The organism is Pauljensenia sp. 20925_1_34 (assembly GCF_041432775.1).
Taxonomy (GTDB): domain Bacteria; phylum Actinomycetota; class Actinomycetes; order Actinomycetales; family Actinomycetaceae; genus Pauljensenia.
Genome location: NZ_JAPWAG010000001.1, coordinates 115,344 through 173,014, shown reverse-complemented (window position 1 = coordinate 173,014; position 57,671 = coordinate 115,344). Strand labels below are relative to the sequence as shown.

45 protein-coding genes and 1 tRNA gene (2 of these 46 cut by a window edge) are annotated in these 57,671 nt (G+C 65.8%); 35 read left to right on the top strand and 11 right to left on the bottom strand.

The window, feature by feature from the left end:
* The 12 genes from alaS to O3669_RS00720 all read left to right on the top strand — a co-directional run.
* Nucleotides 1–1,519: the 3' portion of an alanine--tRNA ligase gene (gene alaS / locus O3669_RS00775; RefSeq protein WP_371523240.1), read on the top strand. The gene continues 1,190 nt to the left of window position 1, outside the view; 1,519 of the gene's 2,709 nt are visible here — the last part of the coding sequence; its start codon lies off the left edge, out of view; its stop codon occupies nt 1,517–1,519.
* Nucleotides 1,516–2,004, top strand: a complete 489-nt coding sequence (gene ruvX / locus O3669_RS00770) for a Holliday junction resolvase RuvX (RefSeq protein ID WP_314769427.1) — start codon at nt 1,516–1,518, stop codon at nt 2,002–2,004. The genes alaS and ruvX overlap by 4 nt, the downstream gene beginning before the upstream one ends.
* The gene (mltG, locus tag O3669_RS00765) at nt 2,001–3,620 is read left to right on the top strand and encodes an endolytic transglycosylase MltG (protein ID WP_371523238.1); all 1,620 of its coding nucleotides are present in this window, start codon (nt 2,001–2,003) and stop codon (nt 3,618–3,620) included. Before ruvX ends, mltG begins: the two co-directional genes overlap by 4 nt.
* Nucleotides 3,621–3,622: 2 nt before the next feature.
* Nucleotides 3,623–4,495, top strand: a complete 873-nt coding sequence (locus tag O3669_RS00760) for a shikimate dehydrogenase (protein ID WP_314769424.1) — start codon at nt 3,623–3,625, stop codon at nt 4,493–4,495.
* Entirely contained in the window at nt 4,492–5,184 is a 693-nt protein-coding gene (locus tag O3669_RS00755) for an A24 family peptidase (protein ID WP_295967190.1), read from the top strand. The genes O3669_RS00760 and O3669_RS00755 overlap by 4 nt, the downstream gene beginning before the upstream one ends.
* Nucleotides 5,185–5,251: 67 nt before the next feature.
* Entirely contained in the window at nt 5,252–6,817 is a 1,566-nt protein-coding gene (locus O3669_RS00750) for a chorismate-binding protein (RefSeq protein ID WP_295917821.1), read from the top strand.
* Nucleotides 6,818–6,905: 88 nt separating this feature from the next.
* Nucleotides 6,906–7,754, top strand: coding sequence for an indole-3-glycerol phosphate synthase TrpC (trpC, locus tag O3669_RS00745; RefSeq protein WP_314769420.1), 849 nt, complete (start codon nt 6,906–6,908; stop codon nt 7,752–7,754).
* The gene (trpB, locus tag O3669_RS00740; protein ID WP_295917816.1) at nt 7,754–9,049 is read left to right on the top strand and encodes a tryptophan synthase subunit beta; all 1,296 of its coding nucleotides are present in this window, start codon (nt 7,754–7,756) and stop codon (nt 9,047–9,049) included. The genes trpC and trpB overlap by 1 nt, the downstream gene beginning before the upstream one ends.
* 1 nt (nt 9,050) lies before the next feature.
* A complete protein-coding gene (gene trpA / locus O3669_RS00735) occupies nt 9,051–9,860 on the top strand; it encodes a tryptophan synthase subunit alpha (protein WP_295917815.1) in 810 nt (269 codons plus the stop codon).
* A complete protein-coding gene (gene lgt, locus O3669_RS00730) occupies nt 9,857–10,852 on the top strand; it encodes a prolipoprotein diacylglyceryl transferase (protein WP_314769416.1) in 996 nt (331 codons plus the stop codon). Before trpA ends, lgt begins: the two co-directional genes overlap by 4 nt.
* 123 nt (nt 10,853–10,975) lie before the next feature.
* Complete coding sequence (gene pyk / locus O3669_RS00725; RefSeq protein ID WP_314769415.1) at nt 10,976–12,415, top strand: pyruvate kinase; 1,440 nt, start codon at nt 10,976–10,978, stop codon at nt 12,413–12,415.
* 246 nt (nt 12,416–12,661) lie between these two features.
* Nucleotides 12,662–12,877 carry a hypothetical protein gene (locus O3669_RS00720; RefSeq protein WP_314769414.1) on the top strand — a complete coding sequence of 72 codons (216 nt, stop codon included), beginning with the start codon at nt 12,662–12,664 and terminating at the stop codon, nt 12,875–12,877.
* A 134-nt stretch (nt 12,878–13,011) separates the two neighbouring features.
* On the opposite strand, the gene O3669_RS00715 is transcribed toward O3669_RS00720, so the two are convergent.
* Nucleotides 13,012–13,085 (bottom strand) — tRNA-Leu (locus tag O3669_RS00715).
* Nucleotides 13,086–13,149: 64 nt separating this feature from the next.
* Between O3669_RS00715 and O3669_RS00710 the strand changes: the two genes are divergently transcribed.
* Nucleotides 13,150–13,740, top strand: coding sequence for an ANTAR domain-containing response regulator (locus tag O3669_RS00710; RefSeq protein ID WP_009057992.1), 591 nt, complete (start codon nt 13,150–13,152; stop codon nt 13,738–13,740).
* Between the two features lie 71 nt (nt 13,741–13,811).
* Here O3669_RS00710 and O3669_RS00705 read toward each other — a convergent pair whose 3' ends face one another.
* Entirely contained in the window at nt 13,812–14,288 is a 477-nt protein-coding gene (locus O3669_RS00705; protein WP_295917804.1) for a PaaI family thioesterase, read from the bottom strand.
* On the opposite strand from O3669_RS00705, the gene polA reads away from it, so the two are divergent.
* Together polA and rpsA are read left to right on the top strand one after the other, a co-directional pair.
* Entirely contained in the window at nt 14,287–17,016 is a 2,730-nt protein-coding gene (polA, locus tag O3669_RS00700; protein ID WP_371523236.1) for a DNA polymerase I, read from the top strand. The two genes, O3669_RS00705 and polA, sit on opposite strands and share 2 nt — an antisense overlap.
* A gap of 169 nt (nt 17,017–17,185) precedes the next feature.
* Complete coding sequence (gene rpsA / locus O3669_RS00695; protein ID WP_009647770.1) at nt 17,186–18,622, top strand: 30S ribosomal protein S1; 1,437 nt, start codon at nt 17,186–17,188, stop codon at nt 18,620–18,622.
* 512 nt (nt 18,623–19,134) lie between these two features.
* Here the strand turns inward: rpsA and brnQ are convergent.
* Nucleotides 19,135–20,484: a branched-chain amino acid transport system II carrier protein gene (gene brnQ, locus O3669_RS00690; protein ID WP_371523234.1), complete on the bottom strand. Its 1,350-nt coding sequence runs from the start codon at nt 20,482–20,484 to the stop codon at nt 19,135–19,137.
* 175 nt (nt 20,485–20,659) lie between these two features.
* On the opposite strand from brnQ, the gene coaE reads away from it, so the two are divergent.
* The 5 genes from coaE (at nt 20,660) to O3669_RS00665 (ending at nt 28,131) form a co-directional block, all read left to right on the top strand.
* Nucleotides 20,660–21,256 carry a dephospho-CoA kinase gene (coaE, locus tag O3669_RS00685; protein WP_371523290.1) on the top strand — a complete coding sequence of 199 codons (597 nt, stop codon included), beginning with the start codon at nt 20,660–20,662 and terminating at the stop codon, nt 21,254–21,256.
* Between the two features lie 93 nt (nt 21,257–21,349).
* Nucleotides 21,350–23,434, top strand: coding sequence for an excinuclease ABC subunit UvrB (gene uvrB, locus O3669_RS00680; RefSeq protein WP_296504292.1), 2,085 nt, complete (start codon nt 21,350–21,352; stop codon nt 23,432–23,434).
* A 279-nt stretch (nt 23,435–23,713) separates the two neighbouring features.
* Nucleotides 23,714–24,715, top strand: a complete 1,002-nt coding sequence (locus tag O3669_RS00675; RefSeq protein ID WP_371523233.1) for a TerC family protein — start codon at nt 23,714–23,716, stop codon at nt 24,713–24,715.
* Between the two features lie 40 nt (nt 24,716–24,755).
* Nucleotides 24,756–25,754 carry a TerC/Alx family metal homeostasis membrane protein gene (locus O3669_RS00670; RefSeq protein ID WP_296504295.1) on the top strand — a complete coding sequence of 333 codons (999 nt, stop codon included), beginning with the start codon at nt 24,756–24,758 and terminating at the stop codon, nt 25,752–25,754.
* Entirely contained in the window at nt 25,744–28,131 is a 2,388-nt protein-coding gene (locus O3669_RS00665) for a cation-translocating P-type ATPase (protein WP_371523231.1), read from the top strand. The genes O3669_RS00670 and O3669_RS00665 overlap by 11 nt, the downstream gene beginning before the upstream one ends.
* Nucleotides 28,132–28,195: 64 nt before the next feature.
* Here O3669_RS00665 and O3669_RS00660 read toward each other — a convergent pair whose 3' ends face one another.
* Complete coding sequence (locus tag O3669_RS00660; protein WP_296504301.1) at nt 28,196–28,477, bottom strand: YciI family protein; 282 nt, start codon at nt 28,475–28,477, stop codon at nt 28,196–28,198.
* 57 nt (nt 28,478–28,534) lie between these two features.
* Between O3669_RS00660 and uvrA the strand changes: the two genes are divergently transcribed.
* Nucleotides 28,535–31,399 carry an excinuclease ABC subunit UvrA gene (gene uvrA / locus O3669_RS00655; RefSeq protein ID WP_371523229.1) on the top strand — a complete coding sequence of 955 codons (2,865 nt, stop codon included), beginning with the start codon at nt 28,535–28,537 and terminating at the stop codon, nt 31,397–31,399.
* 11 nt (nt 31,400–31,410) lie between these two features.
* Complete coding sequence (locus O3669_RS00650) at nt 31,411–31,905, top strand: polysaccharide transporter (protein ID WP_371523228.1); 495 nt, start codon at nt 31,411–31,413, stop codon at nt 31,903–31,905.
* A gap of 1,194 nt (nt 31,906–33,099) precedes the next feature.
* Here the strand turns inward: O3669_RS00650 and O3669_RS00645 are convergent.
* The 3 genes from O3669_RS00645 to glnA all read right to left on the bottom strand — a co-directional run bounded on the left by O3669_RS00645 (nt 33,100) and on the right by glnA (nt 38,475).
* Entirely contained in the window at nt 33,100–35,025 is a 1,926-nt protein-coding gene (locus O3669_RS00645; protein WP_315294426.1) for a long-chain fatty acid--CoA ligase, read from the bottom strand.
* A gap of 44 nt (nt 35,026–35,069) precedes the next feature.
* Nucleotides 35,070–36,935 carry a long-chain fatty acid--CoA ligase gene (locus tag O3669_RS00640; RefSeq protein WP_371523226.1) on the bottom strand — a complete coding sequence of 622 codons (1,866 nt, stop codon included), beginning with the start codon at nt 36,933–36,935 and terminating at the stop codon, nt 35,070–35,072.
* Between the two features lie 115 nt (nt 36,936–37,050).
* Nucleotides 37,051–38,475 (bottom strand): type I glutamate--ammonia ligase, encoded by a 1,425-nt coding sequence (glnA, locus tag O3669_RS00635; protein ID WP_295918442.1) that lies wholly within the window; start codon nt 38,473–38,475, stop codon nt 37,051–37,053.
* A 188-nt stretch (nt 38,476–38,663) separates the two neighbouring features.
* Between glnA and uvrC the strand changes: the two genes are divergently transcribed.
* The 9 genes from uvrC (at nt 38,664) to secG (ending at nt 48,657) form a co-directional block, all read left to right on the top strand.
* Nucleotides 38,664–40,679, top strand: a complete 2,016-nt coding sequence (uvrC, locus tag O3669_RS00630) for an excinuclease ABC subunit UvrC (protein WP_371523224.1) — start codon at nt 38,664–38,666, stop codon at nt 40,677–40,679.
* Entirely contained in the window at nt 40,676–41,893 is a 1,218-nt protein-coding gene (gene purT, locus O3669_RS00625; protein ID WP_295918448.1) for a formate-dependent phosphoribosylglycinamide formyltransferase, read from the top strand. The genes uvrC and purT overlap by 4 nt, the downstream gene beginning before the upstream one ends.
* A 42-nt stretch (nt 41,894–41,935) precedes the next feature.
* The gene (rapZ, locus tag O3669_RS00620; protein WP_295918451.1) at nt 41,936–42,931 is read left to right on the top strand and encodes an RNase adapter RapZ; all 996 of its coding nucleotides are present in this window, start codon (nt 41,936–41,938) and stop codon (nt 42,929–42,931) included.
* Entirely contained in the window at nt 42,931–43,935 is a 1,005-nt protein-coding gene (gene yvcK, locus O3669_RS00615; protein WP_295918455.1) for a uridine diphosphate-N-acetylglucosamine-binding protein YvcK, read from the top strand. Before rapZ ends, yvcK begins: the two co-directional genes overlap by 1 nt.
* A gap of 45 nt (nt 43,936–43,980) precedes the next feature.
* Nucleotides 43,981–44,964, top strand: a complete 984-nt coding sequence (gene whiA / locus O3669_RS00610) for a DNA-binding protein WhiA (protein WP_295918462.1) — start codon at nt 43,981–43,983, stop codon at nt 44,962–44,964.
* A 202-nt stretch (nt 44,965–45,166) separates the two neighbouring features.
* Nucleotides 45,167–46,174, top strand: coding sequence for a type I glyceraldehyde-3-phosphate dehydrogenase (gene gap / locus O3669_RS00605; RefSeq protein WP_314767990.1), 1,008 nt, complete (start codon nt 45,167–45,169; stop codon nt 46,172–46,174).
* Between the two features lie 106 nt (nt 46,175–46,280).
* Complete coding sequence (pgk, locus tag O3669_RS00600) at nt 46,281–47,471, top strand: phosphoglycerate kinase (RefSeq protein ID WP_295918466.1); 1,191 nt, start codon at nt 46,281–46,283, stop codon at nt 47,469–47,471.
* A 3-nt stretch (nt 47,472–47,474) separates the two neighbouring features.
* A complete protein-coding gene (gene tpiA / locus O3669_RS00595) occupies nt 47,475–48,251 on the top strand; it encodes a triose-phosphate isomerase (RefSeq protein WP_295918468.1) in 777 nt (258 codons plus the stop codon).
* A gap of 160 nt (nt 48,252–48,411) precedes the next feature.
* The gene (gene secG, locus O3669_RS00590) at nt 48,412–48,657 is read left to right on the top strand and encodes a preprotein translocase subunit SecG (protein WP_371523222.1); all 246 of its coding nucleotides are present in this window, start codon (nt 48,412–48,414) and stop codon (nt 48,655–48,657) included.
* Nucleotides 48,658–48,867: 210 nt separating this feature from the next.
* Here secG and pgl read toward each other — a convergent pair whose 3' ends face one another.
* The 4 genes from pgl to tkt form a co-directional block, all read right to left on the bottom strand.
* The gene (pgl, locus tag O3669_RS00585) at nt 48,868–49,611 is read right to left on the bottom strand and encodes a 6-phosphogluconolactonase (RefSeq protein ID WP_371523221.1); all 744 of its coding nucleotides are present in this window, start codon (nt 49,609–49,611) and stop codon (nt 48,868–48,870) included.
* Between the two features lies 1 nt (nt 49,612).
* A complete protein-coding gene (locus O3669_RS00580) occupies nt 49,613–50,554 on the bottom strand; it encodes a glucose-6-phosphate dehydrogenase assembly protein OpcA (protein ID WP_371523220.1) in 942 nt (313 codons plus the stop codon).
* Complete coding sequence (zwf, locus tag O3669_RS00575; protein WP_295918477.1) at nt 50,551–52,077, bottom strand: glucose-6-phosphate dehydrogenase; 1,527 nt, start codon at nt 52,075–52,077, stop codon at nt 50,551–50,553. Before zwf ends, O3669_RS00580 begins: the two co-directional genes overlap by 4 nt.
* Nucleotides 52,078–52,243: 166 nt before the next feature.
* Nucleotides 52,244–54,328, bottom strand: a complete 2,085-nt coding sequence (gene tkt / locus O3669_RS00570; RefSeq protein ID WP_371523219.1) for a transketolase — start codon at nt 54,326–54,328, stop codon at nt 52,244–52,246.
* 132 nt (nt 54,329–54,460) lie between these two features.
* Between tkt and O3669_RS00565 the strand changes: the two genes are divergently transcribed.
* The 4 genes in view from O3669_RS00565 to scpB are tightly spaced (at most 14 nt apart) and all read left to right on the top strand, a layout consistent with a single transcriptional unit that may run on beyond the window.
* Nucleotides 54,461–55,411, top strand: coding sequence for a site-specific tyrosine recombinase XerD (locus O3669_RS00565; protein ID WP_315281531.1), 951 nt, complete (start codon nt 54,461–54,463; stop codon nt 55,409–55,411).
* Nucleotides 55,412–55,425: 14 nt separating this feature from the next.
* Nucleotides 55,426–56,289, top strand: a complete 864-nt coding sequence (locus O3669_RS00560) for a ParA family protein (protein WP_371523218.1) — start codon at nt 55,426–55,428, stop codon at nt 56,287–56,289.
* Nucleotides 56,273–57,145 carry a ScpA family protein gene (locus O3669_RS00555; protein ID WP_314767986.1) on the top strand — a complete coding sequence of 291 codons (873 nt, stop codon included), beginning with the start codon at nt 56,273–56,275 and terminating at the stop codon, nt 57,143–57,145. Before O3669_RS00560 ends, O3669_RS00555 begins: the two co-directional genes overlap by 17 nt.
* Nucleotides 57,138–57,671 carry the 5' portion of an SMC-Scp complex subunit ScpB gene (gene scpB / locus O3669_RS00550; RefSeq protein WP_295918489.1) on the top strand. It continues 27 nt past the right edge of the window, so only the first 534 of its 561 coding nucleotides appear in the window; it begins with the start codon at nt 57,138–57,140; its stop codon lies beyond the right edge, outside the window. Before O3669_RS00555 ends, scpB begins: the two co-directional genes overlap by 8 nt.

Genomic DNA, 57,671 nt, shown 5'->3' with positions numbered 1-57,671 from the left:
GGGCGCGCCCATGATTTCGGGTGAGTCGGCCTTCTCGCTGCACGACACCTACGGCTTCCCGATCGACCTGACCCTCGAGATGGCCGCCGAGCAGGGCGTGTCCGTCGACGAGGAGGGCTTCCGCACACTTATGGCCGAGCAGAAGGAGCGTGCTCGCGCCGACGCGCGCTCGAAGAAGACCGGCCACACGGACGTGCGTATCTTCCACGACATCGAAAAGGCGATGGGCGGCGGCTCGACGTTCCTGGGATACACGGAGCAGGCCAGTGAGGCCACGGTCCAGGCCCTCCTCGTCGACGGCGTTGAGGCCCCTGCGGCCAGCGCCCCCGCCGAGGTTGAGGTCATCCTCGATCGCACCCCCTTCTACGCCGAGATGGGTGGCCAGCTGGCCGACCACGGCACGATTCGTCTCGCCGGCGGCGGTGTCGTCGAGGTTCACGACGTGCAGGCACCGATCCGAGGCCTGAGCGTGCACCGCGGCACCCTGACCGAGGGCGGCATGACGGTGGGCGAGAAGGCCTACGCCGAGATCGACGGTGAGCGCCGCCTCGCGATTGCGCGTGCGCACACCGCGACGCACATGGTGTACGCAGGCCTGCGTAATGTCGTGTCCGAGCATGCGGATCAGGCGGGTTCGGAGAACTCGCCGTCGCGCCTGCGCTTCGACTTCCGTCACTCGAGCGCGCTTGCCGGATCCCAGCTGAACGACATTGAGGCTCTTGTTAACGAGAAGCTCGCTGAGGATCTCCCCGTCACAACGGAGGTCATGAGCATCGAGAAGGCCAAGGAGATGGGCGCAATCGCTCTCTTCGGCGAAAAGTACGGTTCCGAGGTTCGCGTTGTGACAATCGGCGATGGCTTCGACCGTGAGCTGTGCGGTGGTACACACGTACCCACGACCGGCCACATCGGCCGCGTGACCCTCCTTGGCGAGGGTTCGGTGGCCTCCGGCGTTCGCCGTATCGAGGCTCTTGTCGGCACCGGCGCGTACGAGTTCCAGGCGAAGGAACACGCGCTCGTCTCCCAGCTCTCGCAGCTGGTGGGTGGCCGCGCCGACGAGCTGCCCGAGCGCATTGAATCCCTGCTGGCCAAGCTGCGCGAGTCCGAGAAGGAGCTGGATAAGATCCGTACCGAGCAGGCGCTGCACCGCGGTGCCGAGCTTGCGGAATCCGCTCAGCGCGTCGGAGCGATCAGCCTCGTTGCCAGCGCGGTGGGCGAGATGCCCTCGGCCGATGCGCTGCGCACCCTGGCCCTGGACGTGCGCGACCGCATGGGCAACGATCGTGGCGCCGTCGTGGCGCTGGCGGGTGTTGTCGGTGGCAAGCCATCCCTGGTGATCGCGACGAACCAGGCCGCCCGCGAGGCCGCCGTCAAGGCGGGCGCGCTCGTGCGCGCCGTCGGCAAGCACATGGGCGGTGGCGGCGGTGGCCGCGACGATATCGCTCAGGGTGGCGGCACGAAGCCCGAGGGCATCCCGGCCGCGCTTGACGCGATCCGTTCGGAGATTGAGGCTCTGTGAGCATTCGCAGGGGAATCCGTATCGGCGTGGACGTCGGCACCGTGCGTGTCGGCGTCAGCCGGTGCGACCCTGACGGCATCCTCACGATGCCGGTCGTGACGCTGACCCGCGCTCCCGACCTGTCGGACCTCACCGAGCTCGCCGACATCGTTGGGAGCCACGAGGCCATCGAGGTCATCGTGGGTCTGCCTCGGCACCTGCGCGGTGGGGAGGGAATCTCCGCCAAGGGAGCGCGCAAGTACGCGCGCCGCCTCAAAAAGCTCGTGCCCGAGGTTCGCATCGCGATGGTCGACGAGCGTCTGACATCTAACCAGGCGCATGCGCGCCTACGTGCCTCTGGCATCCCGGAACATGAACACCGCAGCGTCATCGATCAGGTTGCGGCGCAGATCATCCTTGAACAGGCCCTGGAACTCGAACGCATGAGCGGACGGGCGCCGGGGGAGGAGATCATCCTCGACACCAGTGAAGGAGCGAACGAATGAGTACGCCCCCCAAGTATCCCTTCCGCTCACGCCGCGAGATTCACTCCGGACAGCCCAAGGTTTACTCCGACGCTCCCAACGAGGAATCGCTTTCGACGCCATCCGATCCCACGCCCACTCCGGTGCGCGGGAACGCAGTGCCAACGTCCGACCGGGCGCCAGTTTCTGACCCCACGCCCACTCCGGTGCGCGGTGCATCCAGGTTCCGCTCTCGTTCGGGCGACCATGCGCACTCCCTGGCGCGCGCGTGGGAGCAGGCTGACGCTGCCGAGTCGACGTCCACCCCGGAGCGCGGGATCCGCACGGCCACCCCAACCTCGTCCGATCCGACCCCGACCCCGCTGGCCGGGACCCCGACGCCCAGCGCCGCGGTCGCCGAGGAGGCCACCGAGCCTGAGCATGACGGTGCCGCAGACTACAGCTTCGATGACCTCATCAACGGCGGGGCTGGCGACCGTTCTCATCGCAGGCGCACCGAGGTGCCGTCGGAGACTACCGGCATGCGCTCGCGCAGGATCGCCAGCGAACGGCGAGCTGCACGGCGCCGCAAGCGCCGCCGTGCCATCCGCTCCTTCTTTGTTCTGCTCCTCGTCATCGGTCTCGTCGGCGGTGCCGGCTACGTCGCGTACTCGCAGCTGGTCAATGGGTCGACCACGGCATCCGATGACTACCCGGGTCCGGGTACCACTGAAGTCCTCGTTACCATCGCGGACCAGTCGACGGGACGCGACATCGGCAGTGCCCTCTACGACGCTGGCGTCGTCAAATCCGTCGGTGCCTTCGTGCGTCAATACGAGAAGAACCCCGCTGCCCGCGCCATCAACCCGGGCACCTACCGCTTCAAGCTTGAAATGAGCGCCGCGGACGCCCTTGCCGTACTCCTTGACCCGATGAACCGGGTCGCCTCCAACGTGACCGTCCTGTCCAAGGAGCGACTCTCGGTGGTCAAGAAGCGCATCGTCGAGGTGATGGACGTCAGCAGCGAAGAGGTTGATAAGGCGCTCGCGGACACCGAGGGCATCGGCTTGCCCGCAGAGGCCAAGGGCAGCGCTGAGGGATGGCTGGCGCCCGGTAGCTACGAGGTGGGCGAGGACGACACGCCGACCACGGTGCTCGCCCGTATGGTCAAGGCGACAATCGACGAACTCGACGGACTTGGGGTGGCCCCCGCCGATCGCGAGGAGGTCCTCATCAAGGCCTCGATCGTCGAAGGCGAGATGGGCAGCAACAAGAAGTACATGCCCCAGGTTGCACGCGTTATCGAAAATCGCCTCGTCGACACCGACGGTGAAACCAAGGGCGTTCTCGGCATGGACTCGACCACGCTCTACGGTGTGGGCAAGGAGTCCGGCCTGCCCAGCCAGGAGGACCTCGACAACGACAACCCCTACAACACGCGCCTGAACCAGGGCCTGCCGCCCACGCCCATCAATCAGCCGAGCGTGGACGCCATCAAGGCCGTGCTCAATCCGGCCGAGGGTAACTGGTTGTACTTCGTGACCATCGACTTGAACACGGGTGAGACGGTCTTTGCAGCCACTGCCGCCGAGCACGAGGCGAATAAGGCCAAACTGGACGCGTACTGCGCCCGGCACAAAGTACAGTGCGGGCAGTAACGGTGAGCGCGTGGGCCGCAGTCATCGGATCCCCGATTGCTCACTCGCTGTCCCCGGTCATCCACCGGGCGGCGTGGGGGCAACTCGGGATCGACGGATGGGACTACCGCCGCGTCGAGGTGGGGGAGGAATCGTTACCCTCCTTCGTCGCCGGCCTTGACGACTCCTTCCGGGGACTGTCCGTCACGATGCCCTGCAAGCAGGCGATCATGCCGCTCCTCGATGCGATTGATCCCCTTGCGAGCGCAGTGGGAGCCGTCAACACGGTCGTGCCCTCGGCGGGAATGCTCGCCGGGTTCAATACGGACGTCACCGGCATCGCGTCGTCGATCCGGCGTGCCTGCACCGAGGGCGGCGTCCCGATGCCGTCGAGCGCTCTGGTGCTTGGCGCGCGTGCCACGGCCTCGTCGGCGCTGGCGGCGCTCGGCGAACTCGGCATCACGACGAGCTGCGTGGCGGCGCGCCGCTTCGGTGGACCGGGATCCGTTATCGCGGCGGCTTCTCGCCTCGGCGTGAACGTCGAGCAGGTTATGTGGGCGGACACAGCGTCGGTTCAACGTGCTGCGCGCGCGGCCGACGTGATCATCTCGACGCTTCCCGCGGGCGTGGCTGACCCGTTCGCGCAGGCTGTGGCGCCCCGGGAGGGACAGGTCCTCCTTGACGTCGTCTACTCACCGCGGCGAACCGCTTTGCGCAGTGCCTTCGAGCGCGCCGGGGGAGTGATCGCAGAGGGCACCGACATGCTCGTGTACCAGGGGGCCGCGCAGGTTCAGCTGATGACCGGGCACAGCCCCGATCCGTCCGTCATGCGCCACGCTCTCGAAGAAGAACTGGAGCGTCGTGCGCGCCAGGGCCCCGGAGGGCGGCGTCCGTGATCGTCGACTGGCTCCCTCCCCGCATCAGCGCCGATCTGTCGTTGGTGTCCGGCTTTCTGACGTGGATCATCATCCTGGCGTGGTTGTGGCGCTCTGGCTGGAAGGTACAGCGGCGCTATCTCGTAGAGGCTACCCAGACGCCGTTGACGCGCAACGCCATCGTGTGGTGCGCGGGCATCTTCGGTGCGCTCTTTTTCGTGGGCGCCCAGATGCGCCCGGGCATACCGGCCGTCATGACGGTCGCGATGATCGGCGCGCTGAGCGCCTACGTCGACGCCCGCACGCATCGCCTGCCGAATAAGTACACGGCGGTGATGGGCATCGGCGTCGTGGCCGGTGCCCTCATCGGAAGTCTCATCTCGCCGATGTGGGAGCAACGCCTCATCGGCTTCGTCCTCGGCGCGCTGATTTGGACCATTCCCATCGCGCTCCTGAATCGACTGCCCGGGGGAATGGGCGGCGGCGACGTCAAGCTTGCGCCCGTTCTGGGCGCCATGGTTGGTTCTGTCGGACTGAACGCAGCCGTCTTTGCCCTGGCGTTGTCCTTCGTATCCGCGGGAGTCGCGGCCCTGTGGAAGATCGTCGTCGGCTGGGCCGGCACGCAGTCTCGGGTGCCGATGGGCCCGTGGATGATCGCTTCCGCGCTGGTCGGCACGATCGCCTGGGGTGTCGTTCCCGACTGGCTGTAGGCCAGTATCACTGGCCTCATCGTGGACCCGTCGGGCCTCAGAGAGTCCGGGATGGGACAATGACACGGTGAGTATTTCGACGCCTTCGCATCAGTCCGAGCCTGTCAGCCTCGAATGGGGTCAGACGTGGCCACCTCGTGACGTGTTCGTCTCGCTTGCCGCGTCGAGGCGCGTGATCCCTGTTGTTCGGCGAGTTCTCGCTGATGAGCTGAGCGCGGTCGGCGTCTATCGTCAGCTCGCTCACGGCAACTACGGCAGCTTCATCCTCGAGTCCGCGGAGCACGGAGGCTCCTGGGGGCGTTGGTCTTTCGTTGGCGCCTCGAGCGCCGGTGCGATCGTTGCACGCGATGGTCGCGCCCGCTGGGTGGGATCCCACCCGGAAGGTGCTCGTGAGGAGGGCACGTTCCTGGAGGTCGTGCACTCTGCCCTGGAGCAGCTCGCCGCCTCGCCGATTGAGGGCCTGCCTCCGCTGACCGGCGCACTCGTCGGCTCGCTGGGCTGGGGCATTATTCCCGAGTGGGAGCCGACCCTGGCGGCCACCGCGCCCAAGGAAGCGGACGTTCCCGACGCGACGCTCGTGCTGGCCACGGAGGTCGCGGCCATCGACCACTCGACCGGCTCCGTGTACTTGATGGCGATCGCCTGGAACCTCAACGGCTCCGACGAAGGCGTCGACGGCGCCTACGACCGTGCGATCGAGCGTCTTGACGCTATGACGACTCAGCTGGCCTCGCCCATCGCTCCCGCCGTCCTGGGCGTGAGCGGTCAGGAGCCCCCCGCGGTGCGTGAACGTACGCAGCGCGCGGACTTCGAGTCTTCGGTCAACGCGGCCAAGCGCGCGATTACCGACGGCGACGCCTTCCAGATAGTGCTGTCGCAGCGCCTGGACGTGGCCACCGACGCCAGCGGAGTCGACGTGTATCGCGTCCTGCGCACGGTCAACCCCTCGCCGTACATGTACTACCTGGATTTGCCCGACGAACGCGGCGGGCACTACGAGGTCGTCGGTTCTTCCCCGGAGACGCTGGTCAAGGCGCAGGGTCGGCGCGTGTGGACCTACCCGATTGCCGGCTCGCGCCCGCGCGGCGCGGATTCGGCGCAGGATCATCGTCTCGCCGCCGAGCTTTTGGAGGATCCGAAGGAACTCTCCGAGCACGTCATGCTCGTCGACCTGGCGCGCAACGACCTGTCGAAGGTCTGTGATCCCGCCTCGGTGGAGGTCGCCACGCTCATGGAGCTCAAGCGCTACTCGCATATCCAGCACATTTCCTCGACGGTCACGGGCCTGCTGCGCCCCGACGCGGACGCCCTCGATGCATTGGTCGCGACCTTTCCGGCGGGTACCCTCTCGGGCGCGCCCAAGCCTCGTGCGATCCAGCTGATCGACGATTTCGAGCCTGCGGCGCGCGGCGTGTACGGCGGCGTCGTCGGCTACTTCGACCTGTCGGGGGATGCGGACCTGGCGATCGCGATCCGCACGGCCGCGCTTAAGGATGGGGTGGCCTCGGTGCAGGCCGGCGCCGGCGTGGTCGCGGACTCGGTGCCCGCCCTCGAGTACGAGGAGTCGCGCAACAAGGCGGCGGCCGCCGTCGAGTCCGTCGTTCGAGCCTCGACGTTGACCGCGCTGTCGTGACACGCGCGGCCGGACGCTGGTCACGGGGCTGCGCTTTATTCGCTAGCCTTGATGATGTCCAATTGTTTTTCGGTGAAAGGCGAGCGTCGTGAGCGTTCTTGATGACATTATTGCGGGGGTCCTCGAGGACCTGAAAGAGCGCGAGGACCGCGTGCCTCTGAGCCGTGTCAAGCAAATGGAGCAGGCCGTCCCCGAGGCGAAGGACGCCCTGGGCGCGCTGCGGGGCCGCGACGGCGCCGTCAAGATCATCTCGGAGGTCAAGCGCTCGTCCCCGTCCAAGGGTGCGCTCGCGCAGATCCCCGATCCTGCGGCTCTCGCCTCGATGTACGAGGCCGGGGGAGCCTCCGTGGTCTCCGTGCTGACCGAGGAGCGGCGCTTCCACGGCTCGCTTGCCGATCTGGACGCGGTGCGCGCCGCGGTCGATATCCCGATCCTTCGCAAGGATTTCATCGTGACGCCCTATCAGATCCACGAGGCGCGTGCTCACGGCGCGGATCTCGTGCTGCTGATTGTGGCGGCCCTGGAGCAAAATGCGCTCGTGTCGCTGCTGGAGCGCACGCGTTCGCTGGGCATGGAGGCGCTGGTCGAGACCCATTCGCGCCTGGAGGCACTGCGCGCGCTTGAGGCGGGTGCCTCGATCATCGGTGTCAACGCTCGCAACCTGAAGACTCTGGAGGTCGACCGCTCGACCGTCGAGCAGGTCATCGACGTCATCCCGCAGGACGTCGTCGCCGTCGCCGAGTCGGGCGTGGCCAAGGCCCACGACGTGTTCGAGTACGCCAAGTGGGGTGCCGACGCCGTCCTGGTGGGCGAGGCGCTCGTGACCTCGGGCGACCCGCGCGCCTCCATCCAGGACATGGTGAGCGCCGGGCAGCACCCCGCGCTACGCACGGATCGCAAGGCCCGCGTGGCCGCTGCTCTGAAAGAAGGAAAGTGATGAGCGCGCACAACTTTGTGTCCGGCCCCTATTTCGGTGATTTCGGCGGTCGTTTCGTCGCCGAATCCCTGATGGGTCCTCTCGAAGAGGTCGACGCGGCGTGGAAGCGCCTGTGGCGGGACAAGTCCTTCCAGGCTCGTCTGCGCGACCTGTTTGTCAACTACGCGGGCCGTCCGTCCCTGCTGACCGAGGCCCCGCGTTTCGCGGCCGACCTGGGCGGCGTGCGCGTGTTCCTCAAGCGCGAGGACCTCAACCACACGGGCTCGCACAAGATCAACAACGTGCTGGGACAGGCGCTACTGACCAAGGAGCTCGGCAAGACGCGCGTCATCGCCGAGACTGGCGCTGGGCAGCACGGCGTGGCCACCGCGACGGCGGCCGCGCTGCTGGGCCTCGAGTGCACGATCTACATGGGCCGCGAGGACACTGAACGTCAGGCTCTCAACGTGGCTCGCATGCAGATGCTGGGCGCCGAGGTCATCGCGGTGACCGCCGGGTCCGCAACCCTTAAGGATGCAATTAACGAGGCGTTCCGCGACTGGGTGACCAACGTCGAGACGACCAACTACATCTTCGGAACGGCCGCTGGCCCGCACCCCTTCCCGGAGCTCGTGCGAGACCTTCAGCGCGTGATCGGCGACGAGGCGCGCGCCCAGCTGCTGGCCACCGAGGGGCGTCTGCCCGACGTCGTCGTGGCCTGCGTGGGCGGCGGTTCCAACGCGATCGGCTCTTTCACGGCTTTCATCGATGACCCGAGCGTCGAACTGCTGGGCTGCGAGGCCGCGGGCGACGGGTTTGAGACCGGACGCCACGCCGCCTCCATCACGGCCGACCAGGTCGGTGTGCTCCACGGCGCGCGCACGTTTGTCCTGCAGGAGCGCGATGGCCAGACGAAGGCCTCGCACTCGATCTCGGCGGGCCTCGACTATCCGGGTGTGGGCCCTGAGCACGCGTGGCTGGCCCGATCGGGGCGGGCCTCGTATATCCCCGTCTCCGACGCCGAGGCCATGGAGGCCTTCCTGCACCTGTCGCGCACGGAGGGCATTATCCCCGCCATCGAGTCCTCGCACGCCCTCGCCGGGGTGCGCGCGTGGGCCCGAGCAAAGGCCGAGGCCGAAGGCCCCTTCGCGCCGGGCGAGGAGCCCATCGTCATCGTCACCGTGTCGGGACGCGGCGACAAGGACGTGGACACCGCGTCGCGCTGGTTCGGCTATGGACACGCGAAGCTGCAGGTGATCGACCCCAGCGCCGGGCCTTCCGGCGTGGCCGTCCTGGACCAGACCGAGGAGAAGTGAGATGACGCGAGCCCCCCATTCCGCCGTCGCAATCGACGCCGCCCTGGAGCGCGGCGACGCCGCGCTGATCGCCTACCTGCCCGTGGGCTTCCCGTCGGTCGAGGACTCGATCCGCGCGGGTAAGGTTCTCGCGGACGTCGGCGTTGACGCCATCGAGCTGGGCTTCCCCTACTCCGATCCGGGCATGGACGGCCCCACGATCCAGCGCGCAACTGTCGCCGCTCTGGAGCGTGGCACGCACCTGGAGGACCTGTTCCATGCCGTGGATGAGCTGACCTCCTACGGCGTCTCGACGTGTTCCATGACCTACTGGAACCCCGTCGAATGGTGGGGCGTTGAACGCTTCGCCAAGGACTTCGCAGCCGTCGGCGGTTCCGGCCTCATCACTCCCGATCTGCCGCCCGAGGAGGGCGCGCAGTGGGAGGCGGCCTCGGACAAGTACGACTTGGAGCGCATCTACCTGACAGCCCCCTCCTCGCCCGAGCACCGCCTCACGCTGATCGCCCAGCACTCGCGCGGCTGGGTGTACGCGGCCTCGTCGATGGGCGTCACCGGAGCGCGTGCGGCGGTCGGCGAGCACGTCGCCGACGTCGTTGCGCGTACCCGCGCGGCGGGCGCGCAGCGAGTCTGCGTCGGCCTCGGCGTGTCGACCGGTGCTCAGGCCCGCGAGATCGGCGCCTACGCGGACGGCGTGATCGTCGGATCGGCGCTGGTCAAGACCCTCTTCGAGGAAGACAGTGACCGTGGCCTGAAGGCGCTGGGCGAGCTCGCCCGCGAGCTCAAGGCCGGAGTGACCGGAGCTCGCGCGTGACCATCCTCGCTGCTGCTGGAATCCCCTCACCCTCCGAGGGCGTATGGTATCTCGGCCCCGTGCCGCTGCGCGCGTACGGCATCATCATCGCCATCGGAATGGTCGTCGGCGTGTGGTGGACCGCGCGTCGCTACGTTGCGCGCGGGGGCGATGCCGACACGATCTACGACACGGCCCTGTGGGCGATCCCGCTGGGCGTCGTTGGCGCGCGCCTCTACCACGTCGTGACCTCGCCCGAGGCCTACTTCGGCCCCGGTGGGGACCCGATGCTGGCCTTTCAGATCTGGCGCGGCGGCCTCGGCATCTGGGGTGGCGTCGCCCTGGGCGCGCTCGGCGCGTTCATCGCGGTCAAACGAGCCAACGTCACTCTCGGGCCCATCGCTGACTCGCTGGCACCCGCCCTGCTGGTCGCCCAGGCGATCGGCCGATGGGGCAACTGGTTTAACCAGGAGCTGTTCGGTGGCCCGACGACGCTGCCGTGGGGCCTCCAGATCGACGCGTACCACCTGCCGGTGGGCTACCCCGTGGGCACGCTCTTCCATCCGACCTTCCTTTACGAAAGCCTGTGGAACCTGGCCGGCGCCGGTCTCATCGTGGCACTCGACCGTCGTCGGCGCTTCGCGGCTGGGCAGCTGTTCGGCATGTACCTGATGATCTACACGGCCGGGCGCAGCTGGATCGAGATGCTGCGCATCGACGATGCGCACACCGTGTTGGGCCTGCGCCTGAACGTGTGGACCTCCCTGGCCGTCTTCGCTCTGGGCCTTGCTGTCTACCTGATTGCCGGACGTCTGGATCGTCCGCGCGAGGTGGTGGCGGTTGCCGACGAACAGGCAGATGACGCAGGCGCCGAAGCGCCTGACGAGGACGGTGCGCAGGAGGCGACCACGGCCTCGGACATCGAGGCGGACGACCCTCACGCAGCCGACGAGGAAGACGACGGAGACGAGAGCCACAAGGAAACGTCTGAGGAAGCGGGGGAGCGCCACTGACGGCACCCGCTGGCCAGGAGCTATGTCCAAGGTCCCAACCTGCGGTTATTCATGGGAATAATCACGTCAGCCGCGCGGAGCTCCTTGGTGATTCCCGTGTGACTGGGCGGTAAACTTGGGTTCATGCGTCGAGCTAAGATTGTCTGCACTATTGGACCTGCCACTGAAACCCCTGAGCAGCTCCAGGCGCTGGTGGACGCCGGCATGGATGTCGCGCGTATCAACCGGTCGCATGGAAAGGCTGAGGAACACGAGGCCGTCATTGCGCGCGTGCGAAAGGCGTCTGCGACGTCCGGCCGTGCGATCGCGGTTCTCGTCGACCTCCAGGGCCCCAAGATCCGCCTGGAGACGTTCCAGGATGGCCCTCAGGAACTCAAGATCGGTGACACCTTCACCATCACGACCCGCGACGTTCCCGGCACCAAGGAACTCGTCGGTACGACTTTCAAGGGCCTGCCCGGTGACTGCGCTCCCGGTGACCGCCTGCTGATTGACGACGGTAACGTCGCGGTGCGCGTCGTCGAGGTCACCGAGACCGACGTCGTGACCCGCGTCGAGGTTCCCGGCGTGGTCTCGGACCACAAGGGCCTGAACCTGCCCGGCGTCGCCGTGTCCGTGCCCGCCCTGTCTGAAAAGGACAAGGAGGACCTGCGCTGGGGTATCGAGCAGGACGCCGACTTCATCGCGCTGTCCTTCGTGCGTTCCGCCAAAGACATCAAGGATGTCCACGAGATCATGGACGAGATGGGCAAGCGTATCCCCGTCATCGCCAAGATCGAGAAGCCCCAGGCCGTCGAGGCGCTGGAGGAGATTGTCGAGGCCTTTGACGGCATCATGGTTGCCCGCGGCGACCTCGGCGTCGAGATGCCCCTCGAGGCCGTGCCGCTTGTTCAGAAGCGTGCGATCGAGCTGGCTCGTCTTGCCGCTAAGCCCGTCATCGTGGCGACCCAGGTCATGGACTCCATGATCAAGAACCCGCGCCCGACCCGCGCCGAGGCCTCCGACTGTGCGAACGCCATCCTCGATGGCGCCGACGCGGTCATGCTCTCCGGCGAGACCTCGGTGGGTGCCTTCCCCATCGAGACGGTGCGCACGATGGCAGCGATCATCGAGTCCACCGAAGAGAACGGTGGCGAGCGTATCGCGTCCATTCCCAGCTTCTTCGCCGACCGCGCAGGCGTCATCTGCGAAGCGGCCGCCCGCATCGCAGAACACATGGACGCCCGCTACCTGGTGACCTTCACCCAGTCCGGCACGTCGGCCCGCCTGCTCTCGCGCATGCGCCGCCCGATCCCGATGCTGGCCTTCACGCCGCTCGAGTCGACGCGCCGCCGTCTGGCCCTGTCGTGGGGCATCCAGACATACCGCGTCCCCGAGGTTCGGCACACGGATGACATGGTGTGGCAGCTCGATCAGGTCGTCCAGTCTTCCCGACTGGCCGAGATCGGCGACCAGCTCGTCATCGTCGCAGGCATGCCCCCGGGCATCCCCGGCTCCTCGAACATGCTGCGTATCCACGAGGTGGGTGACGAAGCCGATTACGCAATCGGCGGCGCACGCTAACTCCTAGACGCGTCGACTGTGGGGTGCTGGCCTGGCCGGCACCCCACAGTTGTTTGTAGCGATGTGATGTTGTTCGCATGGACAAAATGACAACGGTGGAATAAAGTACTCGGATGCACGTTTAGACGTGTGATGCCGTTCCAAAGACGGGATGGAAGGCAGCAGATTGCTGCGGGTGCGTTTGTTGGAATGCCCGTGCGAATGAAGCACGTTTCCGCGCGCCCACAATGGAAGATGGAGGAAGAAATGAATACGAACATCCGGACCGTGTCGGTCCATGACACTCTGTTTGGTCGCGTGGCCAACAACCTGGAGGTCGGTCAGCTCTCGCGAGCCGTTGAGCCGTGGTTTGCCGACTTCCACGACATGAGGGTCAAGCAGGCGATCGCGGATCTCGACGAGCCGACCCGCAGGGGAGCGGCAGCCGAGTACCTCGGTCTCGAGCTGATCGTGGTTGCCTAAAGATACGGCGAGGGGCCGACAAGCACTGCTTGTCGGCCCCTGTTCGCCTGCGAAAACTACTCGTATCAATAATGGTTCCAGCGTCGCGCCAGTACCCGTTTGCCGGTACGATAGATCGCGTACTCAAATGGCGGTACCCCGAGTGGGATTCGAACCCACAACAAGCCGGGTTTGAGCCGACCGCCTCTGCCAGTTGGGCTATCGGGGCTTTCGCGTGTGCGAGGTCCACAATAGAACAGCTCGGCACACCGATCAAACTGAGGAATATGACAATGAGTGAAGAGCAGGCTGAACCGCGTCGCGTCCTCGTGGCCGAGGATGAGGGGCTGATCCGTCTCGATATCGTTGAGACGCTGACCCAAGCGGGGTTCGAAGTCGTCGGCGAAGCCGCCGACGGTGAGGAAGCTGTCGAGCTGGCACTGGAGCTTGAGCCCGACCTTTGTGTGATGGACGTCAAGATGCCGAAGATGGACGGCATCACGGCGGCCGAGAAGATTCTGCAGGAGCTGTCCTGCGCGGTCGTCATGCTGACGGCGTTCTCCCAGACGGAGCTGGTCGAGCGCGCCCGCGACGCCGGCGCGATGGCCTACGTCGTTAAGCCCTTTAGCCCCTCGGACCTGATCCCTGCCGTCGAGATCGCGCTGTCGCGTCACGCGGAGATCGAGTCGCTGGAGGATCAGATCGCTGACCTGACGGATCGCTTCGAGACCCGCAAGCGCGTGGACCGCGCCAAGGGCCTGCTCATGAAGAACATGGGCATGAGCGAGCCGGAGGCCTTCCGCTGGATTCAGAAGACGTCCATGGACCGTCGCCTGTCCATGCGCGAGGTCGCCGACGCGGTCATCAACCAGGTTGATGACTGATCACTAGCTGAGACGAGGCGGGGAGAGTCGTGGTGACTCTCCCCGCCTTTGTCGTGCCCAAAGTCTCCGGCTCAGTCGTGCGTGGAGCGCACGAGGATGCGGTTGGCCACGCGCGCGACTGAGATCAGGCGGTCGGCCTCGTCCCGGATCTCCACGGTGTGCACGGTGGAGGAGCGGCCCAGGTGTACGGCCGTGGCCGTGGCCGTAATCGTGCCTTCGCGTCCCGCCGCGATGTGCGAGGCGTTGAGCTCGGTGCCCACCGCGTAGGCCTGCTTGCCGGGGTGGGTTTCGCGCGCGTGGATCTGGGCGGCGAACGAGGCGGCGGTTTCCGCGAGGGCCGCGGATGCGCCGCCATGGAGGATTCCCGCGCTCTGGCGGTTGCCGTCGATGGGCATGGAGATGACGGTGCGCGACGCGGAGTGCTCGAGCACCTCCATGCCGGTGGCCTCCATGAGGGTGCCGGGCCAGTGGGCGCCCACCCAGCCGCCCCGCGCGAGGGGGTCGGGCGTGGTCGGATGGGTGTGTTTCGTCTGGTGATCGTGTGTCATGGCATCTAGGGTGGCATGTGTGAGTGACACTGTGCTGATTATTGACGGCCATTCGATGGCATTTCGTGCGTTCTATGCGCTTCCCCCGGACAACTTCGTCACGGCAACGGGCCAGCATACGAACGCGGTTTACGGCTTCGTGTCAATGCTGACGCGACTGCTGGAGACGGAGCGCCCGACGCATATCGCGGTCGCCTTCGATGTGTCGAGGCACTCGTTTAGGACCGAGGAGTATCCCGAGTACAAGGGCACGCGCGACGCAACCCCCGAGGAGTTCAAGGGGCAGGTCGAGCTGATCCGCGAGGTCTTGGACGCGATGGGCATCGTGTCCCTGTCACGCGAGGGCTTTGAGGCTGACGACATTTTGGCGACGCTGGCCTACCGCGCCGGCCACGAAGGCTCGACCGTGTTGGTCGTGTCGGGGGATCGCGACTCCTTCCAGACGGTGACGGACAACGTGACGGTCTTGTACCCGGGCACCGGCCCCGGTGATCTGCGCCGGATGACGCCCGAGGCCGTGGAAGCCAAGTACGGGGTGCCTCCGCACCGCTACCCGGAGATCGCTGCCATCGTGGGCGAGACCTCCGACAACCTGCCGGGCGTTCCCGGCGTTGGCCCCAAGACGGCCGCTCAGTGGATCAACAAGTTCGACGGCCTGGATAACCTCTTGGCCCGCGCCGAGGAGATCGGCGGCAAGCGCGGCGCCGCCCTGCGCGAGCACATGGACGACGTCGTGCGCAACCGACGCCTCAACCACCTGCTGACCGACATGGACCTGAAGGTCGGTCCCGCCGACCTGGCACGCCGCCCGACCGATGTGGCGGCCATCGACCGCCTGTTTGACTCCCTTGAGTTCGGCCGACTGCGCTCCAAGGTCCGCGAGGTCTCCGGCATCGGCATGGGGGAGAGCCCGATTGACGAGGCTGTGGAGGCTCCCGCCCCGCAGGCGCAGGTTGAGGTGAGCCTGGCAGATGCAGCCTGCGACATCGCCGCGTGGGCCCGCGCCCACGACACCATCGCCCTGCTCGTGGAAGGCGACCTGCGCCCCACGCGCGGCGAGGTCTCACGCCTTGTGCTCGCCGGGCCCGCTCGCGCCCTGGTCGTAGACCCCGCCGAGCTCAGCCCCGCGCAGGAGGAGGCCCTGTCCCAGGTCCTCGCCCAGGCCTCGTCCCTGATCGTTCACGACGCGAAGGGCACAAGCCACGCCCTGGCGGGGCGCGGCTGGAGTCTCGGTCAGGTCTGCTTCGACACGATGCTCGCGGCGTACCTGGTCCACCCGGACCAGCGCTCGCACAAGCTCGACGATGTGCTCTCGCGCCTGCTCGGCGTCACCATCGAGGAAGAGGCGGGCGACTCCGACGCCCTCTTCGACCTGGGAGAGATCGGCGAGGGGCCCACCGCCGCCCAGGTGCGCGCGGGCCGCCTGGCCGCAGCGCTCCACCCGCTCACCGACAAGCTGCGTCGGGCGCTGGACGAGAGCGGCGAAACCGCGCTCCTTGCCGACATGGAAATGCCGCTCGCCCGCCTGCTCGCCCAGATGGAAACCATCGGCATCGCCGCGGACACGCGCGTCCTCGACGACCTGTCCGCCGAACTGGGCGCCGACGTCGAAGCCGCGCGCGACGGCGCGTGGGCGGCAGCCGGGCGCGAGGTGAACCTCTCCAGCCCCAAGCAGCTCCAAGAAATCCTCTTCGACCACTTCGGACTGCCCAAGACCAAAAAGACCAAGACGGGATACACGACCAACGCCGATGCGCTGGCTGACCTGTGGGCCAAGACCGAGGCGAGCGGGGGAGCGGGGCACGACTTCCTCGGCTTCCTGCTCACCCACCGTGACCGCAATAAGCTCAAGCAGATGGTCGACTCCCTGTCCGCAACCGTGGCCACGGACGGACGCATCCACACGACCTTCTCCCAGGTCGCCGCGGCCACCGGGCGCCTGGCGTCCTCCGACCCGAACCTGCAGAACATTCCCGCGCGCAGCGCCGACGGCATGAGGATCCGCGGGGCCTTCGTTCCCGGAGTAGGCTTCGAATCCCTTATGAGCGCCGACTACTCCCAGATCGAAATGCGCCTCATGGCCCACCTGTCCGGCGACGAGGCACTCATTGAGGCCTTCAACTCCGGCGAGGACCTGCACCGGACCATGGCATCGATGGTCTTTGGGACGCCCGTCGCCGAGGTGAGCAGCGACGAGCGCTCGCGCATCAAGGCCACCTCCTACGGCCTCGCCTACGGACTGTCCTCCTACGGTCTGGCCGCGCAGCTCGGCATTCCCGTGCCCGAGGCTGCCGCCCTGCGCGACCGCTACTTCGAGCGCTTCGGGAAGGTCCGCGACTACCTCGAGGGCCTCGTCGCCCAGGCCCGTGCCGACGGCTACACGCAGACCATGTTCGGGCGTCGCCGCTACCTGCCCGACCTGCGCTCCTCGAACCGCCAGCGCCGGGAGATGGCCGAACGCGCCGCCCTGAACGCGCCCATCCAGGGCAGCGCCGCGGACATCGTCAAGATCGCCATGATGAACGTCGCCGACGCCCTGTCCGAGGCCGGCCTGGCCTCGCGCCTCCTCGTCCAGATTCACGACGAACTCCTCCTTGAGGTCGCCCCCGGTGAGGAGTCGGCCGTCGAGGCCCTCGTTCGAGAGAAGATGGCGTCGCCTGTCATGCTCTCCGTGCCCCTGGATGTCGCTGTTGGAATCGGTGCGTCTTGGCAGCTGGCAGCACATTAGGAGCCGGAGGGGCGACGCATACCACGGAAACGAGCGCTACATTCGTCACATTTATGCGTCAAAGGCTGCTAAAATAGACCACGGTGCCTAGGGACAGGTGCATCCGCATCCATCCTGCCGCACTGGAACTGTCCATCTACTATCCAGTCCGTTTCGGAGAAACTACTACATGACCACGAATACGCCGCAGGTCGCTATCAACGACATTGGTTCGGAAGCAGACCTGATCGCAGCCATCGACGAGACCATCAAGTACTTCAACGATGGCGACATCGTCGAGGGCACTGTCGTCAAGGTCGACCACGACGAGGTCCTCCTCGACATCGGCTACAAGACCGAGGGTGTCATCCTCTCTCGTGAGCTGTCCATCAAGCACGACGTCAACCCCGACGACGTCGTCGCCGTGGGCGACCAGATCGAGGCCCTCGTCCTCCAGAAGGAAGACAAGGAAGGCCGTCTCCTCCTGTCGAAGAAGCGCGCTCAGTACGAGCGTGCGTGGGGCAAGATCGAAAAGATCAAGGAAGAGGACGGCGTCGTTACCGGTACCGTCATCGAGGTCGTCAAGGGCGGCCTGATCCTCGACATCGGCCTGCGTGGCTTCCTGCCCGCCTCCCTCGTCGAGATGCGTCGCGTCCGCGACCTCGCCCCCTACATCGGTCGCGAGATCGAAGCGAAGATCATCGAACTCGACAAGAACCGCAACAACGTGGTCCTGTCCCGCCGCGCATGGCTCGAGCAGACTCAGTCCGAGGTCCGCACGAACTTCCTGCACACCCTGCAGAAGGGCCAGGTGCGCTCCGGCGTCGTTTCCTCCATCGTCAACTTCGGCGCGTTCGTCGATCTCGGTGGTGTCGACGGCCTGGTTCACGTCTCCGAGCTGTCCTGGAAGCACATCGACCACCCGTCCGAGGTCGTCGAGGTTGGCCAGGAAGTCACCGTCGAGGTTCTCGACGTCGACATGGATCGCGAGCGCGTCTCCCTGTCCCTCAAGGCCACCCAGGAAGATCCGTGGCAGGCCTTCGCCCGCACCCACGCCATCGGCCAGGTTGTGCCCGGCAAGGTCACCAAGCTCGTCCCCTTCGGCGCGTTCGTCCGCGTCGAGGACGGCATCGAGGGCCTCGTCCACATCTCCGAGCTGGCTCAGCGTCACGTCGAGCTGCCGGACCAGGTCGTCAAGGTCGGCGAAGAGGTCTTCGTCAAGGTCATCGACATCGACCTCGAGCGTCGCCGCATCTCCCTGTCCCTCAAGCAGGCCAACGAGGGCGTGGACCCGAACTCCGAAGAGTTCGATCCTTCGCTCTACGGCATGGCTGCCGAGTACGACGAGAACGGCAACTACAAGTACCCCGAGGGCTTCGATCCCGAGACCCAGGAGTGGATGGAAGGCTTCGACGCTCAGCGCGAGGCTTGGGAAGCCCAGTACGCCGAGGCTCAGGCCCGCTGGGAGGCCCACAAGGCTCAGGTCCGCAAGGCTCTCGAAGAGGACGCCGACGCGGCTCCCTCCATCGAGGAGCAGGCCTCCTACTCGACCCCGGTCGACAACGAGGGCACCCTTGCGTCCGACGAGGCCCTGGCCGCTCTGCGTGAGAAGCTGACGAACAACTGAATCAGTCTTGCTGACTGAGCTTCAACTCGTCAGTTCACGCGAGTGAACGCATGAGTGGTGGTCCCCAGGTTTTCCTGGGGGCCACCACTTTTTGACTGATTGCGACGCCGCCAGATCTCCGGCCTCCGCGAGGAGCACCTGTTGGTATCGGCCTGCTTGGTATGCCCGTGGGCGGCGGCCCGCCCGCTCGCCGTCCGCGCTGCGAGCTTCGCTCGGCGCGTCGTCTCGAAGCCCGGCCAGGCCCCGCAGGCCTCGCAGCGGCCTCCGATCAGGCGGCGCTGATCCTGTTTCGGTTAGACTCAGCCGCCGCCCACGGACATCGCAGCGGGTCCCGCAGGCCTCGCAGCGACCTCCGATCGGGCGGTCTGATGAGCACAGCCCGGCCCCGCCACAGCCGACGAACAGCGGAATACGAGAGGTTCCGACACAGTTCGTGTGGTGCCGCGCCCAGTGGCGAAGACAACTGAACCCCGCACAGAAACGAATCCGTGCGGGGCCTTTGCTGTTGGCACTCACGAGGCGGCGTGTTTCATCGCTACTAGGTCGGCGCACGTGCCGATCAACGCCGCGACAACGGTGGGGAGGATCCAACCAAGCTGGTTGGCCTGGAGCGGACTCCACGTAAGCGCGGAGTTGATTTGGTCGGTGGCGACGCCCACCTGCACGAGCGTCGTTGCGGCCGACCACGCGGCGGCCATCCAGGTGCCCAGGCGGAAGGTCCACGTCGCGGGGGTCGCCAGGCGGAAGGGGTGGGTCATGATCGTAATGAAGACGACTGTGATAGCGATCGGGTAGAGGAAGGTGATGATCGGTACCGCGATCGTGAGCACCGAGGACAGTCCCGCGGAGGCCAGCACGAAGGAGATGAGCGTGAAAAGGATTATCCATGTGCGGTACGGAATCGCGGGCAGCAGACGGTTAAAGAACTCCGAGGTCGCGGCGATGAGGCCCACCGCCGTTGTCATACATGCGGTCAGCACGATCAGACCGAAAACGATCTGCCCCGGACGCCCCATCGTCGACTGCGCGGCGTCGGCCAGGAGGCTGGCACCATCCGTGTAAGACTGTGCGTTCGGGATGACATGCCCGATGAGGCCCAGGCCGACGTAGACGACGCCCAGGAGCGCACCCGCAATGACCGCCGCGATCGAGGTCCGATGCACGACCTTCGCACCGATGCCACCGCCCGTATGCCCGAGCGAGGTCACGACGATGATGCCGAAGGCCAGGGCTGCGATGGAGTCCATCGTCATGTAGCCCTCAAGTAGACCGGCGGCCAGCGGGTTGTGGACGTACTCGCCGGTGGGCGCGTCGTGCGAGGCCGGCAGCGACGCCAGGCAGAGGAATACAAGCAGAACGAGCAGGCCAAGGAGGATCGGTGTCAGGACCTTCCCGAGGCTGTCGATAATGTTCGTCGGGTTCCAACACAGGTAAAAGGCGATCCCAAAAAAGATCAGGTTGAAGATGACCGAGGCGAGCACCGACTTCGTGCCGATGACGGGCGCGACAGCCGTCGAGAAGGAGACGGCACCCGTTCGCGGGAGGGCGTAGAAGGCGCCGATGGACAGGTAGACCAGGACCGAGAAAACGAACCCGAAGGGCTTTCCGGCGCGGCTGACAAGATCGCGGATATCGGTGCCGGATAGCGCGATCGTGATGATCGAGATGACGGGCAGAGCGACGCCGCCGATCAGGAAACCGATCATCGCGGGGGTCAAGTTGGTGCCAGCCGACGCGCCCATGATCGGCGGGAAAATAAGGTTACCGGCACCAAAAAACATGGAGAAAAGAGTCAGGGAGGTCGCGATGAGGACCGCGGTACTCGAACGCTGGCCGGAATCGTCGTTGACTGTCTGCGTCACTGCTGCTCACTGTGTTGTGTGGGGGCTTTAACAGCACCAATTCTTGCACGAGGGCACATATACGCAACCGCAGCCGCGATACCCTGAGGATGTGACCGCTTCGTTTTCTTGTGGAGGATGCTCCGCGACGCTGCTCCGTCCGCTGCACCAACACCGCAGTGGGGGACCCGCACGCGTGGTCGCGGTGAGTGGCGGAATCGGCTCGGGCAAGTCCTCAGTGACCGCTTCCTTCAAGTCTCTGGGTGCACTGGTCGCCGATGCCGACGTCATTGCCCGTGAGATTCTCGAACTCGGTCGGCCCGCGCTCGCGCAGGTGGCCGCACGATTCGGAGATGATCTGATCCGTGAGGACGGGACCCTCGACCGGGCGGGCCTCGCGCGTCGTGTCTTCGCCGGTGAGGGTGCCGACGAGCGCATCGCTGCTCTCAACGCGATCACCCACCCGGCCATCGAGCGTCGTGCTTGGGAGATTCTGAACGCTGCCCCCGCAGGATCGCTTGCCGTCTACGACATTCCGCTCCTCGTCGAGGGCGACTACGCTGACCGTTTTGACGCCGTCGTCATCGTCGATGCCCCCGTCGAGGAGCGTGTCGCGCGCCTGGAGGGCAGGGGAGTACCCCCCGAGGACGCGCGCGCCCGGATCCGCGCCCAGGCCTCGTCTGATCAAAGGCGAGCGATCGCGCACGTGTGGATCGATAACTGCGGAAGCGCGGACGATCTGGCGCAGGTGTGCACGCAGGTGTGGGAGCGTTGGCTGACCTCAGACCTCTAGGGGCCATCGACGAGGCCGAGGCGGGCTTTCGCTGGCCGCGCACCCGGGCGGGTCCTCCGCGCGATGCCAGGGCGCGGGCGGTAGCGTAGGAGAGTGAGCGAAACCCCCGTCATCCGCCAAGACAAGCCTTTCGAGGTCATCTCCCCCTACACGCCGTCGGGTGACCAGCCCAAGGCGATCCGTGAGCTGGCAGCGCGCATTCGCGACGGCGAGCAGGACGTCGTCCTCATGGGTGCGACGGGTACGGGCAAGAGCGCGACCACCGCCTGGCTCATCGAGGAGCTGCAACGTCCCGCGCTGGTCCTAGAACCCAACAAGACGCTCGCCGCGCAGCTGGCGGCCGAGTTCCGCGAGCTGCTGCCGGGCAACGCCGTCGAGTACTTTGTCTCCTACTACGACTACTACCAGCCTGAGGCCTACGTCCCCCAGACGGACACCTTCATCGAGAAGGATTCCTCGATCAACGATGAGGTCGAGCGGCTGCGCCACAGCGCCACCAACTCGCTGCTCACGCGGCGCGACACGGTCGTCGTCTCCTCCGTGTCCTGCATCTACGGCCTCGGCACCCCCGAGGAATACGTGGCGCGCATGATCGAACTCGAGCGCGGCATGATCATCGACCGCGACGCACTGCTGCGCCGCTTCGTCGCCATGCAGTACGTGCGCAACGACATGGCCTTCACGCGCGGCACCTTCCGCGTGCGTGGCGACACAATCGAAATCATCCCCGTGTACGAGGAACTCGCGATCCGCATCGAGATGTTCGGCGACGAGATCGACTCCCTGGCGGTCCTGCACCCCCTTACCGGCGACGTGATCGACCAGGTTGACCACACCTACCTGTTCCCTGCCTCGCACTACGTGGCCGGCGAGGAACGCATGAAGAAGGCGATCGCCTCCATCGAAGAAGAGCTTGATGACCGCCTCGCGTGGTTCCGAAGCCAGAACAAACTCCTCGAGGAGCAGCGCCTGCGCATGCGCACGACCTTCGACCTGGAGATGCTCAAGGAAATCGGGTCGTGCTCGGGCGTGGAAAACTATTCGCGTCACATCGACGGGCGCGGTCCCGGCACCCCTCCGCACACGCTGCTGGACTACTTCCCGGACGACTTCCTGCTCATCATCGACGAGTCCCACGTGACCGTCCCACAGATCGGCGCGATGTTCGAGGGCGATATGTCGCGCAAGCGCACCCTCGTCGACTACGGGTTCCGCCTGCCCTCCGCGATGGACAACCGTCCGCTCAAGTGGGACGAGTTCACCCAGCGCATCGGCCAGACCGTGTACCTCTCCGCGACCCCCGGCCCCTACGAGCTCGAGCGCTCCGACGGGGTGGTCGAGCAGATTATTCGCCCGACGGGTCTCGTCGATCCGCTCGTCGTCGTCAAGCCCACCGAGGGACAGATCGACGACCTCCTCGAACAGGTGCGCCTGCGCGTCGAACGCGACGAGCGCGTCCTCGTCACCACCCTCACCAAGAAGATGGCCGAGGAACTGACCACCTACCTGGCCGAGCGCGGCGTCAAAGTCGAATACCTGCACTCCGACGTCGACACACTGCGCCGCGTCGAGCTGCTACGCGAGCTGCGCCTGGGTACCTTCGACGTGCTCGTCGGCATCAACCTGCTGCGCGAGGGCTTGGACCTGCCCGAGGTCTCCCTCGTGTCCATCCTCGACGCAGATAAGGAAGGCTTCCTGCGCTCCACCCGCTCGCTCATCCAGACCATTGGCCGCGCCGCCCGAAACGTGTCCGGCGAGGTCCACATGTACGCCGACAACATGACGGACTCGATGAACGAGGCCATCTCCGAGACCATGCGTCGCCGCGAGATCCAGATCGCCTACAACAAGGAACACGGCATCGACCCGCAGCCCCTGCGCAAGAAGATCTCCGACGTCACCGATATGCTCGCCCGCGAACAGGTCGACACTCAGACCCTGCTCGAGGGCGGGTACCGCAAGGAGAAGAGCGCACGCGACCGCAGTGCCGCTGCGAAGGCACCCGCCGTCTCGAATCCTGGTCAGCGCGCGGAGGCAGAACTCGCCGAACTCATCGAAGAACTCTCTGCCCAGATGATGACCGCCGCTCAGCACCTCCAGTTCGAGGTTGCCGCGCGCCTGCGCGACGAAATCGAGGACCTCAAGAAGGAATTGCGCGCCATGAAGCGCGCCCACTGACGCCCGCCGACCACCTGCTTCGCGCTGAGCAACGAGGCAGCCACTGCCTCGTTCCTCAGAAATCGCGGCGCTAAGCGACCGATGCCACTGCTCGGGCGTGGACGCGCGCGCAGCCGCCCCACTAAACTGGACGGCGTTAGCGGAGGGGAGTACTCCCACAAACAGTGGCGTCGTCATCACGACGGCCCCGCCCACGCGGCGAGGCCTCCGGCGCCACCGGCCAGGGATTCCTGGCGGGAGGAGACCTCCGGTACCCGACTCGTACCGGAGGCCCCACGTATGCACGTGCACGCGCTCGCCTGGATCGTCCTGGCTGGCATTGTCCTGACCATGATCGCCGTTGATATCGTCGGTCATGTTCGCACACCTCACGAACCCACCCTCAAGGAAGCCACCTGGTGGTCGGTCGCCTACATCGCGATTGCTCTCCTTTTTGGCGGCATCGTCTGGGCCGTGTGGGGACCGCAGTACGGTCAGGAATACCTGGGCGGCTATATCACCGAAAAAGCGCTCAGCATCGACAACCTGTTCGTCTTCGTCATCATCCTCTCGAGCTTCCGCGTGCCCCGCAAGGATCAGCAGGAAGTCCTGCTGGCGGGCATCGTGATCGCGCTGATCCTGCGCCTCATCTTCATTCTCGCGGGCGCAGCCCTCATTGAAAACTTCTCGTGGGTGTTCTACATCTTCGGAGCCTGGCTGCTGTGGACCGCCATCAATCAGGTCCGCGAGGGCGTGGGCGAGGACGAGGAGGAAGACGAATACCGCCCGCCGTCAATCGTGCGATGGGTGTCTAAGATCGTGCCCGTCACCGACGGCTTCGTCGGCTCGCGCATGCTCTACCGCCACGGCGGCCGCACCTACGTCACTCCGATGCTCCTGTGCGTCATCGCGGTGGGCACAGCCGACGTCATGTTCGCCGTCGACTCGATCCCCGCGATCTACTCGCTCACCAACGAGGCATACCTGGTGTTTGCCGCCAACGCGTTCTCCTTGCTCGGCTTGCGTCAGCTCTACTTCCTCATCGATGGTCTGCTTGACCGCATCATTTTCTTGCACTACGGACTCGCAGCGATCCTCGGCTTCATCGGCTTCAAGCTGATCAACCACGCGCTGCACACGAACGAGCTGCCCTTCATCAACGGCGGGCAACCCATTGTTGCGCTTCCCGAGCCGAACATCGCCTTCTCGCTCGGCTTCATCGTGGTCACCATTCTCATCACGGTCGCTGCCTCCCTGGCGGTGTCACGCTCCCGGCGTGGAGGCGAGGATAGCGCGGCGTAAGGGCGCTATGATGCCGCGGTCAAATAGTTAAGGGGTATTTATGGTTATTCACCCGTGGGCGTGGGGAATCCTCGCTCTTGTGGCCATCGGCCTGGTCGTGATCGATTTCCTCGGTCATGCGCGCAACCCGCACCCGCCCACAGCGGTCGAGGCCGCTCGATGGACCCTGTTCTACGTCGGACTCGCCGGGCTTTTCGGCGTCGGCATCTGGCTGACAAACGGGTGGCTCTACGCTCAGGAGTTCTACGCGGGATGGGCCATGGAGTGGTCCCTGTCCGTCGACAACCTCTTCGTGTTCATCCTGATTCTCAAGGCGTTCCGCGTTCCTCGAGAAAATCAGCAGAAGGCCTTGCTCCTCGGCATTATCATCGCCCTGCTCCTGCGTCTCGTGTTCATCCTCCTTGGAGCCGCGCTGGTGTCGCGTTTCTCGTGGGTATTCTTCATCTTCGGACTCTGGCTGCTGTGGACCGCGTTCAGCCAGGTTTATGAGACAGCGCGGGGGAGCGACGAAGACGAGGAATACCACGAGAGTGGTTTTATCCGCGCGGTTCGGCGTGTTCTCCCGATCACCGACGGCTTCATTGGCAACCGCATGCTCTTCCGCCACGGCGGGCGCACCTACATCACGCCGATGCTCGTCGTTGTCCTGGCCCTCGGCTCGGCGGACCTGATGTTCGCGTTTGACTCGATTCCCGCGATTTTCGGTATCACGCAGCAGGCATTCCTGGTCTTTGCGTGCAACGTGTTTGCGCTGATGGGTTTGCGCCAGCTGTTCTTCTTAGTGGATGCTCTTCTCAGCAAGCTCGTGTACCTGGGCTACGGCCTCGGCGTGATTTTGAGTTTTATCGGCGTCAAGCTGATTCTTGAGGCGTTGCACGCGAACACTCTGCCGTTTATCAACGGGGGATCGGGCGTGGAGTGGGCACCGGAGATTTCCGTATCGGTATCGCTGGGCGTCATCGTCGTGACGTTGGCGGTCACTGTTGTCGCGTCGCTGATTCGTAGCGCGATGGATGAGGGGGATGCCCATGGTAACTGAGGTGGCGAGTGTGGACGAGCGCGGTCTGAGCACCGACGAGGTGTTCGAGCGCATGTCGCGCGGCGCGGTGAACCGCGTCAAGGACCGTACGTCGCGGTCGGTGGCATCCATCGTCCGCGAGAACGTGTTCACGCTCTTCAACGCGATCATCGTGGGTGCGTCGATCATCGTCCTGCTGTTCGGCGATCTGCGCGACGGCATCTTCGGCGGTGTCATGGTCATTAATGCGGTTATCGGTATCATGTCGGAGCTGCGCGCCAAGCGCACCCTGGATTCTCTTGCAATCGTGGATGCACCGCAAGCCTCCGTCCTGCGTAACGGCGAGGTGTCGGTCATCCCTGCTCGCGACGTCGTGCTCGATGACGTCATCGAGCTGGCGCTTGGCGACCAGGTGAGCGTGGACGGTACGGTGCTGGCCTCGGCAGGCCTCGAGATCGATGAGTCGCTGCTGACGGGCGAGTCGCGCCCGGTCAAGAAGAAGGAGGGCGATCAGCTCCTGGCTGGCACGAGCGTCGTTGCCGGATCGGGACGCATGATCGCCACAGCGGTCGGCGAGCGCGTCTACGCGCAGGGTCTGTCCGAGCAGGCGCGTGCCTTCACTCGTACGATCTCCGAGATCCAGGTGTCGATTAATCGCGTTCTGCAGGTTGTCTCGGTCATGCTGCTGCCGATTGTTGCCTTGACGTTCTATTCGCAGAATCGCATCGCGGGCGGCTTAGGCGGGGACTGGCGAGAGGCCTTGGTCCTGTCGGTTGCCTCGGTCATCGGCATGATTCCCCAGGGCCTCGTCCTCCTGACTTCGATGAACTTCGCGATTGGGTCGGCGACGCTGGCCCGGCGCGGGGTCCTCGTGCAGGAACTTCCGGCCGTCGAGGTACTCGCCCGCGTCGACTGCCTGTGCCTGGATAAGACGGGCACGCTCACCACCGGCGGCATCCGCGTGCGCCAGATCGACGTGATCTCGGGCGACGAGGCACTCATTCGCCGTGCGCTCGCGACTGCGTCGAGTGACCGCACGAACGCGACCGCGCAGGCCATCTGGTCTTTCCTCGACGAGGATGCACTGGCGGGCGCTCAGGCACGCGCGCAGTGGAACGTTCCCTTCTCGTCGGCGCGTAAGTGGAGCGCGTGGGGCACGGACTGTGAGTCCTGGATCCTGGGTGCCCCCGAGATCGTCATCGACGAGGCCGTGACTGGAAACGCGGCTCTGCTGGAGCGGGTGGGTGGCTTCGCGAGTAGCGGAGCCCGCGTCGTCGCACTTGTCCGCGCAGATTCGACTGTCGTGGACGATGAGCTGCCGGAGGCCCGCGAGGTTGCCGCGATTGTGGTCCTGGAGGAGGATCTGCGCGAAGACGCGGCTGAGACGCTCGACTACTTCCGTTCTCAGGGCGTGCACGTGCGTGTCATTTCGGGCGACAACCCGACAACGGTTGGCGCGTTGGCCGCCCAGGCTGGGCTGACGGCGCCCGACGGCATGCCCGCCCGTCTCATGGACGCACGCGACCTGCCCGAGGACCTTTCCTCTGAGGCATTCATCGACGCAATTGAGAAGCATGATGTCTTTGGGCGCGTGACGCCCGAGCAGAAGCGTGCGATGGTCGGTGCTCTGCAGGCCCGCGAGCACTGCGTTGCGATGACGGGCGATGGTGTGAACGATGCCCTCGCGCTCAAGGATGCCGACCTCGGTATCGCGATGGGCAACGGCACGCAGGCCACGAAGGCGGTTGCGCAGATCGTCCTTGTTGACTCAAAGTTCTCTGTTCTGCCGGGCGTTTTGTCGGAGGGCCGCCGCATCATCGCGAACATGGAGCGTGTCTCCTCGCTGTTCCTGGCCAAGACCACCTACGCGGCTGTCCTCGTGATTGTGACCGCACTGGTCGGCTGGCGCTACCCGTTCCTGCCGCGCCAGTTCAGCTACATCGACTCCCTGACGATCGGCATCCCGGCCTTCTTCCTGGCGCTATGGCCCAACCCGCGTCGCTACGTGCCGGGATTCCTCAAGCGCACGCTGTCTCTGGCGATGCCGACGGGCGTCATCCTGGCGGCTGCCGCGCTGACCGCTTTCGGCATTGCCGACGGACCGCAGGACCGCGAGTCGACGGCGGCGATCCTCTCGCTGATGCTTGGCGCGATCTGGCTGCTGGTCATTACGTCGCGACCGCTGTCCCTGTGGAAGTGGGTTCTGCTCGTGGCCGTCACGTCCGCAACCGTCGGCGGCGTGTTGATCCCGCCCGTTCGTCACTTCTTTTCAACCGTGGCACCGACCACGCACGAGTGGTTCCTCATCCTGTGCGTCGGTGCGGGTGCTGCCTTGCTCATTGAAGTCGCTCAGCGCATCTTTTACGCCCGACAATTCGCTCGCTCCCTCGAGCAATAGCTGGGTGGATACGACACGAGGCCGGTGCGGGAAAACCCGCCCCGGCCTCGTGCATGGAAGCGACTCAGAACACCCGGATGACGGGATTCCACTCGCGGATGAGACGAGCCTGGATGACCTCGGCGACGTAGAAGGGATCCTGATTGAGGATCTGCTCGACGTCGGCCTGGCTCTCGGCGTTGATGAGAATCAGCGCGCCGGGGACCTCACCAGCGAGGGGGCCGGACGCGACGTTGATTCCCTGTTCGAGCAAACCGGACAGGAACGCGCGGTGGGTCGGGCGGACTTCGTCCATCGTCTCGGTCATGGAGGGGTTGTAGACGTATTCGACTGCGTAGTATGCCATACGCATAACACTAGCCCTGATCCGCGATTTTGCCTAGGGGACGGATAGGATCAAAGGGTGCATGACAAGCTAATCATCCAGGGTGCCCGCGAACACAACCTCAAGGACGTAAACCTCGAGCTGCCCCGCGACTCCATGATCGTCTTCACCGGCCTATCCGGATCCGGTAAGTCCTCCCTCGCCTTTGACACGATTTTCGCCGAGGGACAGCGCCGCTACGTCGAGTCCCTGTCCTCCTACGCGCGTCAGTTCCTCGGCCAGATGGACAAGCCGGATGTTGACTTCATCGAAGGCTTGTCACCCGCCGTCTCCATCGACCAGAAGTCGACGTCACGCAACCCGCGCTCGACGGTCGGCACGATCACGGAGATCCACGACTACCTGCGTCTGCTCTACGCGCGTGCCGGCGTCGCGCACTGCCCCGAGTGCGGGGCGCGCATCCAGGCACAGACACCCCAGCAGATCGTCGACCGCGTGCGCACGATGGACGAGGGCACGCGCTTCCAGGTCCTTTCCCCGGTCGTGCGCGGCCGCAAGGGCGAGTACCAGGACCTTATCGACGAACTGCGCGCCGAGGGCTACACGCGCGCGATCATCGACGGCGAGGCCGTGCGTCTCGAGAATGCCCCCAAGCTGGAGAAGAAACTCAAACACACGATCGAGGTCGTTATCGACCGCCTTGTCGTCCGCGAGGGCATGCGCCAGCGCCTCACCGATTCGGTCGAGACCGCGTTGCGCCTGTCCGATGGCCTCGTCGTCATCGATTGCGTCGACCTGGACGAGAACGACCCGGAGCGCCGCCGCCGTTTCTCCGAGAAGCGCGCCTGCCCGAATGACCACCCTCTGGCCCTCGACGAGATCGAGCCTCGCACCTTCTCCTTCAACGCCCCCTACGGCGCGTGCCCGGACTGCGCGGGACTTGGCTTCCGCCAGGAGGTGGACCCTGAGCTGGTCGTCCCCGACGAGGAACTCTCGCTCGCCGACGGTGCTGTCATCCCCTGGAACTCGAACTTCAAGTACCACAAGAAGCTCCTCGAATCCCTGTCCAAGGAACTCGGCTTCGCGATGGGCACGCCCTGGAAGAACCTGCCCAAGAAGGTCAAAAACGCCGTTCTGTATGGCAAGGACTACGAGGTCACCGTCAAGTTCCGCAACCGCTGGGGCCGCGAGCGCTCTTACACGACGGGCTTCGAGGGCGCGGTCAACTACATTGAGCGTAAGCGCGAGGAGACCGAGTCTGCGGCTGTGTCCGAGAAGCTCGACTCTTATATGCGTGAGATTCCGTGCCCGACGTGCGAGGGCGCGCGCCTGAAGCCGGAGGTCCTGGCAGTGCGTATTGGCGATAAGTCGATCGCCGAGCTGTCCGACATGTCCATCTCGGAGGCGCGTGAGTTCCTCGCGGCCGTCGAACTCGAGCAGCGTGCGCGCGCTATCGCGGCACCCATCCTCACCGAGATCGAGGCCCGCCTGGCCTTCCTCGTTGACGTGGGCCTGACCTACCTGACGCTCTCTCGCGGTGCGGGCACACTGTCGGGAGGCGAGGCACAGCGTATCCGCCTGGCCACGCAGATCGGCTCCGGCCTCGTCGGTGTCCTCTACGTTCTGGACGAGCCTTCGATCGGCCTGCACCAGCGCGACAACCGCAAGCTCATCGCGACGCTCGAACGCCTGCGCGACCTGGGCAACACGCTCATCGTCGTCGAGCACGACGAGGAGACGATGGAGGCGGCCGACTGGATCGTGGATATCGGTCCCGGCGCGGGTGAGACGGGTGGCTGGGTCGTTCACTCGGGGCCGCTTTCCGAACTGCTGAAGAACCGCAAGTCGCTGACCGGCCAGTACCTGTCGGGCAAACGCCGTATTCTCCTGCCGCCGACGCGACGCCCGGTCGATAAGAAGCGCGTCGTCACGGTCAAGGGCGCGCGCGAAAACAACCTGAAGAACATCGATGTGTCGTTCCCGCTCGGCGTGCTCACTGCCGTCACCGGCGTGTCTGGCTCGGGCAAGTCGACGCTGGTGAATGGCATCCTCTACCGCACACTGGCATCGCGTCTCAACGGCGCGCGCATGGTGCCCGGCCGCCACCGCACGATCACGGGCATCGAACAGCTCGACAAGGTCGTGCACGTGGACCAGAGCCCAATCGGTCGTACGCCGCGCTCGAATCCGGCGACCTACACGGGCGTGTGGGACCAGATCCGCAAGCTTTTTGCCGAAACACAGGAGGCAAAGGTGCGTGGCTACGGTCCGGGACGCTTCTCCTTCAATGTGAAGGGCGGACGCTGCGAGTCCTGTAAGGGCGACGGCACGCTGAAGATCGAGATGAACTTCCTGCCCGACGTGTACGTCCCCTGCGAGGTCTGCCATGGCGCTCGCTACAACCGCGAAACCCTGGAGGTCGAGTACAAGGGCAAGACTGTCGCGGACGTGCTCGACATGCCGATCGCGGAGGCCGCACAGTTCTTCGCGCCGATCTCGCGCATTGCCCGTCACCTCAACACGCTTGTCGAGGTGGGCCTGGGTTACGTGCGCCTCGGACAAAGCGCGACGACCCTGTCCGGCGGCGAAGCTCAGCGCGTCAAGCTTGCTTCCGAGCTGCAGCGGCGCTCGACCGGACGCACGGTCTACGTGCTCGACGAGCCCACGACCGGCCTGCACTCCGAAGACATCCGCAAGCTCCTCCTCGTGCTGCAGTCCCTAGCCGACAAAGGCAACACTGTCATCGTCATCGAGCACAACCTGGACGTCATCAAGAGCGCCGACTGGATCATCGACATGGGGCCCGAGGGCGGCGCGGGCGGCGGCATGGTCGTCGCCGAGGGAACACCCGAACAGGTTGCAACCGTAGAGGAATCATTCACGGGCCAGTACCTGGCGGAGGTCCTCGCGAAGGAGGCCGCGCGCGACGCCGCTGAGTCGTAGGAACCGCTAGGATGAGCCTCATGCTCCCCGCTTACGGTTTGTACGGCTTCGCCTACTACTGGCCCTCCTGGGTTCACTTGCTGGTGATTGCCCTCATGGTCGTGGCCGGCTCTCTCACGCTTAAGGCGCTCGCGGCCCGCTCGGCTGGGCGCAGCCGCGTCTACGGCTTGTCTTGCGGGTTTGTCGCTGGCCTGGGCAACCTGAGCCTGTGTGTGCTCGGCCAGGCGGAGGCCCGTCACGTGTGGCAGCTGGGCACGGTCATCGCGATCTATGCGGTCGTCGCTGTATGCGTGATCATGTCGCTGTTTATGCTGTGGAGCGGCGACGGCGATGGCTTCCTGTGGTCTCGCGCCTTCCACACCCTCCTGCTTGTCGGTATTCTCGTCTCGGCCGCTCTGGAGATTACCCGGCGCACGCTGTTCTGGATTCCGCTGCCCGTCATGGGCGTGGCGGTCCTTCTCGCGTTGTTCGGTGCCTTCGTCGTGGGACGCAACACCGCCGACTAGGGGAGTCCTCGCGCGCGACTCGGCCCCGACCTCGTCGATGAACGAGGTCGGGGCCGATCTTTCCCCATAAAAACTTGTAGTTTCTTTGTATGTGGTGAGCAGCTAGCAGTAGTGAGGCGGTGGTGTCTAATGTGGATGTAGTCATGCAGTTGATGTCATGTTCACATGCTGTCAAAAGTCTAAAGTTCTGTTTGTGGCACCATCCTAAGTCTTTTAACTTCTTAGATCGTAACGAAAATATGCCGAGTCCGACTCGGACTGGCGCTTATTTGATGTAGTCCGATTCAGGAGTGTCAAAGGTGTTAACTGTGGATATAGAACGTGATGCGGCTCATGCTGAAAGTGATTGTGAAGATGTGACACGCCGAGAGCTTCGGTGCTTGACTCTTGGTGAAAATTGTACTCTGGGAGAGATGGCGAACATCCGTTCGCCTCTTTTCTTCATAGAAAGAGTCACATGATTTCGCAAAGTTACTCCGCCATTAGTGGAACGCATGTCATTTCTCGGTCCGCAGTCTTCGTGCTCCTGCTCGTTGCGTTCCTCGTCTGCGCGTTCAGGGATAGTTCATCCCCTCATTCGACTAGTACTTCTGACTGTGTGTCGTCCAGGGTGGTCGATTGGGGCGACAATGTTGGTACGAGTTCGCCTTGGGAAAGGTTGTTGAAAGAGCACGTGACGTGGCGTACCGCGCTAAATTTCACACTTGTAATTTGTGTTGCGCTATCGGCACGATCTGTTGCAGCGGTACTGGGTAGTACTTTCTGGGTGCCCCTGGTTGTTGCGGCAGTGTCGATGGGATTCGTTGCTTACTGTATGTACGAAAAAGAGCCGTTGTTGTCCTCGTGTGTAGCGCTCGTTGCTTGTATCCAACTCGTGACAATTCCGGTGTTGTGGTTTTGGCGGCTGACTCCCGGGATGCAGTGGGTTACTGCATTCATTTTGGTCATGGTAGGTGCTTGGATTTTCACGTTTGTGGTCTACCGGCGACGGAATTACTAGCTGTCGAGCAGCTTACTGATTGTATTCCGTGGAGAGTTGGTCGGATCTTCCAACTCCTCGTGCGTACCGCTGCCGTCGTTACGATAGGAACAGTTCGTGCTAGTTGGCTAGCCATAAAATTCGCCCCGACCTCGTTCATAGTGACGAGGCCGGGGCCGAGTCGCACAGTGGGTGCTCCCGGGCGGGCGGCCGGGCTACTCCTGGTTCTTCTGGGTCTTCGCGGCCTCGCCCGACGCGTACAGGGCATCGACCTCGTCGGCGTAGTCGGCTAGGACGCGGCGGCGCTTGAGCTTGAGGGAGGGCGTCATGTAGCCGTTCTCCACGGTGAAGGCCGCATTGACGATGCGGTAACGGCGGATCGACTCGGCTCGCGACACCGCCTTGTTGGCGCGGGCGATTGCCTTCTCCAAGGACTCACGCACCTCGGGCAGGTTCGCCGCCTGTGCCGCGTCCACGACGGGCAGACCGTGAGTGGCCAGCCACTCAGGCAGCATCTCCGTGTCCAGCGCGATGAGCGCGCCGATGTAGGGGCGGTTGTCACCGACGACGATGATGTTCGCGATGAGTGGGTGCGTCGAGAGGGACTCTTCGAGGATCTCGGGGGACACGTTCTTACCGCCCGCGGTGACGATGAGTTCTTTCTTGCGTCCCGTGATGCGCAGGTGGCCACGGTCGTCGATGGAGGCGAGGTCACCCGTCTTGAACCAGCCGTCGACGAAGGCCTCAGCCGTGGCCTCGGGCAGGTTATGGTATCCCTTCGACACGGAGATGCCGCGCACGAGGAGCTCGCCGTCAGGGGCGATCATCATCTGGTTGCCCGGCCAGGGGAAGCCTACCGAGTCCGGAGGGAAATCCTGTGGCGTCTCCACGGAGATCGGACCGGTCGTCTCGGACAGGCCGTAGCCCTGCAGGAGGGTGATGCCCAGGCCACGATAGAAGTTCGCCAGGTCGAGAGCCAGGGGAGCGCCGCCCGAGATGATTGTGTGCAGGTTCGGGCCGAGGATCGCCCGTACCTTCGACAGAACAAGGGCATCCGCGATGCGACCGCGCAGCTTGAGGGCAGCAGAAGGACCGGGGGAGGGCATTGCCGAGGCATCCGGGATGGGCGTCGTGTCCGGACCGGGTCCGGCGACCGCCGACTCGGGCAGAGGAGAATCCACGTAGGCGGTGGCCTTGGACAGGGCACGCGCCTGCTTGGCGGCCCACGCGAACATACGGCCCTTCATGCCGCCGCCCGCCTTAGCAGCGGCCGCGTTGTAGACCTTCTCCATGACGCGCGGAACAACAAGGAGCATCGTCGGCTTGAACGTCGCGATGTCGTCGACCAGGTTGCGGGTGTCCGGAGAGAACGCGGTGATGCCCTGGCCTGCGAGCAGGCAGTACATGACGAATCGCGCGAGCACGTGGGCGACCGGCAGGAAGAGCAGGGAGCGCGACTTCGGGTCGTTGATGAGGACGGGCAGGAAGTCGTAAGCCTGCAGCATCGGTGAAATAAAGTTCCCGTGCGTGAGGACCACACCCTTGGGCATGCCGGTCGTGCCCGACGTGTAGATGATCGTCGCCTCGTCGCTGAGCGTCACGGCGTTGGTACGCGCGCGCACCTGTTCGACGCTCACGCCCCGCGCGGCACTCGTCAGGACACGCTCGGCACCCCGATCAAGGGAGAAGACATAGCGGACCCCCTCCGTGCGCACGGACTCCACCAGCTCGGCCTGCTGCGTGGTCGCCGTGATGACGATGCGCACGTCTGCGTCGGCCAGGATGTGCGCGATCTGCTGGGCCGAGTCCGTCTCGTAGATCGGCACGGTGATCGCACCGCAGGACAAGGTAGCCACGTCAATGAGGGCCCACTCGTAGGAGGTGGGAGCCAAAATCGCGAGGTGGTCACCCGGCTCGAGGCCGATGCCGATGAGGCCGCGCGCGATGGAATCCACTTCCGCCAGGAAGCTCTCCATCGTCACCTTGCGCCAGGCACCCACGTTCGAGCGACGCTCGATCGCGAACTGGCCGGGGTGGCGCTCCACGCGCTGGTGCAGCATCTTCGGGAGGTTCATATCCTCGGTGGCTTCTCGCGTCGCAATCGACTCCCATGAGCCATCGGCGAGCCTACGTACCGTCATTGCGGTCCTTTCGTGGGGTGAATGTATGCCGCTTGTGTGGGGGATCAGTTCTTTGTGAAGCGAGCGAAGAAGCCACGCTTCTTCGCAGGCTGCGCGGAGACTGGGCCGCCGTAGAGGGCGTCGACCTCGTAGGCGTAGTCGGCCAGCACCTTGCGGCGGCGCAGCTTCATCGACGGTGTGACGTAGCCGTTTTCAACGGTGAAGGTAGCGTCGATGATGCGGAACTTGCGGATCGATTCGGCGCGGGAGACGGCCTTGTTGGCGCGCTCAACGGCCTTCTCTAGGGACTCGCGGACCGCCGGCAGCTCGGCGGCCTCGGTGGGCGAGCACTGCGGCAGGCCGTGCTTGGCCAGCCAGTCGGGCAGCATGTCGGCGTCGAGGGTGAAGAGGGCGCCGACGTAGGGGCGCTGGTCGCCCACCACGATGACGTTGGCGATGAGGGGATGAGTGGCCAGAGAATCCTCGAGGACCTCGGGGGAGACGTTCTTGCCGCCCGCCGTCACGATGAGTTCCTTCTTGCGGCCCGTGATGGTCAGCTGGCCCTTGCGGTCGATCGAACCCAGGTCACCCGTGTGGAACCACTTGCCGTCGGGCATAACCTCGGCGGTCTGCTCGGGCAGGTGGTAGTAGCCGGGCATGACGGACTGGCCACGCACGAGGATTTCGCCGTCCTTGGCGATCTTGATGAAGTTACCGGGCAGGGGCAGGCCAACGCCGCCGACGGGGTTCTTGCCGATGTGCTGGACAGCGATCGGGCCGGTCGTCTCACTCAGGCCGTAGCCCTGGATCAGCGTGATACCCATGCCCGCGTAGAAGTGGGCAAGATCGGTGGCCAGAGGGGCGCCGCCGGAGACGATGTAGCGCAGGTTAGGGCCGAGGATCGAGCGGATCTTCTTCAAGACGAGCGCGTCGGCGATGCCGTGGCGGATTTTCTTGAAGGGACCTGGGCCAAACGTCTTCTCCGAAGCGAGAGAATAGGCGCGGGCCTGCTTGGCGCTCCACGCGAACATGCGCCCCTTGATGCCGCCGCCCGCCTTGGAGGAGGCCGCGTTGTAAACCTTCTCCAGGACGCGCGGCACGACGAGGAGCACGGAGGGCTTGAAAGCCTTGATATCTGGCAGCAGGTTCTTGATGTTGGGGGAGAAGCCGAGGACGCCCTGGCCCGACAGGATCACGTGCATGACGAGGCGCGCGAGCACGTGGGCGACCGGCAGGAAGAGGAGCAGGCGGGTCTCGGGGGAGTCGATGACGTCACCGAGGACCTGGCGGGCACCCTCCGCGGTGGCCACGAAGTTCGCGTGTGTGAGGGCCACACCCTTCGGGTTTCCGGTCGTTCCGGAGGTGTAGATGATGGTGGCGATGTCCGAGGAGGAGATGGCCGCGCGGCGCTGCTCGACGTTCTCAATGGTGATGCCGGTGGCCGCGCGGGCGATCAGGCGCTGGGCGCCGCGGTCGAAGGAATCGACCGACACGGTGTACTCGGGGGCCACCGAATGGACAAGCTCGGCCTGCTGGGTGGTGGCCGTGAAGACGCGGGTCACGTGCGCGTCGGTGAGGATGTGCTCGATCTGGGCCGCAGAGTCGGACTCGTAGATCGGGACGGTGATCGCGCCGATGGACAGGAGTGCGAGGTCGAGCAGGAGCCACTCGTACGAGGTCGGGGCCAGGATCGCGACCGCGTCACCGGCCTGCACGCCCAGGCCGATAAGGCCGCAGGCGGTGTACTCGACCTGACGCTGGAGCTCAGAAGTGGTCAGGGAGCGCGTGGAACCGACGGAGGAGCGCTGCTCGACCGCCACCTGGTCGGGGTGCAGGAGCGCGCGCTTGGCCAGCATGTCTGGAACGATGTCGTGTTCGCCGACCTTGTAAGTTGGCTTAATCGTGTACGAGCCATCACGCATGCGCTTCATCGTGTCCTCCGGGATGTCGGTTCAAAGACTGAACAACAGGTTCGATGTGAGTCTACTGGTTGTGGCGCGGCCCCCGCCCCATAATCGGGGTGGGGGCCACTGAGTGACGATTAGATCACAGATCGTAGTACATCTGGTACTCGTAGGGATGCGGGTAGGCGCGCATCGGGGCGACCTCGTTGGTCTCCTTGTACTCCAGCCACGTGTCGATGAGGTCCTGCGTGAAGACGTCGCCCTCGGTGAGGAACTCGTGGTCCTCGCGCAGCGCGTCGAGGGCGGCCTCGAGGGAACTCGGCAGCTTCGCGATGTCCTGGTACTCGGCCGGCGGCAGCTCGTAGAGGTCCTTGTCGATCGGCGCGGCCGGTTCGATGCGGCGCTTGATGCCGTCGATGCCCGCCATGAGGCACGCGGAGAACGCCAGGTAGGGGTTCGCGCTCGGGTCCGGCACGCGGTACTCCACGCGCTTGGCCTTGGGCGACGTGCCCGTCACGGGGATGCGGATGCACGCGGAGCGGTTGCGCGCCGAGTACACGAGGTTGATCGGGGCTTCGAAGCCGGGAACCAGGCGTCGGAAGGAGTTCACCGACGGGTTCGTGAAGGCCAGCAGCGCCGGGGCATGCTCGAGCAGACCGCCGATGAACCAGCGAGCCGTGTCGGACAGCGAACCGTAGCCGCGCTCGTCGTAGAACAGGGGCTCGCCGTTCTTCCACAGCGAGATGTGGGTGTGCATGCCCGAGCCGTTGTCGCCAAAGAGGGGCTTGGGCATGAAGGTCGCGGAATGGCCGAAGTCTAGGGCCGAGTTCTTGATGACGTACTTGAACTTCATCATGTCGTCGGCCGCGGTCTGCAGCGTCGCGAAGCGGTAGTTGATCTCCTGCTGGCCACCCGAGCCGACCTCGTGGTGGGCGCGCTCAATAATGAGGCCGACCTCTTCGAGGAGGCGGCTCATCTCGTCGCGCACGTCCGCGTACTTGTCGGCAGGGGAGACGGGGAAGTAGCCGCCCTTGATGGGCACCTTGTAGCCCATGTTGCCGCCTTCTTCAGCGCGGCCGGTGTTCCAGTAGGCCTCGGGGGAGTCCACGGAGAAAAAGGTGTTGTGGGGGCTCACCTGGTAGCGCACGTCGTCGAAGAGGTAGAACTCTGCCTCGGCGCCGATGAAACACTGGTCCGCGATGCCGGTTGAACGCAGGTAGGCCTCGGCCTTGGCGGCCACCTGGCGCGGATCACGTGAGAAGGGCTCGTCGGTGAAGGGGTCGACGATCGAGAAGTTGACGACCAGGGTCTTGCGGTCACGGAACGGGTCCACGAACGCGGAGGAGATGTCTGGGATGAGCTTCATGTCGGACTCGTGGATAGCGGTGAATCCGCGCACCGAGGAACCGTCGAACATGAGGCCGTCCGACAGAGCGGTATCCAGGAATTCGTTCACGGGGATCGTAAAGTGCTGCTGAACACCGGGGACGTCGCAGAAGCGTACGTCGACGAGTTCAATGTTCTGTTCGGAGATAAAGTCTGCGACCTCTTGGTTGGAGGTGAACATGAACGTCCTTCTTCGTGGGAGTGGGTTCTACTCGTTGGTCAAAAATTAGTCAATTTAAGGCCAAGTTCAGTATAAGCCTACAGATGGCCACTGGGTGCGGTGGTCTCATGCTTCACAGGTTTCATGACATAGAGCACGCGCGCGGTGGGCGTTCGGCGATCGGTGCCACGGCCTCGTACCCTGGGAGCGTGGCAGATCCTTCGACGTACCGACCCCGCACGGGAGACATCCCGACCTCGCCGGGCGTCTACCGATTCTCCGATCCGACCGGCCGCGTCATCTACGTCGGCAAGGCCAAGAACCTGCGCAATCGCCTCACCAACTACTTCCAGGACCTGGCGAACCTGCACCCGCGCACCCAGCAGATGGTGACGACCGCGAGCGCCGTCCAGTGGACGGTCGTGCGCTCCGAGGTCGAGGCCCTCACGCTGGAGTTCACGTGGATCAAGGAATTCAATCCGCGCTTCAACGTCATGTTTAAGGACGACAAGTCCTACCCCTACCTGGCGGTGTCGATGGGGGAGCGCTTCCCTCGCGTGCAGGTGACCCGCGAGCGCAAGCGGGCGGGGTCGCGCTACTTCGGCCCGTACACGCAGGTGTGGGCGATTCGCGAGACGATCGATCAGCTGCTGCGCGTCTTCCCGATGCGCTCGTGTTCGACGGGCGTGTTCCAGCGCGCGAAGGCGCAGGGGCGCCCCTGCCTGCTCGGCTATATCGACAAGTGTGCGGCGCCGTGCGTGGGTCGCATGTCCATGGAGGAGCATCGCGAGCTCGCCGAGGGGCTGTGCCAGTTCATGGAGGGGCGCACCGGCCCGGTGATCCGTGACCTGGAGGAGCAGATGCGCCAGGCGTCGGCGGAGCTGAACTTCGAGCGCGCGGCGAAGCTGCGCGACGACGTCAAGGCGCTGCGCACGGTGTTGGAGCGTAACGCGGTCGTGCTGGACGATGGCGCGGATGCGGACGTGTTCGCGCTGGTGAGCGACGACTTGGACGCGGCGGTCCACGTCTTCCACGTGCGCGGCGGGCGCATCCGAGGAACGCGCGGCTGGGTGATTGAGCGCGTGGACGGGGCGGATGAGCCCGCGCTCATGGCGCGTTTGCTGGAGCAGGTGTACTCCTCGGCGTCGCCGGACGAGGCCGGGGCTGGGAAGGCGGTCAAGGTGGCGGCCGTGAGCGTGGACGATGTCGCCCACACGCCGACGTCAGCGATCCCGCGCGAGGTGCTGGTCTCTGTGGCTCCTGACGATGAGGACACGATTGAGCGCTGGCTGCGCGAGGTGCGCGGCGCCTCCGTGTCGGTGCACGTACCCAGGCGCGGGCCCAAGGCGCAGCTGATGGACACGGTCATGGAGAACGCCCGCCAGGCCCTGGCCCTGCACCGCACGAAGCGCGCGGGTGACATTACGGCGCGCTCGAAGGCGCTCGAGCAGCTTGCGGAAAACCTCGACCTGCCGGGCGCGCCCCTGCGCATCGAGTGCTACGACGTCTCGCACACGGGTGGGGAGAATCAGGTTGCCTCCATGGTGGTCTTCGAGGACGGGATGCCTCGCAAGGACGCCTATCGCACGTACAACATTCGCGGCGAGGACGGGACCGGCACCCCCGACGATACGAGCGCCATGAACGAGGTGTTGACCCGGCGCTTCTCCCGCCTGCTCGCCGAGGAGGCGGGCATCGAGGGCGAGGATGAGGACGGCATCGCCTACGCCTCGGGTCCCATTGACGCGTCGACCGGTCGACCCAAGCGCTTCTCCTACCGGCCCGACCTGGTCGTCGTGGACGGCGGCCTGCCCCAGGTCAATGCCGCGCGCGCAGCCCTGGACGCGGTGGGCGCGGACGTGCCCGTCGTGGGCCTGGCCAAGCGCCTGGAGGAGGTGTGGATCCCCGGCGACGACTTCCCCCTCATCCTGCCGCGTACCTCCGAGGCCCTGTACCTGCTGCAGTACCTGCGCGATGAGTCCCACCGTTTCGCGATCACGAAGCACCGCAAGCGCCGCTCCAAGGCCCAGCGCCGCTCGGTCCTGGACTCTATCCCGGGGCTTGGACCCGCGCGACAGGCCGCGCTCTTGAAGCATTTTGGCTCTGTCAAGCGCCTGCGCGAGGCAACACCCGAGCAGATTGCCGAGGTCAAGGGCGTGGGACCCGCCCTCGCAGCCACGATCCGCGATAGGCTTGCAACATCGTCGAGGGAGGACACACCATGACAATGACGCTTCCAATGCCGCTTCCTGTGCGCGTGGCTCTCTTGGGCTCGGGCGAGCTCGGCAAAGAGGTGACGATCGCCCTGCAACGCTACGGATGCACGGTCATCGCGTGCGACTCCTACGCCAATGCTCCTGCCATGCAGGTCGCGGACTCCTCCCGCGTGTTCGACATGAGCGATCCGGCCGCCCTGCGCGCCGTACTGGATGAGGCGGACGTCGACCTGATCGTCCCCGAGGTCGAGGCCATCGCCACCGACTGCTTGAGCGCCTACGAGGAGCGCGGCGTGCGCGTCGTGCCGAACGCCTTTGCCGTGCAGGCCACGATGGATCGCCAGCGCATCCGTCACCTGGCCGCGTCTCTGCCCGGCGTGCGCACGTCCGACTTCCGATTCGCGTCCAGCGAGGCCGAGCTGTCGGCAGCCCTGGAGGAGATCGGTTACCCCGCTTTCGTCAAGCCCACCATGTCTTCTTCAGGCCACGGACAGTCCCGCGTGGACGGCCCCGAGCAGGCCGGCGCAGCCTGGGCGCACGCCGAAGAGGACGCGCGCGCGACGACCGGCGTCGTCATCGTTGAAGAGGGCATCGACTTCGACTACGAGATCACGCTGCTCACCGTTCGCTCCTGGGACCAGGACAGCGCCAGCGTCGTGACCTCCTTCTGCGTGCCGATCGGCCACCGCCAGGAGGGCGGCGACTACGTCGAATCCTGGCAGCCCATGGCGATGAGCGAGGCCGCCCTGGCCTCGGCCCGCGACATGGCCAAGGCCGTCACCGACGCGCTTGCACAGGCCGGCAACGGACCCTGCCTGGGCCTCTTCGGCGTCGAGTTCTTCGTGCGCGGCGACGAGGTCTGGTTCTCTGAGCTCTCGCCCCGGCCCCACGACACCGGCATGGTCACCATGGCCACCCAGCGCCAGTCCGAATTCGAGCTGCACACCCGCGCCATTCTCGGCCTGCCCACCACCACCGAGTTGTCCCGGCCCGGCGCGTCCGCCGTCATCAAGAGCGAACGAGCGATCGATGCCCCCGCCTACCGCGGCGTCGCCACCGCGCTTGCCACCGCTGACATCGTGCGCATCTTCGGCAAACCGATCAGCCGCCCGCATCGACGCGTCGGCGTCGTCGCAGCCAGTGCCGCCACCCCCAAGGAAGCGCGCGTCATCGCCCGGCGCGCCTCCCAGGCCATCACCATCGACGACGCCCCGATTGCCTAAGACACCCACAGCCACGCTCACCCCGCTCCCAAGGAGGACACCATGACCGACCATGCACCCACGGACGCACGCAGCGCGCCCCAGGAGGAGGCCTCGTCCATGAGGGAGGAAAACCCCCGCACCTTCCCCGAGGGCATCCCCGTGCGCGACGCCGCCCGCACCAAGTTCGAGCCGCGCGCCGCCAACGAAGTCCTTATCATCACCGGCTACTCCGGCGCCGGTCGCACGGGTGCGGCCCGGGCCCTGGAAGACCTCGACTGGTACGTCGTCGACAACCTTCCCCCGACGATGCTGCCCGCCCTGGTCGGCATGATGTCCAACGACCCCGCCGCCGGCGTGCACCGCCTGGCCGTCGGAGTCGACGTGCGCTCGCGCACCTTCTTCCGCACGCTGGATGCCACCCTCGAACAGCTCAAGGGCGCAGGCATCGTCTACCGCGTCATTTTCCTTGAGGCGAGCCCCGAGACCCTCGTGCGTCGCTACGAATCCAACCGCCGCCCGCACCCCCTCCAGGGCGCCGGCACCCTCATGGACGGCATCAAGGCCGAAATGCGCCTGCTCGCGCCCCTGCGGCGCGCAGCAGACGAGGTCATCGACACCTCCACCATGAGTGTCCACGACCTGACCAGGCGCATTCGCGACATCGTGGCGGGGGAGGAGCGCCCCCTCCAGGTCACCGTCGAGTCCTTCGGCTTCAAGCACGGCCTGCCCCTGGACGCCGACCACGTCGTCGACGTGCGCTTCTTGAAGAACCCGTACTGGGTCGACGAACTGCGCCACCTGACCGGCAAGGACCAGGCGGTGGCCGACTATGTCCTCTCCCAGCCGGGAGCCCGCGATTTCGCTCTGGGCTATGCCGACCTTTTGGCCCCCATGCTCGACGGCTATCTGGCAGAATTGAAGCCATTCGTCACAATCGCCATCGGCTGCACGGGCGGAAAGCACCGCTCCGTCGCATGCTCCGAGGCCATCGCCGCACGCCTGCGTGAACGCGGACATTCCGTTCGCGTCATGCACCGCGACATTGGGAGAGAATAATGCCCTATCTGGATGCTGCTGGCTGGGTTCAACGAGGAGAATCCGGCCAGTCCATCGTCGCCCTCGGTGGCGGACACGGACTGTCCGCCACCCTGCGGGCCCTTCGCCACATCACCCGCGCCCTGACGGCCGTCGTGACCGTCGCCGACGACGGCGGATCCTCCGGGCGGCTGCGCCAGGAGATGCCTATCCTGCCTCCTGGTGACCTGCGCATGGCGCTGGCGTCGCTCTGTGAGGAATCCGAGTGGGGCCTGACGTGGCGCGACGTCATGCAGCTGCGCCTGGACACGACCGGGCCCCTCAACGGGCACGCGCTCGGAAACCTGCTGATCTCGGGCCTGTGGCAGCTCCTCGACGATCCGGTTGAAGGCCTGGACTGGGTCGGCCGACTGCTTGGCGCCCAGGGCCGCGTCCTGCCCATGGCGACCACCCCGATCGATATCGAGGCGGACATGAACGACGGCGGGCGGCGCTACGTCGTGGCCGGCCAGTGCAAGGTCGCCGTCGCCCCCGGCACCGTCGAGCACGTGCGCATCACGCCCGAGACCCCAGCGGTGCCCGCCGCCGTCACCGACGCTATCTCCGAGGCCGACTGGGTCGTCCTGGGCCCCGGCTCCTGGTACACCTCCGTCATCCCGCACCTGCTGGTGCCCGAGATCAACCGCGCACTGGCCACGACCGACGCCCACCGCGCGCTCGTGCTCAACCTTGCCCGCCAGCGCGGCGAAACCGACACCATGTCCACGGCCGACCACGTGCGGGTCCTACGCGAATACGCGCCCGCGCTCAAGCTTGACGTCGTCATCGCCGACCCCACCGCCTGCGACGACATCGACGACCTCATCGTTGCCGCCGAAGAACTGGGCGCGCGCGTGCTCCTGCGCCAGGTGCGTACCGGCGATGGCGCCCCCCACCACGACCCCCTGCGACTCGCAGCCGCCCTGCGTGACGCGTTCGACGGCTTCCTTGGTGAGGTGGGCCAGACCGAAACGTGGCTACCCTAGAACCCGTTGCCCGCTGACACACGACATCACACATCGGGAGAATCAGTGTCCCTGACATCAGACATGAAGGACGAGCTCGCGCGTGCCGTCATCACCACCCCCTCCGAGGTGGCCGCCGAAGTGAGCGCGACGCTTCGCTTTGCCGGAGGACTCCACCTCGTCGGTGGCCGCATCCTTGTCGAGGCCGAGCTCGACTCGGCCGTTGCCGCGCGGCGCCTGCGCACCTACCTGCAGGCTCTCTATAACGCGGAGTCCTCCGTCGTCGTCGTGTCCGGCTCCTCCCTTCGCCGCGGCAAGCGCTACGTCGTGCGCGTCGTCCATAAGGCCGACGAGCTCGCGCGCATGACCGGCCTGATCGACTCCATGCGTCGCCCCGTGCGAGGCCTGCCCCCCGTGCTCGTCGCCTCCGGCACTGCCGAGGCCGCCGCAATCTGGCGCGGAGCCTTCTTGGCACGCGGCTCCCTCATGGAACCGGGCCGTTCCTCCTCCCTCGAGATCACCTGCCCGGGGCCCGAGGTGGCCCTCGCGATGGTCGGCTGCGCGCGCAAGCTCGGCGCTGCCGCCCGCTCGAAGGAAGTGCGCGGCACCGACCGTGTGTCCGTGCGCGACTCCGACGCGATCGGAACCCTCATCGCCGCCATGGGTGCGCCCTCGACGTTCGAGGCGTGGCAGGAGCGGCGCGAACGCCGCGAGGCCCGAGGCAGCGCAAACCGGCTGGCCAACTTTGACGATGCCAACCTGCGGCGCTCCGCGCGCGCGGCCGTCGCCGCCGGCGCCCGCGTCGAACGCGCCTTTGAGATCCTCGGTGACGACGTGCCCGCGCACCTGCTCGAAGCTGGCACCCTGCGCCTGAAGTACAAGCAGGCCTCCCTCGAAGAGCTGGGCAAACACACGAACCCGCCGCTGACCAAGGACGCCGTCGCCGGACGCATCCGCCGCCTGTTGGCGTTGGCGGACAAAGTCGCCCACGAACGCGGCATACCGGACACCGAATCCGCCCTCACTCTCGACATGCTCGAAGAGGACTGACTTCCCCCCTGTTACGTTCGTCCCAGTTCAAACGAGAATTAGCCCACGTATCAATTTCGAAATTGGATTGTGACAGAGTCCGCTTTCGGGTGTAGATTAGGAACTGCTGGAACCGCAGAAATCTGCGGGCCGGGCTGGCAACCCGCACGCCCGGTTGCATCGAAAACCGTGCCCTGTGAGGGCACGAGCAGGAGGAACCATAGTGACCACCCGCGTTGGCATCAACGGCTTCGGCCGCATCGGCCGTAACTTCTTCCGCGCCGCTCTCGAGCAGGGCGCGGACATCGAGGTCGTCGCCGTTAACGACCTGACCGACAACAAGACCCTTGCTCACCTGCTGAAGTACGACTCGATCACGGGTCGCTTCCAGGGTGAGGTGTCCTACGATGACGAGGGCATCATCGTTGACGGCAAGCACATCAAGGTGCTCGCACAGCGTAACCCCGCCGATCTGCCCTGGGGCGAGCTCGGCGTTGAGGTTGTCGTTGAGTCCACCGGCTTCTTCACCGATGGTGAGAAGGCCAAGGCTCACCTCGAGGGTGGCGCCAAGAAGGTCGTCATCTCCGCTCCCGCGAAGAACGTCGACGGCACCTTCGTCATGGGCGTGAACGAGGACAAGTACGACGGCGAGACGATGAACATCGTGTCGAACGCTTCCTGCACGACCAACTGCCTCGCCCCCCTGGCCAAGGTTCTCGAGGAGAACTTCGGCATCGAGCGCGGCATCATGACCACCATCCACTCCTACACGGGCGATCAGCGCGTCCTCGACGCCCCCCACAAGGATCTGCGTCGCGCCCGCGCCGCGGCCCTGAACATGATCCCCACCAAGACCGGTGCTGCCCAGGCTGTCGCCCTGGTCCTGCCCGAGCTCGAGGGCAAGTTCGACGGCCTCGCCGTCCGCGTCCCCACCCCGACCGGCTCCCTGACCGACCTCACCTTCATCGCGAAGAAGGAGGTCTCCGTCGAGGCCGTCAAGGCTGCCGTGAAGGCCGCCGCTGAGGGTGAGCTCAAGGGTGTTCTTGAGTACACCGAGGATCCGATCGTCTCCTCCGACATCGTGGGCGACCCGCACACCTCGATCTTCGACGCCACCGAGACCAAGGTCATCGGCAACCTCGTCAAGGTCCTGTCCTGGTACGACAACGAGTGGGGCTACTCGAACGCTCTCGTTCGCCTCACCGCCCTCGTCGGCTCCAAGCTCGCCTGAGAGCGCTGACGACCCAGCCATGAGCTGACAGTGAGATGCCCGTGCACGCACGTGCACGGGCATCTCGCACATCACCGTCACTTTCTTTCCACTGAAAGGATTCCCCATGAGGACCATTTCCTCCCTGGGCGACCTGCGCGGCAAGCGCGTCCTGGTCCGTTCCGACTTCAACGTTCCGCTGAAGGACGGCGTCATCACCGACGATGGCCGCATCCGCGCAGCACTGCCCACCCTTAAGACGCTGACCGACGCCGGCGCCAAGGTCGTCATCCTGGCCCACCTGGGCCGCCCCAAGGGCAAGGTCGACCCTGCCTTCTCCCTGGCCCCCGTCGCCACCCGCCTCGCCGAGCTGTCCGGCGTGAAGGTCACGCTGGCCACCGACGTCGTCGGCCCCTCTGCCGCCGATACCGTCGCCGCCCTGGGTGAGGGCGAGATCGCCCTGCTCGAGAACGTGCGCTACGACGCCCGCGAGACCTCCAAGGTCGACGAAGAGCGCGAAGAACTCGCCCGCGAATACGCCAAGCTCGGCGACGCCTTCGTCTCCGACGGCTTCGGCGTCGTCCACCGCAAGCAGGCCTCCGTCTACGACATCGCCAAGCTCCTGCCCTCGGCTGCTGGCCTCCTTGTCTTCAAGGAGATCGAGTCCCTGTCCAAGGTCACCGGCGACCCCGAGCGCCCCTACGGCGTCGTCCTCGGCGGCTCCAAGGTCTCCGACAAGCTCGGCGTCATCGCCAACCTGCTGAAGAAGGCCGACATGCTCTTCATCGGCGGCGGCATGGCCTTCACCTTCCTGGCCGCTCAGGGCTACTCCGTCGGTAAGTCTCTCCTCGAGGCCGACCAGATCGACACCGTCAAGGGCTACATCGCCGAGGCCGCCGAGCGCGGCGTCGACCTGGTGCTGCCCGTCGACGTCGTCGTCGCCCCCGAGTTCGCGGCCGACGCGCCCGCGACCGTCGTCACGGTCGACGCGATCCCCGACGACCAGATGGGTCTGGACATCGGCCCTGAGTCGCAGAAGCTCTTCGCCGACAAGCTGGCCACCGCCAAGACCGTGGCCTGGAACGGCCCCATGGGCGTCTTCGAATTCGACGCGTTCTCCGGCGGCACCCGCGCGGTTGCCGAAGCCCTGTCCACGGGCTCCATGTTCTCCGTCATCGGCGGTGGCGACTCCGCCGCGGCCGTGCGCCTGCTCGGCTTCGACGAGAACACCTTCTCCCACATTTCCACTGGCGGCGGCGCCTCCCTCGAGCTCCTCGAGGGCAAGGTTCTGCCCGGTATCGCAGTTCTGGAGGACTGACTCATGGCACGTACCCCCCTCATGGCCGGCAACTGGAAGATGAACCTCGATCACCTCGAGGCCAACCACCTCGTCCAGGGCCTGGCGATGGCGCTGTCCGACGCGGGACACGACTACTCCAAGTGCGAGGTCCTCGTCATCCCGCCGTTCACCGACATTCGCACCGTCCAGACCATCGTTGACGCCGACGAACTCGGCATCAAGTACGGCGCGCAGGACGTGTCCGTCCACGACAACGGCGCCTACACCGGCGAAATCTCCACCGACATGCTGACCAAGCTCGGCGTCACCTACGTCGTCATGGGTCACTCCGAGCGTCGCGAGTACCACAACGAGTCCGACGAGCTCGTCGGCGCCAAGGCTCGCAAGGTCTTCGACGCGGGCATGACCCCGATCCTGTGCTGCGGCGAAGCCCTCGAGGTCCGCAAGGCCGGCACCTACGTCGAGTTCGTTCTCGGCCAGATCCGCGCCGCCCTCGCCGGCTGGAAGGCCGAAGAGGTCGCCAAGATCGTCATCGCCTACGAGCCCATCTGGGCCATCGGCACCGGCGAAACCGCCTCCGCCGCCGACGCGCAGGAAGTGTGCGGCGCCATCCGCGCCGCCCTCGCCGAGGACTTCGGCGCCGAAACCGCCGAAGCGACCCGTATCCTCTACGGTGGATCCGCCAAGCCCGGCAACATCAAGGAGCTCATGGCTCAGCCCGACGTCGACGGCGGTCTCGTCGGCGGCGCGTCCCTGAAGGCTGACTCCTTCGCCGCCATGGCGAACTTCTACGCCTGAGCGACGCTCACTCGCCCGCCCCTTGGCCGCAACTAGCCGGGTCGGAGCGAATGCGAGGCGGGGCCAATCGGTGTGCCGGTTGGCCCCGCTGCCATTCTCCGTTACACTTGTCGTGTATGTGCCCCAAGAGGGGCGAACTGCGATAGAAACTGGATTGACCGTGACCATTCTGAACAACGTGCTGATCGTGCTGATCTTCCTGACCAGCATCCTGCTGACGCTGACCGTCCTTATGCACAAGGGACAGGGTGGCGGTCTGTCGGACATGTTCGGTGGCGGCATTTCCTCGTCGGCCGGCTCCTCCGGTGTCGCCGAGCGTAACCTGAACCGCATCACCCTGGGCACGCTGCTCATCTGGCTGGTGTGCATCATCGGCTACGCGCTGCTGGCGAAGTACGGTCGTTGATCGTCAATGATCGATATCGTTTCCTGGCTCCCCACCATCGCGTGGGGAGCCAGTTTCATTTGTTCTTAACGCCGCAAGCCGCGTCAGTTACCGAACGCGTTTTCTTCTTCCTGTTCTGCTCGTCTATTCTCGGTGTGGCATCCGCCCCATTCAATGTGTGACAGAGGCGGGGTCACAATGATCCCGCCTCCTTATTTGTCTGCAGATCCCCTACGGGAGAGCAATCTGCGACGCTGCGGCCTCGTCCAGGTAGACGCGCGTCGTGGGGGCCAGGATGCCCGTGACCGGGAGGTCGAGGGGCGAGGCACCCGCTAAGGCACGCCCGAGCGCCTCGGCCTTCGCGCCGCCAGCGGTCGTGAGCCACACCTCGGGGCAGGCCTGCATGACGGGCATCGACACCGTGATGCGCTCAGGCGGCGGCTTCGGGGAATTGCGGATCGCCAGGATAGGGGAGGCCTCGTCCATGTTGACGCGGCCTGGGAACAGCGAGCAGATATGCCCGTCGGGTCCCATACCGATGAGCGCGATGTCAAAGGAAGCCCGGCCCATCAGTCTCTCCCACGTCTGCGCGAAAACCGCCGTCGCCTCGTCGAGAGAACCTTCCCCGGGAGCAGTAGCGTCGCTGGTCGGCATACGCACGAACTCGACCCCGGCGGCCGCGTGGAAGAATCCCTCCCACGCTTGGTCGTCGTTGCGCTCGGCGTGCCCGGCGGGAACGTAGCGCTCATCGACGAGCCACACGCGCACGCGCGACCAGTCGACCTGATTCACCTGGGGAAGCAGGGATGGCAGAAGGGAGGTTGTCACCGCGCCACCCGATATCGCCACGTTGATACGCCCGGTGTCCCCGGCCTCGTCGATCAGAGTCCTCAGGCGCTCCAGGAAGGCGCGGCCAACGGCCTCGTTGAGGGCCTGAACGCTCGGGAACACCTCGAGGGTGTGGACGGCAACCATGTCACTCTTCCGTCGCACAGTCGGCCAGGTGCGGCAGCTCGGTCGTGAGCAGCTCGCCGTAGTAGACGTCAGGATCCAGTCGGCGCAGGTCCTCCATAAGGGAATCCTGCACGGAGCGACGCGCCAGGTTCACGCTTCGGTCCTCCAGGCCCGGGCGCGAGAGCCGTGCGACCGAGGAGGTGGCGCTGCGCGAGAGCGACACGGTCGTGTCGTCGTCGAAGAAGAACGTGATGTCGGTGATCGTGAGGGCCTCGGGGTCGACGACTCGCTCGACGGGCACACCCAGCTGGTGATGAAGCCACGCCGCCACGAGGAACGGCGAGGGGTGGGTCGCGTTACCCGCCACGCGGATCGAGGACGGAAGGCGATCGAAGTCCTCGGCGACGGCGGCCAGCAGCGCGCGCCACAGGGTCACGCCCGCCCACGCCAGGTCGGTGTCGCCCGGCGTGTAGACGGTGGACAGGGCCGAGAGCGTATCCATCGGGCACGGCGTTGCGCGCGAATCCGTGATTCGCTTGGCGGCGAGGCGGCCAAGCGGGTGCTCGCCCGGGTTTGCCGGGGGAGTGACCGGCCAGTAGGTGACCACGGGGGTGTCCGACTGGAGCAGCGGCATGACGAGGGAATCGATGTTCGACGCCGCCTCGCCGCGTGGCTCCAGAATGATGATGTCGGACAGGCCCGCGGCATCGCCCACGCGGATCTGCGCGTTCAGGCGCGCAGTGCCCTCGGTGGACTCGGGCTCAACGATGACGATGACGCGGCAGGGGTGCTCGCGCGAGACCGCGTCCGAAATCTCGATGGCGTTATCCACGTCGATCATGTCGGGCACGCAGATGAGGAGTGTCAGCACGCGGCTCAGGGCCGCGGATCCGCGCTCGTCACGCAGGTCCACGATGCGCGAGGCGACCTCGGCGGACGTCGTGTTCTTCAGGGTGATAATCACGGGAGCCTCCAGAAACGGCCGTCGCGGGCCAGCATGTCGTGCGCCGACTGGGGGCCCCAGGTGCCCGGCGCGTAGGGCTCGGGCTGGCCCTGGGTCTCCCAGAAGGACAGGATCGGATCGAGGATTTTCCACGAGGCCTCGACCTCGCGCTGGTGGGGGAAGAGTGGGGCGGAGCCGACGAGAGCATCCAGGATGAGACGCTCGTAGGCCTCGGGTGAATCCTCCGTGAAGGCGTGGCCGTAGGCGAAGTCCATCGTGACGTCGCGCACCTGCATCGAGGTGCCCGGGACCTTCGCGCCAAGCTTGAGGGTGAGACCCTCATCCGGTTGGACGCGGATGACGAGCGCGTTCTGAGCAGACTCGCTGAGGGCCGAGTTGCCGAAGGGCACGTGGGCGGAGCGCTTGAAGATGACGGCGATCTCGGTGACGCGCTTGCCCAGGCGCTTGCCGGCACGCAGGTAGAAGGGAACGCCCGCCCAGCGTCGCGTGTCGACAAACAGCTTGATTGCCGCGAAGGTGTCGGTCGTTGAGTCGGCGGGAATACCGTCCTCCTCGAGGTAGCCGCGCACCTGGTCGCCGCCCTGCCAGCCGCCCGCGTACTGTCCGCGGGCCGTGTCGGCGGCCAGGTCCTCGGGCAGACGCACGGCGGACAAAACCTTTTCCTTTTCGGCCTGGATCTCCTCGGGTGTGAAGTGAACGGGCTCCTCCATGGCGGTCAGCGCCATGAGCTGGAGCAGGTGGTTCTGAATGATGTCGCGGGCCGCACCGATGCCGTCGTAGTAGCCCGCGCGCGTTCCGATGCCGATGTCTTCGGCCATCGTGATCTGCACGGAATCGACGTAGTTGGCCTTCCACAGCGGCTCGAACATGGCGTTGGCGAAGCGCATCGCCATGATGTTCTGGACCGTTTCCTTGCCCAGGTAGTGGTCGATACGGAAGACGTCTTGCTCGTCGAAGATCTGTGAGATGACGTCGGAGAGTTCGCGCGCCGACTCGAGATTGTGGCCGAAGGGCTTCTCGATGATGACGCGACGCCATTCGCGGCCCTGACGCTTGTTGAGGCCGGTGTCCGACAGGTGCTTGGCGACGACGGGGAAGTAGGACGGCGGAATCGACAGGTAGAACGCGTGGTTGCCGCCGGTGCCGCGCACGCGGTCCAGCTCTGCAACGGTGTCGGCGAGTCGGCGGTATGCCTCCGGGTCATCGAAGGTGCCCGAGACGAAGCGCAGGCCCGAGCGCAGCTGGTTCCACGTGCCTTCGTTGAAGCCGGTGCGGGTGTGGGCCTCGATGGACGCGCGCACGTACTCCTCGAAGTCCTGGGGGCTCCAGTCTCGGCGCGCGAAGCCGGTCAGGGAGAACGCGGGGTGCAGCAGACCGCGGTTGGCCAAATCGTAGATGGCCGGCAGGAGCTTCTTGCGCGCAAGGTCACCGGTGATGCCGAAGATGACGAGGCCGCAGGGCGGCGAGATGCGCGGAAGCCTGCGGTCTTGCGGATCGCGCAGGGTGGGAATCGCGTTGGTCACGAGGTAACGCTCCGTTCACTCGGGGAGGGGGACGAGGCCGTGGCCCGCATGCGTTCCAGCAGGGACGCAGTGGGGGACCGAGGACCCACACATGACTATGAGAATAGGGCTGCTGACGCGCACATGCGCGTCAGCAGCCCTTCCGTCAGTTCAGGTGACTACAAAGTCACGCGCGTGCTTCCGCGATGGATTCCTTCGCGGCGGCGGCGACGTGCTCGGCGTCGATGCCGTACTCCTTGAAGAGGAGTTCGCCGGGGGCGGACGCGCCGAAGTGCTCGATGGACACCGCGCGGCCGGCGTCGCCGATCCAGCGGTACCACGGCAGGGCCAGGCCGGCCTCGACGGAGACGCGGGCGCGCACCGACGGGGGCAGCACGGTGTCGCGGTAGGAGCGGTCCTGGGCCTCGAACCAGTCGAGGCAGGGAACCGACACGACGCGGGCGGCCACGCCCTCGGCGGCCAGGGCCTCGCGCGCCTCAAGGGCGACGGCGACCTCGGAGCCCGAGGCCATGAGGATCACGTCGGGCGTGCCTTCGGTGTCGGCCAGGACGTAGGCGCCGCGCGCCAGGTCCTCGGTCGTGGCCAGGCCGGTGCCTTCACCGCGAGCCGGGTTGGGCAGGTTCTGGCGCGACAGGATGAGCGCGGCGGGGTGAGACTGCTCGAGGATGGCCTTCCAGGAGGCGGCCGTCTCGGCGGCGTCGGCGGGGCGCACGACCGCGAGGTTGGGGATCGCGCGGTAGGATGCCAGGTGCTCGATCGGCTGGTGGGTCGGGCCGTCTTCGCCCACGCCGATGGAGTCGTGGGTCCACACGTAGGTGACGGGCAGATCCATGAGGGCCGCGAGGCGCACGGCGCCGCGCATGAAGTCGGAGAACACGAAGAACGTACCACCGTAGGCGCGGGTCAGGCCGTCTGCGGCAATGCCGTTGAGGGCCGCGCCCATCGCGAACTCGCGCACGCCGAAGTGCAGGTTACGGCCGAACTCGTCGCCGCTGAAGGACGAGGAGGAGCGGTGCGCGGGCAGGAACGAAGGCTCGCCCTTCAGGAAGGTGTTGTTGGAGCCGGCGAGGTCGGCCGAGCCGCCCCACAGCTCGGGCAGGACGGGTGCGATGGCGTTGAGGACCTGGCCGGAGGCCGCGCGGGTGGCCAGCGCCTTGCCTTCTTCGAAGGTCGGCAGCGCGGCTTCCCAGCCCTCGGGCAGGCGGCCGGCGGACAGGCGCTCGAGGAGCGCGGCGCCCTCGGGGCTGGCGGCCTTCCAGGCCTCGAAACGGGCGTCCCAGTCCTTGCGGTACTCGGCCGTGCGCGCGGCTGCGCGCGCACGCACCTCGTCGACGACGGAGGCATCGACGTCAAACATCTTCTCGGGGTCGGCTCCCAGGGCGACCTTGAGGCCAGCCAGGGCCTCGCCACCGAGCTTGGCGCCGTGGATGCCGCCGGTGTTCTGCTTGCCGGGGGTGGGCCAGCCGATGATCGTGCGCAGCGCGATGAGCGAGGGCTTGCGGGTCTCGGCCTTGGCAGCCTCAAGGGCCTCGTTCAGAGCGGCGGTGTTCTCCTCGTAGGAGCCGTCCTCACCGAGCCAGTCGACGCGCTGGACGTGCCAGCCGTAGGCCTCGTAGCGGGCCAGGACATCCTCGTTGAAGGCGATGGAGGTGTTGTCCTCGATGGAGATGTGGTTGTCGTCCCAGATGACGGTGATGTTGCCGAGCTCCTGGGTGCCGGCCAGCGAGGAGGCCTCGGCGGACACGCCCTCTTCGAAGCAGCCGTCGCCGGCGATGACGTAGACGTTGTGGTCGAACACGGACTCGCCCAGGGGAGTCTCGGGGTCGAGCAGGCCGTGGACGCGGCGGGCGTTCATGGCGAAGCCGACGGCGGAGGCGATACCGGTGCCCAGCGGGCCGGTCGTGATCTCGACGCCCTTGGTGTGTCGGTACTCGGGGTGTCCCGGCGTCAGGGAGCCTGCGGTGCGCAGCTTCTTGACGTCGTCAAGCTCGAGGCCGAAGCCGCTCAGGTAGAGCTGGACATACTGGGTGAGCGAGGAATGGCCAGCGGAGAGAATGAAACGGTCACGGCCGATCCATCGAGGATCGGCCGGATCAACGTTCATGACCTTGTTGTACAAAAGGTACGCTGCGGGTGCGAGCGAGATAGCGGCGCCGGGGTGGCCCGAGCCCGCCTGCTCGACAGCGTCCGCCGCGAGGAGCTTGGCGGTCTTCACCGCTTCATCGTCGATATGATCCCATTGAAGTGTCACGTCGGCCTCCAGCCGTATTTAGGTCCCCAACATCGGGGTAGGGAAATGGTTACCGCGTCACATACTAGCGAAATTGTGCGCACGCGCATAGGGATCGCGCACATTTGTTGAAATGTCGCTTACTCTGACACTATGACATCCCTCGAAGCAGCCGTGAATGAGTGGGTGGACTATCTGCGCGTCGAGAAGGGCGCGTCGTCTCACACCGTCTCGAACTATCGTCGTGACGCGTTGCGCTATGCCCGTGACCTGGGGGAACGAGGGGTTCGCAGTCTCGCCGAGGTGAGCGCGCGCGACATTGAGGACTACACGATGAGGCTCGCGTCGGGGGAGGTGACGGGCACGCCCGCGGCGGCCTCGTCGGTTGCTCGCGCCTCCGCAGCGATCCGAGGCCTGCACAAGTACGCGCTCACGGAAGGCCTTGTTGGGGTTGATCCCGCCGCCCAGCTGAGGGCGCCTCGAGCGGGCCGCCACCTGCCCAAGGCGCTGACGGTCGACGAGGTTGGCCGCCTCTTGGACGTGGCCCACGCGAACGACTCGCCGATCGGCCTGCGCGACTGTGCCCTGTTGGAACTCCTGTACGCGACGGGCGCGCGAGTGTCCGAAGCTGTCGCCTTGAGCGCCGACGACCTCGACCTGGACGGCGACGTGCCGGTGGTGCGCCTTTTCGGTAAGGGGCGCAAGGAACGGATCGTGCCCGTGGGGTCGTTCGCAGTGGAGGCCCTCGGTGCGTACCGGGTGCGCGCCCGTCCTGCCTTGGCAGCCCGAGGCCGTGGTTCCACCGCGTTCTTCCTGAACTCTCGGGGCGGGCCCCTGTCGCGGCAGAGCGCGTGGACGGCGATCCGGCGCGCGGCGCAGGCCGCAGACCTGGGGGACAAGGTCTCGCCGCACACGATGAGACACTCATTTGCCACCCACCTGCTGGAGGGTGGGGCGAGCGTGCGCGAGGTCCAAGAGCTCCTCGGACATGCCTCAGTGGCGACCACGCAGATATATACAGCGGTCACGGCCGCCGCGCTGCGCGAGGTTTTTACACTCTCGCACCCCCGGGCGCGTGGCACCCACGAAGTGCCCGGGCAATGACCTAGGATGGACACGTGACCGAGAATTCGCATCCGACGCTGACGAACGATCTGCCTGATGAGCAGGTCGATTTCCCCGTGCCCGCGCCTCTGACGGGGCACGGTCCCGCCCGCGTGATCGCGATGTGTAACCAAAAAGGTGGCGTCGGTAAGACGACGACCACGATCAACCTGGGGGCGGCGTTGGCCGAGTACGGCCGCCGCGTCCTCATCGTCGACTTCGACCCGCAGGGTGCCGCGTCAGTGGGCCTGGGCATCAACGCCCTCGACATGGAGCAGACGATCTACACGCTGCTCATGAACCCGAAGGCCGACGTGCGCGCGACGATTTGCCAGACCACCACGGACAACCTGGATATCATCCCTGCGAACATTGACCTGTCGGCCGCCGAGGTGCAGCTCGTCAACGAGGTGGCCCGCGAGAGCGCGCTGGCTCGCGTCCTGCGCCACGTCGAGGCGGACTACGACGTGATCCTCATCGACTGCCAGCCGTCGCTGGGCCTGCTCGCCGTCAACGCGCTGACCGCCGCGCACGGTGTCATCGTGCCCGTCGAGGCGGAGTTCTTCGCGCTGCGTGGCGTCGCCCTGCTGGTGGAGACCATCGAGACGGTTCGTGACCGCATCAACCCGCGTCTGAAGATCGACGGTATTGTCGCGACCATGGTGGACCTGCGTACGCTGCACTCGCGCGAGGTTCTCCAGCGCCTGCAGGAGGCATTCGGCGACCTGGTCTTCGACACGCGCATCGGGCGCACGATCAAGTTCCCCGACGCCTCCGTGGCGACCGAGCCGATCATCTCCTACGCGCCCAACCACGCGGGGGCGCACGCGTATCGCCGACTGGCGCGCGAAATCATCGCCCGTGGCGACGCCGCCTGACTCGATCGAGGTCCAGGGGGAGTTCGAGCTTTTTGCCGTCTCCCTGCCCGTCTTCGAGGGTCCGTTTGATCTGCTCCTGTCGCTGATCGCGCGTCAGAAGCTCGACATCACCGAGGTCGCGCTGGCCCAGGTCACCGACGAGTTCATCGCCTTCATGAAGGCGTCGCCGGACCTGTCGCGCACGACGGAGTTCCTGGTGGTAGCCGCCACCCTCCTCGACATGAAGGCCGCACGGCTGCTGCCTCGTATCGATGACGAGGAGCGCGCGAGCGAGGCCGACCTGGAGGCCCGCGACCTGCTGTTTTCTCGCCTCCTGCAGTACCGCGCCTTCAAGGAAGCCTCCAAGGACCTCGACGCGCGCATGGGCCAGTTCGCCTCGTACGTGGCGCGCGAGGTTCCTCTGGAGCCTCACTTCGCGACCCTGCTGCCCGAGCTGCGTTGGCACACGACCCCCGAGGACCTGGCTCGCCTGGCCGCCGACGCCCTGTCCGCCTCTCCGCCTACCGTCGCGGTCTCGCACCTGCATGACCCTGTCGTGCCCGTGCGCGAACAGGCGCTCGTCGTCGCCGCAATGCTCGCTCGGGCCGGGGAGATGACCTTCCACGAGCTCGTCGCCGACGCGCCCACGCGCGCCGTCGTCGTCTCGCGCTTCCTGGCGCTGCTCGAGCTCTACCGACGCGGAGCCGTCGAGTTCATTCAGGACGAGGCCTTGGCACGCCTGTCGATCCAATGGACCGGGAGCAGCGACCAGATCGATATCGACGTGGACGACTACACGGGCCACGCCAGCGCTCAGGCCACCACGGCCTCGTCAGTGGAGCACGCCGACATGCAAGGAGCACACAGCGATGACTGAGCACGACCTGCGCGCACCCATCGAGGCGATCCTCATGGTCGCCTCCGAACCCGTGACACCCGAGGACCTGGGAGCCGCGCTGGGCGCCGACCCCACCCAGGTCGAAGACACGCTCAGAGCCCTCGCGAGCGAATACCTGGGGGAGTCGGGCGCTCCGGCACGCGGCTTCGAGCTGCGCGAAGTCGGCGGCGGTTGGCGCATCTACTCCGCGCGTGCCCACGCCGATGTCGTGGGCCGCTTCGTCGTCGGCTCCTCCCACGCGCGCCTGTCCCAGGCGGCCCTCGAAACGCTGGCCGTCATCGCCTACCGCCAGCCGATCTCGCGCACGCGCATCGCTCGCATTCGCGGCGTCAACGTCGACGGCGTCGTGCGCACCCTGCTCGCCCGAGGCCTCGTGGAAGAGACGGGGGCGACACCATCCGGGGCGCGCCTATACGGCACGACCGGGGAGTTTCTTGAGAAAATGGGGATGACGAACCTGTCGGAGCTGGTACCCTTGGCACCCTACTTGCCAGACGCCGATGCG

Bases quoted from the DNA above. Each gene is read 5' to 3' on its own strand.
- O3669_RS00675 (WP_371523233.1), top strand. From the start codon at position 23,714: ATGCACGTGCACGCGCTCGCCTGGATCGTCCTGGCTGGCATTGTCCTG.
- pgk (WP_295918466.1), top strand. From the start codon at position 46,281: ATGAGGACCATTTCCTCCCTGGGCGACCTGCGCGGCAAGCGCGTCCTG.
- O3669_RS00640 (WP_371523226.1), bottom strand. From the start codon at position 36,935: ATGAAGCGCATGCGTGATGGCTCGTACACGATTAAGCCAACTTACAAG.
- pgl (WP_371523221.1), bottom strand. From the start codon at position 49,611: ATGGTTGCCGTCCACACCCTCGAGGTGTTCCCGAGCGTTCAGGCCCTC.
- tpiA (WP_295918468.1), top strand. From the start codon at position 47,475: ATGGCACGTACCCCCCTCATGGCCGGCAACTGGAAGATGAACCTCGAT.
- O3669_RS00660 (WP_296504301.1), bottom strand. From the start codon at position 28,477: ATGGCATACTACGCAGTCGAATACGTCTACAACCCCTCCATGACCGAG.
- O3669_RS00645 (WP_315294426.1), bottom strand. From the start codon at position 35,025: ATGACGGTACGTAGGCTCGCCGATGGCTCATGGGAGTCGATTGCGACG.
- mltG (WP_371523238.1), top strand. From the start codon at position 2,001: ATGAGTACGCCCCCCAAGTATCCCTTCCGCTCACGCCGCGAGATTCAC.
- polA (WP_371523236.1), top strand. From the start codon at position 14,287: ATGGCATCTAGGGTGGCATGTGTGAGTGACACTGTGCTGATTATTGAC.
- purT (WP_295918448.1), top strand. From the start codon at position 40,676: ATGACAATGACGCTTCCAATGCCGCTTCCTGTGCGCGTGGCTCTCTTG.
- O3669_RS00705 (WP_295917804.1), bottom strand. From the start codon at position 14,288: ATGACACACGATCACCAGACGAAACACACCCATCCGACCACGCCCGAC.
- O3669_RS00710 (WP_009057992.1), top strand. From the start codon at position 13,150: ATGAGTGAAGAGCAGGCTGAACCGCGTCGCGTCCTCGTGGCCGAGGAT.
- O3669_RS00665 (WP_371523231.1), top strand. From the start codon at position 25,744: ATGGTAACTGAGGTGGCGAGTGTGGACGAGCGCGGTCTGAGCACCGAC.
- O3669_RS00565 (WP_315281531.1), top strand. From the start codon at position 54,461: ATGACATCCCTCGAAGCAGCCGTGAATGAGTGGGTGGACTATCTGCGC.
- trpA (WP_295917815.1), top strand. From the start codon at position 9,051: ATGACGCGAGCCCCCCATTCCGCCGTCGCAATCGACGCCGCCCTGGAG.
- O3669_RS00720 (WP_314769414.1), top strand. From the start codon at position 12,662: ATGAATACGAACATCCGGACCGTGTCGGTCCATGACACTCTGTTTGGT.
- rapZ (WP_295918451.1), top strand. From the start codon at position 41,936: ATGACCGACCATGCACCCACGGACGCACGCAGCGCGCCCCAGGAGGAG.
- yvcK (WP_295918455.1), top strand. From the start codon at position 42,931: ATGCCCTATCTGGATGCTGCTGGCTGGGTTCAACGAGGAGAATCCGGC.
- rpsA (WP_009647770.1), top strand. From the start codon at position 17,186: ATGACCACGAATACGCCGCAGGTCGCTATCAACGACATTGGTTCGGAA.
- pyk (WP_314769415.1), top strand. From the start codon at position 10,976: ATGCGTCGAGCTAAGATTGTCTGCACTATTGGACCTGCCACTGAAACC.
- O3669_RS00670 (WP_296504295.1), top strand. From the start codon at position 24,756: ATGGTTATTCACCCGTGGGCGTGGGGAATCCTCGCTCTTGTGGCCATC.
- O3669_RS00650 (WP_371523228.1), top strand. From the start codon at position 31,411: ATGAGCCTCATGCTCCCCGCTTACGGTTTGTACGGCTTCGCCTACTAC.
- glnA (WP_295918442.1), bottom strand. From the start codon at position 38,475: ATGTTCACCTCCAACCAAGAGGTCGCAGACTTTATCTCCGAACAGAAC.
- trpB (WP_295917816.1), top strand. From the start codon at position 7,754: ATGAGCGCGCACAACTTTGTGTCCGGCCCCTATTTCGGTGATTTCGGC.